This window comes from Streptomyces sp. XD-27 (genome assembly GCF_030553055.1).
In the GTDB taxonomy this organism is placed as follows: Bacteria; Actinomycetota; Actinomycetes; order Streptomycetales; family Streptomycetaceae; genus Streptomyces.
In genome coordinates this window covers 2,118,251-2,173,081 of the sequence record NZ_CP130713.1, presented here as the reverse complement: position 1 = coordinate 2,173,081, position 54,831 = coordinate 2,118,251, and the positions used below count along the sequence as shown (strand labels likewise).

General features: G+C 72.8%; 51 protein-coding genes, 1 other RNA gene, 5 pseudogenes and 1 riboswitch (2 of these 58 only partly in view). Of the genes and pseudogenes, 24 read left to right on the top strand and 33 right to left on the bottom strand.

All coding sequences use genetic code 11. The features are described from left to right. The 3 genes from Q3Y56_RS09420 to Q3Y56_RS09410 form a co-directional block, all read left to right on the top strand. Positions 1-2,031: the 3' portion of a bifunctional glycosyltransferase 87/phosphatase PAP2 family protein gene (locus tag Q3Y56_RS09420; protein ID WP_304461495.1), read on the top strand. 228 nt of this gene lie to the left of the window's left edge; only the last 2,031 of its 2,259 coding nucleotides appear in the window; the start codon falls outside the window, past its left edge; the stop codon is at positions 2,029-2,031. An 11-nt stretch (positions 2,032-2,042) separates the two neighbouring features. Next, positions 2,043-3,017, top strand: a complete 975-nt coding sequence (locus tag Q3Y56_RS09415; protein ID WP_304461494.1) for a hypothetical protein — start codon at positions 2,043-2,045, stop codon at positions 3,015-3,017. A gap of 131 nt (positions 3,018-3,148) precedes the next feature. Further along, positions 3,149-3,691, top strand: a complete 543-nt coding sequence (locus tag Q3Y56_RS09410) for a superoxide dismutase family protein (RefSeq protein WP_304461493.1) — start codon at positions 3,149-3,151, stop codon at positions 3,689-3,691. A 243-nt stretch (positions 3,692-3,934) separates the two neighbouring features. Here the strand turns inward: Q3Y56_RS09410 and Q3Y56_RS09405 are convergent, their stop codons facing one another. From Q3Y56_RS09405 to Q3Y56_RS09385, 5 genes are all read right to left on the bottom strand, one after another. Beyond that, positions 3,935-4,918 carry an AraC family transcriptional regulator gene (locus Q3Y56_RS09405; protein WP_304461492.1) on the bottom strand — a complete coding sequence of 328 codons (984 nt, stop codon included), beginning with the start codon at positions 4,916-4,918 and terminating at the stop codon, positions 3,935-3,937. A 276-nt stretch (positions 4,919-5,194) separates the two neighbouring features. Beyond that, complete coding sequence (locus Q3Y56_RS09400; RefSeq protein WP_304461491.1) at positions 5,195-5,884, bottom strand: hypothetical protein; 690 nt, start codon at positions 5,882-5,884, stop codon at positions 5,195-5,197. Positions 5,885-5,973: 89 nt separating this feature from the next. Continuing rightward, the gene (locus tag Q3Y56_RS09395; protein WP_304461490.1) at positions 5,974-6,339 is read right to left on the bottom strand and encodes a DUF6114 domain-containing protein; all 366 of its coding nucleotides are present in this window, start codon (positions 6,337-6,339) and stop codon (positions 5,974-5,976) included. Positions 6,340-6,344: 5 nt separating this feature from the next. Next, positions 6,345-6,965, bottom strand: coding sequence for a DUF6230 family protein (locus Q3Y56_RS09390; RefSeq protein ID WP_304461489.1), 621 nt, complete (start codon positions 6,963-6,965; stop codon positions 6,345-6,347). 193 nt (positions 6,966-7,158) lie between these two features. Then, complete coding sequence (locus tag Q3Y56_RS09385; RefSeq protein ID WP_304461488.1) at positions 7,159-8,391, bottom strand: cytochrome P450; 1,233 nt, start codon at positions 8,389-8,391, stop codon at positions 7,159-7,161. Between the two features lie 238 nt (positions 8,392-8,629). Here Q3Y56_RS09385 and Q3Y56_RS09380 point away from each other — a divergent pair, with 238 nt between their 5' ends. Next, positions 8,630-9,799 (top strand): steroid 3-ketoacyl-CoA thiolase, encoded by a 1,170-nt coding sequence (locus Q3Y56_RS09380; RefSeq protein ID WP_304461487.1) that lies wholly within the window; start codon positions 8,630-8,632, stop codon positions 9,797-9,799. A 9-nt stretch (positions 9,800-9,808) separates the two neighbouring features. Here Q3Y56_RS09380 and Q3Y56_RS09375 read toward each other — a convergent pair whose 3' ends face one another. From Q3Y56_RS09375 to Q3Y56_RS09345, 7 genes and pseudogenes are all read right to left on the bottom strand, one after another. Beyond that, positions 9,809-10,228, bottom strand: coding sequence for a transglycosylase SLT domain-containing protein (locus Q3Y56_RS09375; protein WP_304461486.1), 420 nt, complete (start codon positions 10,226-10,228; stop codon positions 9,809-9,811). Between the two features lie 281 nt (positions 10,229-10,509). Then, the gene (locus Q3Y56_RS09370) at positions 10,510-11,436 is read right to left on the bottom strand and encodes an ECF transporter S component (RefSeq protein ID WP_304461485.1); all 927 of its coding nucleotides are present in this window, start codon (positions 11,434-11,436) and stop codon (positions 10,510-10,512) included. Then, on the bottom strand, positions 11,433-13,112 hold the full coding sequence (locus tag Q3Y56_RS09365) for an ABC transporter ATP-binding protein (protein WP_304461484.1): 1,680 nt from the start codon (positions 13,110-13,112) through the stop codon (positions 11,433-11,435). Before Q3Y56_RS09365 ends, Q3Y56_RS09370 begins: the two co-directional genes overlap by 4 nt. A gap of 226 nt (positions 13,113-13,338) precedes the next feature. Then, positions 13,339-14,421: pseudogene (locus Q3Y56_RS09360) on the bottom strand (energy-coupling factor transporter transmembrane component T); the annotation flags it as partial. Positions 14,422-14,843: 422 nt separating this feature from the next. Then, entirely contained in the window at positions 14,844-15,590 is a 747-nt protein-coding gene (locus Q3Y56_RS09355; RefSeq protein WP_304461483.1) for an SCO2322 family protein, read from the bottom strand. Continuing rightward, a complete protein-coding gene (locus tag Q3Y56_RS09350; protein WP_304461482.1) occupies positions 15,590-16,894 on the bottom strand; it encodes a prenyltransferase/squalene oxidase repeat-containing protein in 1,305 nt (434 codons plus the stop codon). The genes Q3Y56_RS09355 and Q3Y56_RS09350 overlap by 1 nt, the downstream gene beginning before the upstream one ends. 151 nt (positions 16,895-17,045) lie before the next feature. Further along, a riboswitch (cobalamin riboswitch) is annotated at positions 17,046-17,183 on the bottom strand. A gap of 74 nt (positions 17,184-17,257) precedes the next feature. Next, positions 17,258-18,318, bottom strand: a pseudogene (locus Q3Y56_RS09345) (MBL fold metallo-hydrolase). Between the two features lie 121 nt (positions 18,319-18,439). Here Q3Y56_RS09345 and Q3Y56_RS09340 point away from each other — a divergent pair. Continuing rightward, on the top strand, positions 18,440-19,909 hold the full coding sequence (locus tag Q3Y56_RS09340; RefSeq protein ID WP_304461481.1) for an aldehyde dehydrogenase: 1,470 nt from the start codon (positions 18,440-18,442) through the stop codon (positions 19,907-19,909). 4 nt (positions 19,910-19,913) lie between these two features. Then, on the top strand, positions 19,914-20,174 hold the full coding sequence (locus Q3Y56_RS09335; protein WP_304461480.1) for a ferredoxin: 261 nt from the start codon (positions 19,914-19,916) through the stop codon (positions 20,172-20,174). On the opposite strand, the gene Q3Y56_RS09330 is transcribed toward Q3Y56_RS09335, so the two are convergent. After that, positions 20,171-20,797: a TetR family transcriptional regulator gene (locus Q3Y56_RS09330; protein WP_304461479.1), complete on the bottom strand. Its 627-nt coding sequence runs from the start codon at positions 20,795-20,797 to the stop codon at positions 20,171-20,173. The two genes, Q3Y56_RS09335 and Q3Y56_RS09330, sit on opposite strands and share 4 nt — an antisense overlap. 265 nt (positions 20,798-21,062) lie before the next feature. Between Q3Y56_RS09330 and Q3Y56_RS09325 the strand changes: the two genes are divergently transcribed. The 4 genes from Q3Y56_RS09325 (at position 21,063) to Q3Y56_RS09310 (ending at position 25,283) form a co-directional block, all read left to right on the top strand. Beyond that, positions 21,063-22,376: a glycosyltransferase family 4 protein gene (locus Q3Y56_RS09325; protein ID WP_304461478.1), complete on the top strand. Its 1,314-nt coding sequence runs from the start codon at positions 21,063-21,065 to the stop codon at positions 22,374-22,376. Positions 22,377-22,464: 88 nt separating this feature from the next. Further along, entirely contained in the window at positions 22,465-23,226 is a 762-nt protein-coding gene (locus tag Q3Y56_RS09320; RefSeq protein WP_304461477.1) for a class I SAM-dependent methyltransferase, read from the top strand. After that, a complete protein-coding gene (locus Q3Y56_RS09315; RefSeq protein WP_304461476.1) occupies positions 23,223-24,305 on the top strand; it encodes a prenyltransferase in 1,083 nt (360 codons plus the stop codon). Before Q3Y56_RS09320 ends, Q3Y56_RS09315 begins: the two co-directional genes overlap by 4 nt. Positions 24,306-24,470: 165 nt before the next feature. After that, a complete protein-coding gene (locus Q3Y56_RS09310) occupies positions 24,471-25,283 on the top strand; it encodes a maleylpyruvate isomerase family mycothiol-dependent enzyme (protein WP_304461475.1) in 813 nt (270 codons plus the stop codon). Between the two features lie 67 nt (positions 25,284-25,350). Here the strand turns inward: Q3Y56_RS09310 and Q3Y56_RS09305 are convergent, their stop codons facing one another. The 4 genes from Q3Y56_RS09305 to Q3Y56_RS09290 all read right to left on the bottom strand — a co-directional run bounded on the left by Q3Y56_RS09305 (position 25,351) and on the right by Q3Y56_RS09290 (position 29,237). Then, entirely contained in the window at positions 25,351-26,361 is a 1,011-nt protein-coding gene (locus tag Q3Y56_RS09305; protein ID WP_304461474.1) for an LLM class F420-dependent oxidoreductase, read from the bottom strand. A gap of 130 nt (positions 26,362-26,491) precedes the next feature. Further along, positions 26,492-27,349 (bottom strand): hypothetical protein, encoded by an 858-nt coding sequence (locus Q3Y56_RS09300; RefSeq protein WP_304461473.1) that lies wholly within the window; start codon positions 27,347-27,349, stop codon positions 26,492-26,494. Between the two features lie 174 nt (positions 27,350-27,523). Then, on the bottom strand, positions 27,524-28,435 hold the full coding sequence (locus Q3Y56_RS09295) for an N-acetylmuramoyl-L-alanine amidase (RefSeq protein WP_304461472.1): 912 nt from the start codon (positions 28,433-28,435) through the stop codon (positions 27,524-27,526). Positions 28,436-28,589: 154 nt separating this feature from the next. After that, positions 28,590-29,237: a class I SAM-dependent methyltransferase gene (locus Q3Y56_RS09290; RefSeq protein ID WP_304461471.1), complete on the bottom strand. Its 648-nt coding sequence runs from the start codon at positions 29,235-29,237 to the stop codon at positions 28,590-28,592. 184 nt (positions 29,238-29,421) lie between these two features. Between Q3Y56_RS09290 and Q3Y56_RS09285 the strand changes: the two genes are divergently transcribed. The 4 genes from Q3Y56_RS09285 (at position 29,422) to Q3Y56_RS09270 (ending at position 33,580) form a co-directional block, all read left to right on the top strand. After that, complete coding sequence (locus Q3Y56_RS09285; protein WP_304461470.1) at positions 29,422-30,225, top strand: SDR family NAD(P)-dependent oxidoreductase; 804 nt, start codon at positions 29,422-29,424, stop codon at positions 30,223-30,225. Positions 30,226-30,516: 291 nt separating this feature from the next. Continuing rightward, the gene (locus tag Q3Y56_RS09280; RefSeq protein ID WP_304461469.1) at positions 30,517-31,371 is read left to right on the top strand and encodes a MaoC/PaaZ C-terminal domain-containing protein; all 855 of its coding nucleotides are present in this window, start codon (positions 30,517-30,519) and stop codon (positions 31,369-31,371) included. A 60-nt stretch (positions 31,372-31,431) separates the two neighbouring features. Beyond that, positions 31,432-32,523, top strand: coding sequence for a Zn-dependent alcohol dehydrogenase (locus Q3Y56_RS09275; protein ID WP_304461468.1), 1,092 nt, complete (start codon positions 31,432-31,434; stop codon positions 32,521-32,523). A 97-nt stretch (positions 32,524-32,620) separates the two neighbouring features. Continuing rightward, entirely contained in the window at positions 32,621-33,580 is a 960-nt protein-coding gene (locus Q3Y56_RS09270) for a 3-oxoacyl-ACP reductase (RefSeq protein ID WP_304461467.1), read from the top strand. A gap of 31 nt (positions 33,581-33,611) precedes the next feature. Here Q3Y56_RS09270 and Q3Y56_RS09265 read toward each other — a convergent pair whose 3' ends face one another. Further along, positions 33,612-33,776 carry a hypothetical protein gene (locus tag Q3Y56_RS09265; protein ID WP_304461466.1) on the bottom strand — a complete coding sequence of 55 codons (165 nt, stop codon included), beginning with the start codon at positions 33,774-33,776 and terminating at the stop codon, positions 33,612-33,614. Between the two features lie 850 nt (positions 33,777-34,626). After that, positions 34,627-35,628, bottom strand: a pseudogene (locus Q3Y56_RS09260) (hypothetical protein); the annotation flags it as partial. Positions 35,629-36,151: 523 nt separating this feature from the next. Between Q3Y56_RS09260 and Q3Y56_RS09255 the strand changes: the two are divergent. From Q3Y56_RS09255 to Q3Y56_RS09245, 3 genes and pseudogenes are all read left to right on the top strand, one after another. Further along, positions 36,152-37,017, top strand: a pseudogene (locus tag Q3Y56_RS09255) (Nif3-like dinuclear metal center hexameric protein). After that, positions 37,014-37,757, top strand: coding sequence for a zinc ribbon domain-containing protein (locus Q3Y56_RS09250; protein ID WP_304465532.1), 744 nt, complete (start codon positions 37,014-37,016; stop codon positions 37,755-37,757). The pseudogene Q3Y56_RS09255 and the gene Q3Y56_RS09250 overlap by 4 nt, the downstream one beginning before the upstream one ends. Beyond that, entirely contained in the window at positions 37,754-39,058 is a 1,305-nt protein-coding gene (locus tag Q3Y56_RS09245) for a bifunctional RNase H/acid phosphatase (protein WP_304461465.1), read from the top strand. Before Q3Y56_RS09250 ends, Q3Y56_RS09245 begins: the two co-directional genes overlap by 4 nt. Positions 39,059-39,236: 178 nt before the next feature. Here the strand turns inward: Q3Y56_RS09245 and yaaA are convergent, their stop codons facing one another. Beyond that, the gene (gene yaaA / locus Q3Y56_RS09240) at positions 39,237-40,043 is read right to left on the bottom strand and encodes a peroxide stress protein YaaA (protein ID WP_304461464.1); all 807 of its coding nucleotides are present in this window, start codon (positions 40,041-40,043) and stop codon (positions 39,237-39,239) included. 357 nt (positions 40,044-40,400) lie between these two features. On the opposite strand from yaaA, the gene Q3Y56_RS09235 reads away from it, so the two are divergent. After that, positions 40,401-41,858, top strand: a complete 1,458-nt coding sequence (locus Q3Y56_RS09235; RefSeq protein ID WP_304461463.1) for an RNB domain-containing ribonuclease — start codon at positions 40,401-40,403, stop codon at positions 41,856-41,858. A 104-nt stretch (positions 41,859-41,962) separates the two neighbouring features. Further along, positions 41,963-42,363, top strand: an RNA gene (gene rnpB / locus Q3Y56_RS09230) — RNase P RNA component class A. A gap of 102 nt (positions 42,364-42,465) precedes the next feature. On the opposite strand, the gene Q3Y56_RS09225 is transcribed toward rnpB, so the two are convergent. The 4 genes from Q3Y56_RS09225 to Q3Y56_RS09210 form a co-directional block, all read right to left on the bottom strand. Then, the gene (locus Q3Y56_RS09225; protein WP_304461462.1) at positions 42,466-43,854 is read right to left on the bottom strand and encodes a site-specific integrase; all 1,389 of its coding nucleotides are present in this window, start codon (positions 43,852-43,854) and stop codon (positions 42,466-42,468) included. After that, the gene (locus Q3Y56_RS09220; protein ID WP_304461461.1) at positions 43,851-44,279 is read right to left on the bottom strand and encodes an ImmA/IrrE family metallo-endopeptidase; all 429 of its coding nucleotides are present in this window, start codon (positions 44,277-44,279) and stop codon (positions 43,851-43,853) included. The genes Q3Y56_RS09225 and Q3Y56_RS09220 overlap by 4 nt, the downstream gene beginning before the upstream one ends. Positions 44,280-44,432: 153 nt before the next feature. Beyond that, positions 44,433-45,233 carry an SAM-dependent methyltransferase gene (locus Q3Y56_RS09215; protein WP_304461460.1) on the bottom strand — a complete coding sequence of 267 codons (801 nt, stop codon included), beginning with the start codon at positions 45,231-45,233 and terminating at the stop codon, positions 44,433-44,435. Next, positions 45,230-46,099 carry a helix-turn-helix transcriptional regulator gene (locus tag Q3Y56_RS09210; RefSeq protein WP_304461459.1) on the bottom strand — a complete coding sequence of 290 codons (870 nt, stop codon included), beginning with the start codon at positions 46,097-46,099 and terminating at the stop codon, positions 45,230-45,232. The genes Q3Y56_RS09215 and Q3Y56_RS09210 overlap by 4 nt, the downstream gene beginning before the upstream one ends. Positions 46,100-46,398: 299 nt before the next feature. On the opposite strand from Q3Y56_RS09210, the gene Q3Y56_RS09205 reads away from it, so the two are divergent. Then, entirely contained in the window at positions 46,399-46,590 is a 192-nt protein-coding gene (locus Q3Y56_RS09205; protein ID WP_304461458.1) for a hypothetical protein, read from the top strand. Positions 46,591-46,698: 108 nt separating this feature from the next. Here Q3Y56_RS09205 and Q3Y56_RS09200 read toward each other — a convergent pair whose 3' ends face one another. The 5 genes from Q3Y56_RS09200 to Q3Y56_RS09180 form a co-directional block, all read right to left on the bottom strand. Next, on the bottom strand, positions 46,699-47,658 hold the full coding sequence (locus Q3Y56_RS09200) for a methyltransferase domain-containing protein (RefSeq protein ID WP_369696726.1): 960 nt from the start codon (positions 47,656-47,658) through the stop codon (positions 46,699-46,701). A gap of 21 nt (positions 47,659-47,679) precedes the next feature. Then, on the bottom strand, positions 47,680-48,714 hold the full coding sequence (locus Q3Y56_RS09195; protein WP_369696725.1) for a radical SAM protein: 1,035 nt from the start codon (positions 48,712-48,714) through the stop codon (positions 47,680-47,682). 502 nt (positions 48,715-49,216) lie between these two features. After that, complete coding sequence (locus Q3Y56_RS09190) at positions 49,217-49,741, bottom strand: DUF6624 domain-containing protein (protein WP_304461457.1); 525 nt, start codon at positions 49,739-49,741, stop codon at positions 49,217-49,219. Positions 49,742-49,771: 30 nt separating this feature from the next. Further along, positions 49,772-50,014 (bottom strand): hypothetical protein, encoded by a 243-nt coding sequence (locus Q3Y56_RS09185; protein WP_304461456.1) that lies wholly within the window; start codon positions 50,012-50,014, stop codon positions 49,772-49,774. Between the two features lie 482 nt (positions 50,015-50,496). After that, a complete protein-coding gene (locus Q3Y56_RS09180) occupies positions 50,497-50,631 on the bottom strand; it encodes a hypothetical protein (protein WP_304461455.1) in 135 nt (44 codons plus the stop codon). A 211-nt stretch (positions 50,632-50,842) separates the two neighbouring features. On the opposite strand from Q3Y56_RS09180, the gene Q3Y56_RS09175 reads away from it, so the two are divergent. From Q3Y56_RS09175 to Q3Y56_RS33410, 4 genes and pseudogenes are all read left to right on the top strand, one after another. Beyond that, complete coding sequence (locus tag Q3Y56_RS09175; RefSeq protein WP_304461454.1) at positions 50,843-51,709, top strand: helix-turn-helix transcriptional regulator; 867 nt, start codon at positions 50,843-50,845, stop codon at positions 51,707-51,709. A 1-nt stretch (position 51,710) separates the two neighbouring features. Then, positions 51,711-51,938 carry a DUF397 domain-containing protein gene (locus tag Q3Y56_RS09170; RefSeq protein ID WP_304461453.1) on the top strand — a complete coding sequence of 76 codons (228 nt, stop codon included), beginning with the start codon at positions 51,711-51,713 and terminating at the stop codon, positions 51,936-51,938. Next, positions 51,938-52,180 carry a DUF397 domain-containing protein gene (locus tag Q3Y56_RS09165; protein WP_304461452.1) on the top strand — a complete coding sequence of 81 codons (243 nt, stop codon included), beginning with the start codon at positions 51,938-51,940 and terminating at the stop codon, positions 52,178-52,180. The genes Q3Y56_RS09170 and Q3Y56_RS09165 overlap by 1 nt, the downstream gene beginning before the upstream one ends. 21 nt (positions 52,181-52,201) lie before the next feature. Then, positions 52,202-52,312, top strand: a pseudogene (locus tag Q3Y56_RS33410) (DUF397 domain-containing protein); the annotation flags it as partial. Between the two features lie 153 nt (positions 52,313-52,465). On the opposite strand, the gene Q3Y56_RS09155 reads toward Q3Y56_RS33410, so the two are convergent. The 4 genes in view from Q3Y56_RS09155 to Q3Y56_RS09140 are tightly spaced (at most 22 nt apart) and all read right to left on the bottom strand, a layout consistent with a single transcriptional unit that may run on beyond the window. Further along, a complete protein-coding gene (locus Q3Y56_RS09155) occupies positions 52,466-52,717 on the bottom strand; it encodes a hypothetical protein (protein ID WP_304461451.1) in 252 nt (83 codons plus the stop codon). Next, positions 52,714-53,004 carry a hypothetical protein gene (locus tag Q3Y56_RS09150; RefSeq protein WP_304461450.1) on the bottom strand — a complete coding sequence of 97 codons (291 nt, stop codon included), beginning with the start codon at positions 53,002-53,004 and terminating at the stop codon, positions 52,714-52,716. The genes Q3Y56_RS09155 and Q3Y56_RS09150 overlap by 4 nt, the downstream gene beginning before the upstream one ends. Positions 53,005-53,026: 22 nt before the next feature. Further along, entirely contained in the window at positions 53,027-53,851 is an 825-nt protein-coding gene (locus Q3Y56_RS09145) for a hypothetical protein (protein WP_304461449.1), read from the bottom strand. Then, positions 53,832-54,831, bottom strand: partial view of a hypothetical protein gene (locus Q3Y56_RS09140; protein WP_304461448.1) — the 3' portion only. Its footprint extends 122 nt past the window's final position; only the last 1,000 of its 1,122 coding nucleotides appear in the window; its start codon lies beyond the right edge, outside the window; its stop codon occupies positions 53,832-53,834. Before Q3Y56_RS09140 ends, Q3Y56_RS09145 begins: the two co-directional genes overlap by 20 nt.

The following is a 54,831-nucleotide window of genomic DNA, read 5'->3' as shown; positions in this document are numbered from 1 at the left end:
CTGGAGACCTGGCTCGGTGAGAACGGCGTCCTGCACGTCAAGGGATCGCTGTACGACGGCGACGGCGCGTTCACCGGCACGCCCTTCGCGGGGCTGGCCCTCAAGCCGCTGACCCGCGCCGCCGAGCAGAGCCTCGGCGTCGCCTGGACGTTCGGCACCCTGCTGCTGGTCGTCGCCCTCGGCCTCGTCGTGGCCCGTACGCTGCCGTCGCCGGTCTCGCGGAACACCAAGCTGCTCGCCGCGCCCGTGGCCCTCTGCCTGATGGCGCTCTCGCTGCCGGTGCGCAACACCTTCACGCTCGGTCAGACCAGCATCATCCCGGTGCTGCTGATCCTGCTCACGCTGCTGCCCCGGACCTCCCAGCGGCAGGCCGGCGTCCTCACCGGCCTGGCCGCGGCGCTCCAGCCCGCCCTGCTGCTCTTCACGGTCGTCCAGTGGCTGACCGGGCGGCGCCGGGCCACCGCGTTCGCGGGCGGCACCTTCGCCCTGTGCACGGTCCTGGCCTGGGCCGTGATGCCCCGCGACTCGCAGACGTACTGGCTGCACCACATCGGCGGCGCCGGGCTCGGCGGGTCCGCCGACGGCCTGGCCAACCAGTCCCTGCACGGCCTGCTGTTGCGCATCGGGCTGTCCGGCCCTGTCGAGCTGTCGCTGCTCGCCGTACTGGCGGTGGCGGTGGCCGTCGTCGGACTGCGGCGCGCCGTGTACTACGCCAAGGACGGCCAGTTGCTGCTCGCCGCCGCGATCACCGGCTGTGTCGCCCTGGCCGTCTCGCCCACCTCGTGGCAGTACCAGCAGCTGTGGATCCTCCTCGCCGTCGTCGGCCGAGTGGGCAAGCGCAGCTCCGACCGGCTGGTGTGGCCGGTGCTCGTGGTGCTCGTGATGACGCTGAACCGCACCGCGCTGATGCCCGACATCGACTTCCTCGGCCACATCGCGTACAACGCCCCGCTGCTCGCCGCCCTGGCCGCCGCGCTCGTGGTGCCGTTCCTGACCCGTACCTCCCCGCTGTGGGACAAGCCGGTGCAGACCCCGTACGCGGACCGCGCGGAGAGCCGGTTCCGGCACGTCCCGCTGCTGCGCTTCTACCGGCGCCCGCTGACCCGGCCGAACCTGATGCTGGAGCTGATGCTCATCCGCATCGGCTACTTCGGGTACTCCTACGTCCGGGCCCACGCCCCGGACGAGCGGAGCCTCGCCGAGGGGCACGGCCGCCAGATCCTCGACCTGGAGGGCTGGCTGCACATCGACTGCGAGCACTGGTTCAACCACATCGTGGCGGACACGCCGTGGCTCAAGGACAGCATGGGGTTCTACTACTCCTCGCTGCACTTCTTCGTCCCCATCACACTGCTGGCGTGGCTGTACGTGACCCGACCCGCGGCCTACCGGTGGGCGCGCACCCCGCTGGCGTTCGCCACGCTGCTCGCGCTGATCGGCTTCTGGCTGTACCCGCTCGCCCCGCCGCGCCTGATGCCTGGCCTCGGCTACGTCGACACCGCGCACGGCCCGCAGGACCTGGAGAACCCGGACTTCGGCGCGCTGACCAAGTTGTCCAACCAGTACGCGGCGATGCCGTCGCTGCACGTGGGCTGGTCGCTGTGGTGCGGTGTCATCATCGCCCTCGTCGCGCCGAAGATGTGGATCAAGATCCTCGGCCTGATGTACCCGGTGCTGACCACCGCCGTGATCGTCGGCACGGCCAACCACTACGTGCTGGACGCGGTCGGCGGCGCGGTGGTCGTGGCGGCCGGGTTCGCCCTCCAGTACGCGCTGACCGGCGCCGGGAAGGTGCCGCCGCCCGAGGTCGCCGCCACGGGCGGTGGTGCGGCGGCCTCGCTGGAGCGACTGCGAACGCGCCTTGCGGCGCGGGCGGGTCGGGAGGCGACGGCGGAGGCCGGGGAGCCGACTTCGGCGAAGCCGGCGGTGGCCGGGAAGCCCACGGCGGCTGCCGGCGCGGCCGAGAACGGGGGAGAGCTGGGCGGCGAGGAGGAGCGGTCGGCTTCCGCGACGGCGGACGTCGCGCGGTAGGTGCGGCCGGGGTGGGGGCAGTTCCGCACGTGACGGACGGCGGCTCCGTCGAGGGCATACGGGCCGCATCGCGGCGGCTGGTCGCGCTGGACAACGACCCGGCCGTGTGGTCGGCGGGTGCGCCGTCCGCCGTCGACCAGGCTGCCGCCGCCTTCGCCGCCCTACGGCATCAGGTGCGGCACTGCCACCACGGCCGGGGCCGCAGGGGGCTCGCTGACCGCGTCGAACGGCGCGAGCGGCTGGCGGCCGCCGCCGAGCTCGCCGAGGTGGCCGGTTGGCTGCACTTCGACGCCGGGCGGTACCGGGCCGCCGCCCGGCTGGACGCCGCCGCGCTGACCTGGGCCCGGCGCGCCGGCGATCGCGCCACCGAGTTGCTGACCCTCCAGAACGCGGCCCTGCGCGCAGGATGGACCGGCCGCCCCCGCACCGAACTCGCCGTCGCCCGTGCCGTACTGGACCGGCGCCGGCTGACCCCGCGGCTGGAGGCGGTCTTCCGGATCCGGGAGGCGCGCGGGCTCGCCGCGACCGGCCGGGCGAGCGAGGCGGCCCGCTCCTTCGCGCGTGCCCGCTCCCTGCTGCTGGACGGGGAGCGGCCCGGCGACCCGCCCTGGGTGTGGTGGGTGACGGCCGACGAGATCGACGGCCACCAGGGTGGGACGTACCAGAAAGCCGGGGAGTGGGCGCGGGCGATCCCGCTGCTGCACCGGGCCGCGCTCCAGGAGTCCGGCGTGACCGTCGGCTACAGCGGGATCTTCGGAGCCCGGCTGCTCGCCGCGCTCCTCGGCGCGGGTGCCTGGCGGGACGCCGTACGGACGGTGGAGGAACTGGTTCCCTCGGTGGCCGGGACCGGTTCGGGGCGGACGCTGGAACTGCTGCGCACCGCGGCCGCGTACCCGGAGCGGCTGCCGTCCGGGGCGCCCGCGCGGGTACGGGACGCGCTGCACTGGCTGGGCGGGGCGCTGCCCCCACGGCTCCCCGCGACGTGACCGAATGTGATCCTCCGTTCCGGTTCCCCCGGCGGGACCCGCGCCTGAACCGCTAGCGTTTTCACGGCAGTTCGGGCCCTCGTGAGCGGTCCGCCCCTCTCATTCGGGAGTAGTGAAACATGTCGTTGGCGATGACAGTCCTGGCCGTGTCGATGGCCTCGGTATCGGCCGTGAGCGGGGCGCAGTGCCCCGTGGCGTTCGTACACGAGCGGTATGCGACGGTGGCCGAAGGCGCTCACGAGGCGGTGACCTACGACGCCGCGGCGGTCCCGGCGGGCAGCGCGGTCACGGTCCTGGAGCACCCGGTCCCGGGCGGCGGTACGCGCATCGTGCTGCGGGTGCACGGCGTCGAGGCGCACCGTACGTTCGGGGCCCATGTGCACACCAAGGCGTGCGGTGCCCAGCCCGCCGACTCCGGGCCTCATTACCAGAACGTGCCGGACCCCGTGCAGCCGTCGACCGACCCCGCGTACGCCAACGCGCGCAACGAGGTCTGGCTGGACCTGACCACCGACGCGCGCGGCAACGGGCGCGCCGAGGCCGTCGTGGACTGGCGCTTCCGGGACCAGGGGGCGCGTTCCGTGGTGGTCCACGAGCACGCCACCGAGACGCACGAGGGCCACGCGGGCACCGCGGGCGCCCGCCTGGCCTGCGTCAACGTGCCGTTCGCCTGAGAAGGTCGTCCTCGCTTACACAGTGTCGCTCCGCGCACGTGGTGGGCTAGACGCACAACTGCGGGGTACGCCCCGAACACATACCTCGGGGAGAACGTTTTCACCAACGCGGCCAACGACGACTCTGTAGGTCCCATGACCACCCCCCAGGTGTGGAATCAACGCTTGGTTTCCCCCGTGCCCTCACATCGTGGCGCGCCCCGTCGGCTGCGAGTTGGCGATGCGTGCGGCGTTACTTGTCGCTCAGCGCGGCCTGTTGCGTATCCGACAGACTGCGCAGCGCCGTCTGCCGGAGTTCTCTGGGCGCCACGCCGTACACGGCGCGGAACGCCCGGCTGAAGTCCGCCGGGCGCAGGTACCCCAGTGGGCGGCGATGGCGCTGATCGGCCGCCGTCGTAGCCGGGGGTCGGTGAGGTCGGCGTGGCAGCGTTCCAGGCGGCGTCGGCGTATCGAGGCCGCCACGGTCTCCCCCTGCTGCCGGAAGAGCGTGTGCAGGGAGCGCACGGAGATGTGGTGGTGTGCCGCGATGTCCGCCGGCCCCAGGTCCGGATCACCGAGGTTGTGGTCGATGAAGGCGTTGACGCGGGCCAGCAGGGCCTGCTGGCGGGTCTCGGTCGGAAGGTCATCGTAGGCTCCGAGGTGCTGGGCCAGGCAGGCGCCCGCCAGGTCGAGCGCCATCGCCCCTAATCGGTTCAGATCGCGCGGGTCGCAGTCGGGACCGTAGGCGTCCAGACTGGTCATGAACCGGGCGAGGATCGCTCCCATGCCGGTGCGGGCCGACAGGGGCCGGGCGAGGAGCCGGTGGATCCTGGCCGGTGGCAGCGGCAGTTCCTCGCGCGGCAGTTGCAGGATGAGTGACTGGATGTTACGGCCCTGGTCGGGCACTGCGCCCTCGAACGGGTGCGAGACGTCCCAGAGCACCATGTCGCCGTACACCAGCCCGGAGTCCTGGCGCCGCTGGCTGATCCACAGAGGGGTGCCGGAGACGAAGGTCAGCTGGTACGTGCCCGGGTCGGCCCGCCGGATGTCCGCCCAGGTGCGTTTCAGGTGCGCGGGCGGGCTGTTGAACGCGGCCACCCGTACGGAGCCGAGATCCAGTACGGAGGCCCTCGCGGAGAAGTCGACGGCGGCGTTCGTGCTGCTCAACGTGAGAGGGGCCAGCTCGCGGGAGAGCAGGTCGGCCCAGAAGGGAAACCGCTCCTGCGCGGGCAGATCCTCGTTCGACACGTTCAACCACATCCCACACCCCCGGAATCGCCAGTCCGACGACCACGTCGCGGCCCGGGCCGAGGCGGCCCGGGCCTGCGCTGTCCATTGATGGAAGACCTGTACCGCGACTACCTATACCCGGTGGCGTCGCCGGTGTAGAGGGCGAACTGAGCGAACGGGCGATGTGCGGACCGGGGCGGGCGGGGGAGCCGCCCGCCCCGGGTGGATCGCCGCCCTTCCATGGTCCGGCCGGTGGCGGTCCGCCGCCACCCGGGACCGCCGGGGCGGCCGCCGTCAGCCGGTGACGGTGATCTGCGAGGCGGGGTCGGTGGCGTCGGTGACGTCGTACGCCACGGTGAACGTGGAGCTGGTGGCGGTGGTCGGGCAGCCGAATCCGCCGACGACCTTGACCGGCACCGAGGCGCCGTCGACGGAGAGCTTGGACGGCGCGCCGTTGGTCCACTGGCCGGTGACGGTCGCCTCGGCGGTGGGTGCGGCGGTGACCGTACAGCTCGCCAGACCGCTGGTCCTGAGGACGAAGCCGCCGGTCGGGATGGTGAGGGTGGCGGCGACCGGACTGCCGTTCCGGACGGAGACCCCCCAGTCGCCGGTGGTGGTGATGGTGGCGGTGACGCCGGGGATGCTGACGGTGCAGTTGCTGTACGTGGGCGCGCTGAGCGGGCCGCCGACGGGGCCGTCCGCGTTGGTGTTGCCCGGGGCGGGCGGCACCTGGTTCTTCGTGTCGGTGCCGGCGGGCGAGGTCGGCTCGGAGACGGAGGCCGAGCAGGTCACCGTGACCGACCCGGCCTTGAACGTGGCCTTGCCGGAGAGCGCGGCCTTGAAGTAGTGCCCGGCCGGGGTCACCGTCGTCGATCCGGCGGCGGTGGGGTGGGCGGTGGCCGAGCCGGTGAGGGTCAGCGCGGCGGCGGTGGCGAGTCCGGCGCCGGTGGCGAGCAGGGCGCGGCTGGGTAACGTACGGCGCATCGTGCGGCTCCTTCGTGGGGTGGGTGGTGGGGGGTGTGCGGCTGTCCCGGTGCGGTCGTCCCCGTGCGGTTGCCGGGTGTGCTGCCGGATCAGTTGTCGTGCGTGAGCGGGGTCGCTTCCAGCGGCTGCCAGCCGAAGACGAGGCTGCCGCCGATGACTCCCAGGACGGTTCCCAGGAAGAAACCGCCGAGGTTGGACAGGACGAGGGCGGCCGCGGCGACCATGACGGCCAGCACCCCCGCGAGTCCCCGGTAGTGGGGCGCGAACCAGGCGCTCAGCCCCATCAGGACCAGGACGAGGCCCAGGAGCACCGACACGACCCCGGTGACGCCCTGCAGGACCATCACCTTCATCGGTGCGAGCGGGATGGCGGCGATCTCCGCGCCCGCGGCGGCGGTGACCAGGCCGCCCCAGAAGGGCCGGCCCCTGCGCCATCGGCGCCACCTGGGAAGCACGCCCCTCAGAAGCATTCCTTCTTGCCCTTGCTGATCTTCATGCTCAGCCCGTTGAGCTTGAAGGTCCCGGCGGTGGTGGCCCAGGCGACCGTACGGAGCTTCGACATACTGATGTCGTCGGCCTGCTGCGCGAACAGGTCCTGGAGGCCCTGCGCGCCGTCGGGGCCCTTGTCGAGCGTGGAGGCGTCCCGGCCGATCTCGATGTTGTTGAAGCCCGCGTCGCCGGACATCTGGGTGGCGTCCATGTACAGGTCCCTGGCCTCGACGGGCTTGCCGCCGCCGCCCGCGGACAGCTTGAGCGAGATGTCTCCGATGATCGGCAGGTGGGTGACGACCGACTGGCAGAGGTTGTCGATCTTCGCCTTTCTGATCGCGGTCACGGCGACCGGCAGGATGTCGCCGCGGGCGTTGGTGTCGACGCTGCCGTACTGGGCGAAGCCCTCGCCTTGCAGCTCGTCGGCCGAGACCTTGAACTGCTGGCCCGACACGGCGAAGGACGCGGCGATGGCGCCGTTGGCCAGGGCGACGGCCAGGGCGACGGTCGCGGCGAACCCGGGGACGGAGAGCGCGGCGAATCGCCGCCACCTGACCCGTCCTGTGACATGTAATCCTTGACCGTCTCTCATGGCGAAATATCCCTTTCGAGAGCGTGGCAGAGCCCCGTGCTGCGAGTGGGGGAACTTACTCGAGAGTAAGCACGCTGAGATGCACCTGACAAGCTCAAGGGGTGGCCCGAGGTGGGTGCTTTTCGGCCAGGAAAGGAGTGGCTGGTGGGGTGTCTGGTGGGGTGGTGGGGTGTCTGGTGGAGCCGGTCGCGCGTCAGGTGTAGCTGACCCGCATCTCCTTGATGCCGTTCAGCCACGCCGAACGCAACCGCCGCGGCTGCCCCGTCAGCCGGATGTCGGGCAGTTCGTCCGCGATGGCGTTGAAGATCAGTCGGATCTCGAGCTCGGCCAGGCTCTTGCCGAGGCAGAAGTGCGGACCGCCGCCGCCGAAGCCCAGATGCGGGTTCGGGTCCCGGCCGATGTCGAAGACCTCGGGGCGCGCGAAGACCTCCGGGTCGTTGTTGGCGGACGCGTAGAACAGGCCGACTCGCCGGCCCTTCCTGATGAGCTGACCGCCCAGCTCGGTGTCCCGGGTGGCGGTGCGCTGGAACGAGACCACCGGGGTCGCCCACCGCACGATCTCGTCGGCGGCCGTGGCCGGGCGCTCGCTCTTGAATCGCTCCCACTGCTCGGGGTGGGTGAGGAAGGCGTGCATGCCGTGGCTGATGGCGTTGCGCGTGGTCTCGTTGCCCGCGACCGCCAGCAGCAGCACGAAGAACCCGAACTCGTCGGCCCCCAGGTTGCCTTCGTCCTCGGCGGCGACCAGCGCGCTGACGATGTCCCGGGCCGGGCATGCCTTGCGGTCGGTGGCCAGGTTCATGGCGTACGAGATGAGTTCCGCGGCCGATTGGGTGCCGATCTCCTCGGTGACGGCCAGCTCGGGATCGTCGTACGCGACCATCTTGTTGGACCAGTCGAAGATCCTCGCGCGGTCGCGCTGCGGGACGCCGATCAGCTCGGCGATGGCCTGGAGCGGCAGCTCGCACGCGATGTCGGTGACGAAGTCCCCGGTGCCGCCCTCGCGGGCCCCGGCCACGATGCGGGCGGCGCGGTCGCGCAGCGCCTCCTCCAGGGCCCGGATGGCGCGCGGGGTGAAGCCGCGCTGCACGATCTGGCGGACCCGGGTGTGCTCGGGCGGGTCCATGTTCAGCATGATCAGCTTCTGGACGTCGATCTGCTCGCGCTGGATGTGCTCGTTGAAGCGGATGATCGCGGTGTTGAGGTGCGAGGAGTACAGCTCCGGGTGGGTGGAGACCTCCTTGACGTCCGCGTGGCGGGTGACGGCCCAGTAGCCGTCGTCGTCGAAGCCCGCCGCCCCGTGCCGCTGCGCGTTCCACCACACCGGCGCGGTCCGCCGCAGCCGGGCGAACTCCGGGAGCGGCACCCGCTGCCGGTACAGGTCGGGGTCGGTGAAGTCGAAGCCGTCCGGCATCGCGGGGCAGGGCATCGGCGCCACTTCCTTCCTGACGCACCATCAGAAGTGCTGCGGAAGGTAGTAACGGGTTCTACAAGTCGCAAGGGGCGAGGCCGGATTCGTTGCGGTTACCTGCGGTACAAGTGCGGTGCACGCCCCTTGCGCGGCCCCTGCGGCCCTCAGCAGACTGAGGGCGGACTAGAACGCGTACTACTTCCGTCGCTGGACGCCGTCGCGGGCACGAGTCGCGGGCGCGAGGAGAGGACGAGTCATGGCCGCCGAACCCGTCATCGTCGAAGCGGTACGCACCCCCATCGGCAGGCGCGGAGGCGCGCTCGCCAACCTCCACCCCGCCTATCTGCTCGGCGAGACCTACCGCGAGGTGCTGGCCCGCACCGGCATCAAACCCGACTGCGTGGAGCAGATCGTCGGCGGCACGGTCACGCACGCGGGCGAGCAGGCCATGAACCCCGCCCGCAACGCCTGGCTCGCCATGGGGCTGCCGTACGAGACCGCCGCCTCCACCGTCGACTGCCAGTGCGGCTCCTCGCAGCAGGCCAACCACATGGTCGCCAACATGGTCGCGGGCGGCGTCATCGACATCGGCATCGCCTGCGGCGTCGAGGCGATGTCCCGGGTGCCGCTCGGCAGCGGCTCCAAGCACGGCCCCGGCAAGCCGTGGCCGGACGAGTGGAACGTGGACCTGCCCAACCAGTTCGAGGCCGCCGAGCGGATCGCCCGCCACCGCGGCCTGACCCGCGAACGCGTCGACGCGCTCGGCCTGATATCCCAGGAGCGCGCCGCCCGGGCCTGGGCGGAGGAGCGGTTCAAGCGCGAGACCTTCGCGGTGCAGGTGCCCACCACCGAGGACGAGCAGCTCGCGGGCCAGGGCATGTGGCGGCTCGTCGACCGCGACGAGGGGCTGCGCGACACGAGCATGGAGGCGCTCGGCGGACTCAAGCCGATCATGCCGACCGCGGTGCACACCGCCGGCAACTCCTCCCAGATATCCGACGGCGCGTGCGCGGTGATGTGGGCATCCAAGCGGATGGCGCGCGCGCTCAGGCTCAGGGCGCGGGCCCGGATCGTCGCCCAGGCGCTGGTCGGCTGCGACCCGCACTACCACCTGGACGGGCCGATCGACGCGACGCAGACGGTCCTCGGCAAGGCCGGGATGACGCTCAAGGACATCGACCTGGTCGAGATCAACGAGGCGTTCGCGTCGGTGGTGCTGTCCTGGGCGCAGTTCTTCGGCCAGGACCTGGAGAAGGTCAACGTCAACGGCGGCGCCATCGCGCTGGGTCATCCCGTCGGCGCCACCGGGGCCCGCCTGATCACCACGGCCCTGCACGAACTGGAGCGTACGGACAAGGAGTTCGCGCTGATCAGCATGTGCGCGGGCGGCGCGCTGGCGACGGCGACGATCATCCAGCGCCTGTAGCTCGAGGTGTCAGTACCACCCTTTGGACCGCCAGAACGCCCATGCCTCGCACGGGCTGCCGTACCGGTCCTTGATGTACTCCAGACCCCAGCTGATCTGCGTCGCCGGGTTGGTCCGCCAGTCCGCGCCCGCCGACGCCATCTTCGAGCCCGGCAGCGCCTGGAGTAGACCGTACGCCCCGGTGGGCGAGGTCACCGTGACCCGCCAGCCGCTCTCCCGCTCCACGAGCTTGCTGAAGCACTTGAACTGCGTCCTGTTGGGGATCATCCGCCGCGCGATCTCCCGGGCCTCGCTGCCCAGCGGAAGGCCCGCGGCCTCCGTCGGCGCGGCGGACAGCGCCACACCGGCGGCGCTCAGCGCCGCCACGGAGCACAGCAGTGCGGACTTCCGGCGGGGCACGGTGCGGCTGGGGAGCGGGTCAGCGGACACGGGATGGACCTTCCGTCGGGGACAGGACGCGCCGCCCGGCGCGGCCGTGCCACCCGGCGACCCCTTCACTGTTGACGCAGCCCCAGGGGACCGCAATGTCGGGAGGTACTACCCCGGATCGGAGAGCGCGACCGCCCGTCCGTCGGCAACGGCCCGTCACCGTGATCGGCAGGGCGCGCGACGCGGACCCGTCGACGCCGACCCGCTACGAAGCGCCTTAGTACCCGGCCCGCGCGGGCGTGACGCCGCTTCACACGTACGAGTCCCTCGGCTGCGTCCGCTCAGCGCAGCTCGAACCGGCCGTCCGCAACCCGGTCCGGGGCCGGGCCGGGCCCGTCGAAGACCGCGGAGGCGTCGAAGGCCGCCCGGCGGGTGGCGCGGCGCAGCGCCCTGAGGACGGGGCCGCCGAGGGCGAGCGTCAGCACGACGGTGACCACGGCACGCGGCACGTCCCAGCCGAGGGAGGTGGCCAGGCAGTACGCCACGAATCGAGCCAGGTTCTCATGGAGCGCGTCGCCGGGGACGAAGGACACACTCGACGTCAGCTGTCCGATGTACGGCCACCCTTGCAGGTTCATGACCGTGCCGTACAGCAGTGACGCGACGGCCCCGTACCCCGCCACCATCACCAGCTCACGGCGGCCGCGCAGCCGGTCGGGCGCCGGCAGCAGCCCCGCGCCCATCGCGACCCAGCCCATGGCCAGCATCTGGAACGGCATCCACGGGCCCACCCCGCCCGTCAGCAGGGCGGAGGCGAACATCGACACCGCACCGAGGACGAAGCCGAAACCGGGGCCCAGCACCCGCCCGGAGAGCACCATCAGGAAGAACATCGGCTCGATGCCCGCCGTGCCGCCGCCCAGCGGCCGCAGCGCCGCGCCCGCCGCGGCCAGCACACCCAGCATCGCCACGGCCTTGGGCCCCAGGCCGGTGTCGGCGATGGTCGCCACCACCACGGCCAGCAGCAGCGGCAGCAGCGCCGCGAACAGCCATGGCGCGTCGGAGGAGTGCGCGAGCGAGGAGTCGGGCGCGGCCAGCAGCGGCCACCCGAAGGCGACGACGCCGACCGCGGAGACCAGGGCGAGGGCGGCGACCGAGCGGGGGCCGAGGCGGACGGCGCGCACCGGCCGACCACGGCCCCCGCTCTCGCGGCTCGCGGGGTCCGTCGCGCGGCGGGGCGCCTGCGGCTGCGGACGAGCGGCGGTCATCCGGCCGTCTCCAGCGCCCGCCGCACCTGCGGCACCGTCAGCCAGGGCAGCGGCGCGAGCACCTTGGCGACCTGCGGGGCGAACGCGGGGGAGGAGACCACCACCTCCGCGGTCGGGCCGTCCGCCACCACCTCGCCGTCGGCCAGGATGACGACGCGGTGGGCCAGCTCGGCCGCCAGCTCCACGTCATGCGTGGCCAGCACGATGGCGTGCCCGTCCGCCGCGAGCTCGCGCAGCACCTCGGCCAGCCGCGCCTTCGCCGCGTAGTCCAGGCCGCGGGTCGGCTCGTCCAGCAGGAGCAGCGGTGGCCGGGCCGTGAGGACCACCGCGAGCGCCAGCGCCAGCCGCTGCCCCTCCGACAGGTCACGGGGATGCGTGGTGTCGGGCACGTGCGGCAGCAGCCGCCCCACCAGCGCCCGGCAGGTGCCCGCCGGCGCCCCCGTGTCCTGGTCCGCCGCCGCGCACTCGGCCGCGACCGTGTCCGCGTACAGCAGATCCTGTGGCTCCTGGGGCACCAGCCCCACGCGGTGCAGCAGCTCCGCGGGCCGGGTGCGGTGCGGGACGGCGCCGTCGACGCGGACGGTCCCGGCGGCGGGTTCGTGCAGCCCCACGAACGCGGACAGGAGAGTGGACTTTCCGGCTCCGTTACGGCCCATCAGCGCGACCGTCTCACCGGGACGTACGGACAGGTCGACCGCGTGCAGCGTCTCGACGCGGCCGCGCCGCACCGACAGGCCGACCGCCTCGGCCAGCGGCCGGGGCCGCGGCTCGTGCGGCGGCGCGGCGGGCGCGGCGGTGGGCGTGGCGTCGACGGGCGCGGCGGCGGGAACAGCGGTTGGGGTCAGGGCTGGGGCTGGGGCTGCCGCGAGCCGCTCCCGCAGCGGGCCCGCCTTGCGGCGCGCGTCCCGCACCGACAGCGGCAGCGGCGACCAGCCGGCGAGTCGGCCCAGCGCCACCACCGGCGGGTGGACGGGGGAGACCGCCATGAGGTCGGCGGGCTCACCGGTCACCGGGGCCTCGCCGGGGCCGGACAGCAGAACCACCCGGTCCGCGTACTGCACGACCCGCTCCAGCCGGTGCTCGGCCATCAGCACGGTCGTCCCCAGGTCGTGCACCAGCCGCTGGAGCACGGCCAGCACCTCCTCGGCCGCCGCCGGGTCCAGCGCCGACGTCGGCTCGTCCAGGACCAGGACCCGGGGGTGCGTGGTCAGGACCGAGCCGATGGCGACCCGCTGCCGCTGGCCGCCGGAGAGCGTGGCGATGGGCCGCTCCCGCAACTCGGCCAGCCCCAGCAGATCCAGGGTCTCCTCGACCCGGCGGCGCATGGTGTCGGTGGGCAACCCGAGCGACTCCATGCCGTAGGCCAGCTCGTCCTCGACCGTGTCGGTGACGAAGTGCGCGAGCGGATCCTGCCCCACGGTGCCGACCACGTCGGTCAGCTCGCGCGGGCGGTGGGTACGGGTGTCGCGGCCCGCGACGGTGACCCGGCCGCGCAGCGTGCCGCCGGTGAAGTGCGGTACGAGACCGCTGACGGCACCCAGCAGAGTCGACTTGCCGACACCGGACGGCCCGACCAGGAGGCACAGCTCGCCCTCGGGGACGGTCAGATCGACACCCTGGATCGCGGGACCGCCGGCGTCGGTGTACGTGACGGACACCTGCTCGAAACGGATCACGGGGAGGGCTCCTTGGGGTACGGATCGGGGGCGGGGGAGCGGCCGAGCCGGATGGCGACACGGACCAGCGCGCTGAGTCGTGTGGTGAGCCCGACCGGCGGTCCGAGCCGTGCGGTGAGCTAGGCCGGTGGTCCGGGGCGTACGCTGAGTTGGACCGGCGGTCCGAGGCGGACGGCGGCGCGGACCGGCGGGTCGAGCCGGGCCGCTCCGCCGGGCCCGGCCCGCGTGGCGGGGCGGGCGCGACGAACGCGGGCAGCAGGCCGAGCAGCACCGACAGCGCGGGCCACAGCGGCAGTTCCGGCGCCGTGAGCGGGACCGCGGGCGGATGGAGCGTCCGCGGGGCGTAGTCGCCCGCCCAGATCATCAGCGCCGCGACGCCCGCGCCCGAGCCGGCGACCAGCCACGCCCGCGCCCCCCACCGGTCGGGCCGGTACCGGCTGCGCACGGACCGGCGGCGCCCCAGCCACAGCCCGCCCAGCGCGGCGGCCAGCCCGCCCAGCAGCACCGGCAGCCCGTAGCCCGCGCCCTGGTCGGCCAGCAGCCCGTACGTACCGGCGCAGACCCCGAACAGCCCGCCGAGCGTCAGCGCCGCGGTGGTGCGCCGAACGGCGGTCGGCACCTGGGCGGTGCGCCCGTACCCGCGCGCGTCCATCGCCGCCGCCAGCGACACCGAGCGCTCCAACGCGCCCTCCAGGACCGGCAGGCCGACCTGGAACAGTCCCTTGACGCCCCGGTCGGGGCGGCCGCGCAGCCGCCGCGCCGCGCGCAGCCGCTGGACGTCCTCGACGAGGTTCGGCGCGAAGGTCATGGCGACGACCACCGCGACGCCCACCTCGTAGAGCGCGCCGGGCAGCGACTTGAGGAGCCGGGCCGGGTTGGCGAGGGCGTTCGCCGCGCCGACGCAGATGAGCAGGGTGGCCAGCTTGAGCCCGTCGTAGAGCGCGAAGACCAGCCCCTCGGCGGTCACCGCACCACCGATCCGCACGCCCTGGGCCCACTCGGGCAAGGGGACTTCGGGGAGCGTCACCAGGACCCGGGTGCCGGGGATGGGCGACCCGAGGAGCACGGCGAACAGCAGGCGGATCGCGAGCACCGCGACGCCGAGCCTGAGGAACGCACCGTAGGACCGCGCCCACGGCGCGTCCGTGCGCCGCGCCGCCACGACGTAGCCCGCGACGCCGATCAGCAGCCCGAGCAGCAGCGGATTGCTGGTCCGCGACGCGGCGGTCGCCAGCCCGAGCGCCCACAGCCACCAGGCGCCCGCGTGCAGGGCCGCGCGCCGCGAGACCTCGGGAGCCCGCAGCCGCATGGCGGCGGCCCGCAGCCGCCGGACCGGGCCGGCGGCGCGCGTGGGTCCGTCACCGGGGGCGTGCCGGGCGGTGGGTTGGTCGCCGGGGGCGTGCCGAGTGGTGGGTTGGCCGCCGGGTGCGCGCCGGGCGCCCGGGCGTGCTGCACCCCGGTCCACCCCGTAGCGGGCGCCGCCGCCCGGCGGCTCCGGCGCGGTCCGGCGTGGGCCGGAGTCCTGGGCTGTGCCGCGTGCGGCCGGGTCCGCGGGCCGCGCCTCGACGTCCGCCGTCCCGGCCCGCCGCGCGACCGGGGACGTCGGCGCGTCCGGCGATGCCCGCCGCACGGCGGACCGGTCGTCGACCTGCCGACCCGGTGCCGCCTCGCCCTGGTCGGGCTGCTCTCCCGGGTCGCTGTCGGGTCGCCGCGCGTGCGGTCGTTCGGCGGTCATCCGCGGCGACGGCGGGTCTGCCACCACGCGGCCGCGCCGAGTGCGACCACGGCTGCGGCCCCGCCGAGCAGGCCGGTCGACGGCCCTTCGCCGCCGTTGTCCTCACCGTCGGCGCGCTCGCCGGACCGCCCGGGGCGTGCCGTGCCCGTCGCCGACTCGTCGCCGGAGTCCGCACCGGATCCCGTACCGGAACGGTCCGCCTGCTCGGCGCAGCCGGACCGCGGGTAGTCGGCGATGCCGCACAGCAGCGCCGACGAGCCGTAGCGCAGCGGCTTCGCGACGGCCGCGAGCGCCTCCGCCGCGCTCGCCCCACTGCGGACCCGCGCGCATGCGGTGCGGGCCGGGGGCGGGGTCTCGCCGTCGGGCGCGTGGGCCGCCGTACCGAAGTCGATGACGACGGCGACCCGCTTGGCGTCGCCCTTGGCCGGGGTGCCCGCGCAGATGGCGTCGAAGTCGGCGGCGCCGCGCGGCTGGGCGGCGTTCCGGGAGTCCTCGCTGACGGCGAACCGGAAGCCGATGGTCTCGCCGTCGTCCGGCCGCGCGGTCGACGGCCCCTGGGTGGCGTACGTCCACGCGTCGCCGTCCCGCTCCCAGAACGACCAGTAGCGGTAGCCCTGGGCGTGCGCGGGGGCGGCGCCCAGGACGACGAGCAGCAGCCCGGCGCACAGCGACGAGACCAGCGCGACCGGCCTGGCCGGCGCGTCCCGCCCGTACGGACGCCGTGCCACGGACCGTTCAGCCATCAGAGCTGCTGCTTCTTCCGGCCGCTGAGCAGGAAGCCGATGCCGATGCCCGCGACCGCGCACACGCCGATGAACCACCACAGGCCGAACGGGCTGTCGCCCTTGTCGTCCTTCTTCTTGTCCTCGTCGGCCTGCTTCTGCGTGCCGGAGTGGTCCGAGGCGGCCGCGGGCTTGGGGCCGGTGGCGTTCAGCGCACGTACCAGGTCCGTACCGCCGAAGTCGCGCGGGTCGCCGCCGACCGAGCGGGTGGCCAGGATCAGCTTGGCCAGCGCGCCCGGGTCGTCCTTGGCCCACGCGACCGCGCCGCTGTCCTTGCCCTGGAGCCAGGCGAGCGGCTTGGCGGCCGCGGCCCGATGCTCGCCCGCCGCGAGCGCGAGCACCGCGTCGGCGGTGCTGCCGAGGTCGGGCTTCGGGTCCTGGCCGGGCAGGGCGGCCATCAGGTGCTGGCCGTTCCCGGCCAGCTTGGCGACCAGGTACGCGTCCGCCGCGTCGGCGGCGTCCTCCGCCGCGGCCGCGCCCTTGGCCTTCGTGTCGCTCTTGTCGGCGCCCGCTCCGCACTCCAGCGGCTCGACCGCCTCGTCGTCGTCCCTGCCGACCGGCTCGAACACGAAGCCCTGGCCGGTGGCGCCGAGCGCGGCGGCGACGGTGGCCACGTCGTTCGGGGCCAGGTCGCCCTTACCGGGCTGGTACGCGAACGCCCCGCGCTCGTCCTTCTTCGCGTCGCAGCCCAGCCGCAGCGCGAGCAGCGCGTCGTACGGCGTCTTGCCGCCCTTCGCGGAGGCGATCTTCGCCGGGTCCTGCCCGGCGGCGGCGAGCGCGCCGACGGCCACGGCCGTGGAGTTGGCGTCGCTGTCGCCGCCGGGGTTCATCCCCCAGCCGCCGTCCTCGTTCTGGTTCTTCTTCAGCCAGCCGACGCCCTTCTCGACGGCCGCGCCGTGCCCGCCGACCGCGGCGAGCGCCTGCACGGCGGCCGCGGTGGCGTTGCTGTCGACGTTCTTCGCCGTGCACGGGGTGGCGGTCTCGTGCCGGAACGGCACAAAGCCGCCGTCCGCGCACTGCTGCCCGGCCAGCCACTTCACACCCGACTCCGCCGGGGTGACGCCGACCGCGTCCTGGGCGAGCAGCGCCAGGGACTGCCGCCACACGCCGTCGTACGTGGGGTCCTTGGTCCCGTACAGCCCCTGCGGCAGCGCGGACTGCTTCGGCTTCGGGGAGGGGGCGTCGTCGGCGAACGCCGCCGGGGCGGCGGCCGCGCCGAGGACGACGGAGACGGCCAGGGCCGCGGCGCTGCGGCGTACGTTCATGGACGGTGCCTCTCGGTGTGTGTTCGCGGTGTTCTGCACGCAGCTGAGACACGGCCGTCCACCCGTGCGCGGCACGCGCACGGTGGCACCGGGCTCAGCTCCGTAGACCTCGACGGTGCCGCGCACCGGTCGCGTCGGCGACCGGTGCGCGGGAGCCTTCGGTGTGGCCGACGGGTGCTCCGGCTCATACGGTCGGCCAGCCGTACCGGCGGGCGCGGGCCGTACTCACGGTTGCGGGTCAGCGCCGGAATCGCACCGGCTTTCCCCGATCGGTCACGCATGAAGTTGTGCACGCCCACCTTAACCGGCGCCTTACCGGGAGGTCGGAGGACCACCCGGCGCCGGGCGGGACTCACGCGGGACTCACACCGCCTGGTACGCGACCGGGTCGGTGCCCGGCACCGCCGCCGCCCGCCCCCGCTTCACCAGGTGCCGCAGATGCGCCTCCGCCTCCGCGACCGCGATGTTCCGCGAGCCGTACGGGATGTCCGCCCACGGGCGGTTCCAGCGCATGCGCTCGGCGAGCCGCCAGGGCGTGCGCGGGGTCGCCAGCAGGTCCCGTACGCCGGCCAGGCGGTCGGCGTGGTGGTCGAGCAGTTCGCCGACGCGGCGGTCGGCGCCGGTGAACGCGTGCTGATGGGCCGGGAGCACCTCGGCCGGGCCGAGCCGGCCCACGCGGCCGAGGGAGTCGAGGTAGTCGCCGAGCGGGTCGGCCTCCCCGCGGGTCCGTCGTCGTCCGGGTCCTCGTAGAGGCCGATGTGCGGGGAGATGCCCGGGAGCAGGTGGTCGCCGGAGAACAGCCGGCCGTTGCCGGGCGCGCCCGCCGGATGCTCCTCCTCCAGGTGCAGGCAGACGTGGCCCGGGGTGTGGCCCGGTGTCCATACGGCCCGCAGCCTGCGGCCGGGCAGGTCGAGGAGGGCGCCGGGGGCGATGTGCCGGTCGGGCAGCGCGGCGGCGAGGCCGGGCAGGTCGCCGGCGCGTCCCGCGGCGCGGGCGGCGCGCAGCGGGGCGAGGTGGTCCGCGGGCGCCCCGGCGGCGGCGAGCCGGTCGGTGAGGTAGTCGAGCCACCGGCCGGGCGCCGCGGCGCTGGTGCGGCGCACCACGGCCGCGTCGGCGGCGTGCATGGCCAGCCACGCGCCGGACGCTTCGCGCACCCGGCCGGAGAGCCCGTGGTGGTCGGGGTGGTGGTGGGTGAGGACGACGCCGTGGATGTCCGACACGGCGGTGCCGCAGGCGGTCAGGCCGGTGGTGAGTGCGTCCCAGGCCGTCGGATCGTCCCAGCCGGTGTCGATCAGGACCGGGCCGCGATCGGTGTCCAGGACGTGGACGAGGGTGTGGCCGAGCGGGTTGCCGGGGATCGGGACCGGGATGCTCCACACGCCGCCGCCGTGCGAGGTCACCGGAGCGGTCGCCTCATCGGTCACGTCAACCCCCTGTCGCCGCACGGCCGTTGCCCACTATAGCGAGAACTGGTATCAGTTTCTGACGTAGCGTCAGTTATTTGTCCGGAGCCGGGCGGCGGCCGAATCCCTGGAGGTTCCCACCATGACGGACCCCGCGAACGGCCGTGTCGAGTACGGCCACCTGGTCATCGGCGGCGCCCCGGCCGAACCCGCGGGCCGCGGCACCATCGAGGTCGTCTCACCGCACACGGAGGCGGTCATCGGCCGCGTACCGCACGCCACCCGCGAGGACGTGGACCGGGCGGTCGCCACCGCGCGCGCCGCCTTCGACGCCGGCCCCTGGCCGCGTAGCGACCCCAAGGAGCGGATCGCGGTCGTCACCCGGATCAAGGACGCGCTCGCCGCCCGGCACGAGGAGGTCGCCCGGACCGTCACCGCCCAGAACGGCAGCCCGTACTCCTGGAGCGTCCTCGGCCAGGCGCTCGGCGCGGTGATGGTGTGGGAGGCGGCCCTCGCGGTCGCCCGCGACACCGGCTACGAGGAGCGGCGCACCGGCATCCTGGGGCCGCTGCTGGTGCGGCGCGCCCCGGTCGGGGTGGTGGCGGCCGTCGTGCCGTGGAACGCCCCGCAGTTCGTGGCCGCGGCCAAGCTCGCGCCCGCGCTGCTGGCCGGCTGCCCGGTGATCCTCAAGCCCTCCCCGGAGGCCCCGCTCGACTCGTACCTGCTCGCGGAGATCGCCGCCGAGGCGGGGCTGCCGGACGGCGTGCTGTCCGTCCTGCCCGCGGGCCCGGAGGTCGGCGAGTACCTGGTGGGGCACCCGGGCGTCGACAAGGTGTCGTTCACCGGGTCCGTGGCAGCGGGCCGGCGCGTCATGGAGGTCGCCGCCCGCCGACTGACGCGGGTGACGCTGGAGTTGGGCGGCAAGTCGGCGGCCGTCATCCTGCCCGACGCCGATCTGGACGCCGCCGTCGGCGGCATCGTCCCCAACGCGTGGATGAACAACGGCCAGGCGTGCGTTGCCCAGACCCGCATCCTCGCCCCGCGCGACCACTACGCGGAGATCGCCGAACGCCTCGCGGCCGCCGCCTCCGCGCTGGTCGTCGGGGACCCGTTCGACCCGGCCACCCAGGTCGGCCCGCTGGTCGCGCGCCGCCAGCAGCAGCGCTCGTTCGACTACATCGACCTCGGGCGGCGCGAGGGCGCCGAACTGCTCACCGGAGGCGGCCGCCCCGCCTCCCCCGAGACCGGCTGGTACGTCGAACCGACCCTCTTCGGGAACGTCCGCAACGACATGCGGATCGCCCGTGAGGAGATCTTCGGCCCCGTCATCTGCCTGCTGCCGTACGAGAGCGAGGAGGAGGCGGTGCGGATCGCCGACGACTCCGATTACGGGCTCTCCGGCAGCGTGTGGACCGCCGACGTCGAACGCGGCATCGGCGTGGCCCGGCGCATCCGCACCGGAACGTTCTCCGTGAACACCTTCAGCCTCGACATGCTCGGCCCGTTCGGCGGCTTCAAGAACTCCGGCCTGGGGCGGGAGTTCGGCCCCGAGGGGTTCGCCGCCTACCTGGAGCACCAGACGATCCATCTGCCCGCCGACTGGGAGGGCTGAGGTGATGGGGGACACGGCGGATACGCCGGACACGGGGGACCGCTGGCGGGTGGAGGTCGACCGCGCGCTGTGTGTCGGCTCGGGGATGTGCGTCCATACGGCGCCGGAGGCGTTCCGGCTCGACGCGTCCCGTCGGTCGCGGCCGTCCGACGCCGAAGTGCCGGCCTCGGACGCGGTGCTGAGCGCGGCGGAGGGCTGCCCGGTCGAGGCCGTCCTGCTGCGCCTGAGCGGCACGGGCGAACCGGTCTTCCCTCCGGAGGACTAGCTCGGGGAGTGGGTCCTGCCCGGTGGCGCGGTGATGTCGATCAGCCGGCACACCGTCTCGATGTCGATCTTCACCTGGGCGATCGACGCCCGCCCCGACAGCCAGGTGACCAGCGCCGAGTGCCACGTGTGCTCGATCACCCGCACCGCGGACAACTGCTCCGCCGTGGGCGGGCCCTGAAGCCCCATCGCGTCCAGGATGATGGCCGTGGTCAGCCGGGAGACCGTGTCCACCTCCGGGCTCACCGAGCGGTCCGCGAACGTCAGGGCCCGCACCATCGCGTCCGCCAGGTGCGGCTCCCGCTGGAGTGCGCGGAAGGCGCGCATCAGGGTCTGGGCGACCCGGGCGGCGGGCTCCCGCTCGGTGGGCGGCCGCTTCCGCAGCGTCTCGTGCATCTGCTGCAACTGGTCCTGCATCGTCGCGACGAGCAGATGCACCTTGGAGGGGAAGTAGCGGTAGAGCGTGCCGAGCGCCACGCTGGACAACTCGGCCACCTCGCGCATCTGCACAGCGTCGAAGCCGCCGCGGCTCGCCAGCTGGGCACTGGCGTGCAGGATCCGGCGGCGACGCGCCTCCTGCCGCTCGGTCAGCTGCAAGGAGGCTGGCTTGGCTTCTGCGGTCATGTGTCCTACTTCGGTGCGTTCCGTCTGCAGGCTGCGGACTCCGTGCATGATGGCAGGGCCGGAGGAACGGCGCGAGTCATTCACGTCGTCGCGGCAGGCCGGCCGAGGGCGGCCCCCAGTGGCGCGGATCACCTGTCCTGCCCCGGGGGAAGGTGGCATGGGCAGGTATCTTCGAGACTTCTCCGGCGATCCGTAAGTGAAACTTGTTCTAGCCGTTTGCTTGCGGATACGCTCCCGCTGAACTGCACCGAGAAGGGGGCCGCGAGTGACCGGCGACAGGCCGCTGCGCATCGCGCTGCTCACCTACAAAGGGAACCCGTTCTGCGGCGGCCAGGGCGTGTACGTGCGCCATCTGTCGCGCGAGCTGGCACGGCTCGGCCACAGCGTGGAGGTCATCGGCGCGCAGCCGTACCCCGTCCTCGACGACGGCGTGCCCCTCACCGAGCTGCCCAGCCTCGACCTCTACCGGCAGCCCGACCCCTTCCGCACGCCGCGGCGGGAGGAGTACCGCGACTGGGTCGACGCCCTGGAGGTCGGCACCATGTGGACCGGCGGCTTCCCCGAGCCGCTGACGTTCAGCCTCCGCGCCCGCCGCCACCTGGCCGCCCGGCGCGGTGAGTTCGACGTCGTCCACGACAACCAGACCCTCGGCTACGGGCTGCTCGGCCTGGACCGGATCGGCTTCCCGCTCGTCACCACGATCCACCACCCCATCACCGTGGACCGCCGACTGGAGCTCGCCGCGGCCACCACCTGGAAGCGCCGCCTGTCCGTGCGCCGCTGGTACGGCTTCACCCGCATGCAGAAGCGGGTCGCCGCCCGGCTGCCCTCGGTGCTCACCGTCTCCGGCTCCTCCCGCCAGGAGATCATGGAAGACCTCGGCGTGCGCCCGGACCGGATCCACGTCGTCCCCATCGGCGCGGACACCCGGCTGTTCTCGCCGGACCCGGCCGTCCCCGAGGTGCCGGGCAGGATCGTCACCACCTCCAGCGCCGACGTCCCGCTCAAGGGGTTGGTCCATCTCGTCGAGGCGCTCGCCAAGGTCCGCGCCGAGCGGCCCGACGCCCACCTCGTCGTCGTCGGCAAGCGGCCCGAGAAGGGCCCCGTGGCCGACGCCGTCGCCCGGCACGGACTCGACGGCGCCGTCCGGTTCGTCAAGGGCATCAGCGACGCCGAACTCGTCGACCTCGTCCGCGGCGCCCAGGTCTCCTGCGTCCCCTCTCTATATGAAGGCTTCTCCCTCCCGGCGGCCGAGGCCATGGCCACCGGCACCCCGCTGGTCGCCACCACCGGCGGCGCCATCCCGGAGGTCGCGGGCCCCGACGGCGAGACCTGCCTGGCCGTACCGCCCGGTGACGCGGACGCGTTGGCCACCGCGCTCGGCCGGCTGCTGGGCGACGCCGACCTGCGGCGCAGACTCGGCGCGGCCGGCCGGGACCGCGTCCTGGCCCGCTTCACCTGGGAACAGGCCGCCCGCGGCACCGCCGAGCACTACCGCGCCGCCATCGAGGCGCGGCGTGCCACCGCCCGCGCCGGGATGCCGCGACCGGCCACCGCCCCGCCCCGGCAGCTCACCTGACCTACGGGGACGGCCCGCCCGGTCCGCCGTCCCCCCCCCGCCCGCCCCGACCGACCGCCTGCCACCCGCCGGACGAAAGCAGACCCCATTGCTGACCGTCGACTTCTCCCGCTTCCCGCTCGCCCCCGGCGACCGCGTCCTCGACCTGGGGTGCGGCGCGGGGCGGCACGCCTTCGAGTGCTACCGGCGCGGCGCGCACGTCGTCGCGCTCGACCGCAACGGCGACGAGATACGAGAGGTCGCCAAGTGGTTCGCCGCCATGAAGGAGGCCGGTGAGGCCCCCGAAGGCGCCACCGCCACCGCCATGGAAGGCGACGCGCTCGCCCTGCCCTTCCCCGACGACAGCTTCGACGTCGTCATCATCTCCGAGGTGATGGAGCACATCCCGGACGACAAGGGCGTGCTCGCCGAGATGGTCCGCGTGCTCAGGCCCGGCGGCCGGATCGCGGTCACCGTGCCGCGCTACGGGCCGGAGAAGGTCTGCTGGGCGCTGTCGGACGCGTACCACGAGGTCGAGGGCGGCCACATCCGCATCTACCGCGCCGAGGAACTCCTCGCCAAGATGCGCGAGGCCGGGCTGCGCCCCTACGGCACCCACCACGCGCACGCGCTGCACTCGCCGTACTGGTGGCTCAAGTGCGCCTTCGGCGTGGACAACGACAAGGCCCTGCCCGTCCGCGCGTACCACAAGCTGCTGGTCTGGGACATCATGAAGAAGCCGCTGGCCACCCGGCTCGCCGAGCAGGCGCTCAACCCGCTGATCGGCAAGAGCTTCGTGGCCTACGCCACCAAGCCGCACCTGCCCGCGGGGGACGCCGCGGCCGACGCGACCGGTCGGGCGGGGGCATGACGACGCCAGGCCGTACCGAACGCCTCGTCCTGCCCGGCGTCCTCACCGCCGACCAGGCCGCCCGCACGGTCGCGGGCATAGCGTCCGTACAGCGCGCCGACGGCGCCATACCGTGGTTCCGCGGCCACCACCTCGACCCGTGGGACCACATCGAGGCCGCCATGGCACTCGACGCCGCGGGCGAGCACGAGCGTGCCGAGGCCGCCTACCGTTGGCTCGCCGCCCACCAGAACCCGGACGGCTCCTGGTACGCGGCCTACCCCGACACCCCGGACGGCGTCGACACCGCCCACCCCACCGACAGCGGCCGCGAGACCAACTTCTGCGCGTACATCGCCGTCGGCGTCTGGCACCACTACCTCTCCACCGGCGACGACGCCTTCCTCGACCGCATGTGGCCGACCGTCGTCGCCGCCGTCGAGTTCGTCCTGGCCCTCCAGCAGCCCGGCGGCCAGATCGGCTGGCGGCGCAACGCGGACGGCGGCGCCGACACCGACGCCCTGCTGACCGGCAGCTCCTCCATCCACCAGGCGCTGCGCTGCGCGCTGGCCATCGCCGAGCACCGCGAGGAACCCCAGCCCGACTGGGAGGTCTCCACCGGGCTGCTCGCCCACGCCATCCGCCGCCACCCCGAGCGGTTCCTCGCCAAGGACCGCTACTCCATGGACTGGTACTACCCGGTCCTCGGCGGCGCCCTCACCGGGGCCGCCGCCAAGCAGCGCATAGAGGAGGGCTGGGAGCGCTTCGTCGTCCCCGGCCTGGGCGTGCGCTGCGTCATCCCCAACCCCTGGGTGACCGGCGGCGAGAGCTGCGAACTGGCGCTCGCCCTGTGGGCCATGGGCGAGTCGGACCGCGCGGTCGACATCCTCCAGTGGATCCAGCCGCACCTGCGCGCCGAGGACGGGATGTACTGGACGGGGTACGTCTTCGACGACGGCGTCGTCTGGCCCGAGGAGCGCACGGCGTGGACCGCGGGCTCGCTGCTGCTGGCGGTCGCGGCGCTCGGCGGTGACGAGGCGACCACGGCGGTCTTCGGCGGGGAACGGTTGCCGACGGGCCTGGAGTCGGGCTGCTGCTGACTCCGGGGCCGCCACATCGGCCCCGGGCCGCCACATCGGCTCCGGAGGCCGTGCCGGGGCTGGTGCCGTCAGCCCCGGGTAGCCGCTCCGGGCAGCCGCCCGGACAAGCGTTCCCCGCCGCCACGCGCCGACGGGTTGTCAGTGGCAGCGCCTACGCTTGCGACCATGACCTTCCAGGGACCTGACCGCCGTTTGGGCCACGACCGCTACTGCGCCGAAATCCTCGCGCAGACCGACCAGTTGCGCGCCGACCTCGCCGGCGCCGATCTGTCGGCGACCGTTCCCACCTGCCCGGACTGGAGCCTCGCCGACCTGGCCCGCCATGTGGGCGGCGCGCACCGCTGGGCGGAGACGATAGTGCGCACGCGCGCCACGGCGTTCGTGCCGCAGGACGAGGTCCCGGGGGTGCCCGGGCCCGGCGGCGAGGACCCGGCCGCACTGGACGCGTGGCTGGCCGAGGGCGCCCGGCTCCTCACCGGGACGCTCCGCGCGGCGGGCCCCGAGGCCCTGGTGTGGACCTGGACCCCGGCGGGCACCGCGGGCTTCTGGGCGCGCCGGATGGTGCACGAGACGCTGGTGCACCGGGCGGACGCCGCGCTCGCCGCGGGGCGGGAGTTCGCCGCCGACCCGGAGGTGGAGGCCGACGCGGTCGACGAATGGCTGGAGATCCTGGGCGGCCCGGCGGGCCCCGTGATCTCCCCCAAGCTGTCCGGGCTGCGCGCCGCCGCCGGTGGCAGCATCCACCTCCACGCCACCGACGCCGCCCCGGAGACGGCGGCCGAGTGGACGATCGAGCTGGACGGCGAGGGGTTCGCCTGGAGCCGGTCGCACAAGAAGGCCACGGTCGCGCTGCGCGGCCCGATGGCCGACGTGCTGCGCGTGTTCTTCCGGCGGCTGCCCGCGGACAGCGACCGCGTCGAGGTGCTGGGCGATGCCACGGTGCTCGACGTATGGATGGAGAACGTCAGCTTCGGCTGACGGGCGGTGCGGGTGGCCCGGGGGCGGCGCCACTGGCTGAGCCTCAACAGTCGGAAACACTCGAACCTCAGCCGTTGAGTTCGGCGAGCACCCGCAGCGTGTCCGGGTCCGGGGCGGTGACCAGCAGGTCCGTCACCGGGCCGGCACGCCACAGCGCCAGCCGCTCCGCGATCCGTTCCCGCGGCCCCACCAGCGAGATCTCGTCGGCGAAGGCGTCCGGCACCGCGTCCACGGCCTCCGCGCGGCGGCCTTCGCGGAACAGCCGCTGGATGTGCCGGGCTTCGTCCTCGAAACCCATCCGAGCCATCAGATCGGCGTGGAAGTTCCGGGCGGTGTGCCCCATGCCGCCGATGTAGAAGCCGAGCATCGCCTTGACCGGCCGCAGCCCTTCCGCGACGTCGGCGCAGAGCCGGGCCTGGGCCAGGGGCGCGACGAGGAAGCCCTCGGGCGCGGCCGCCAGCGCCGCCTCGTACAGCTCCGCGCGATGCGGCGACCAGTACAGCGGCAGCCAGCCGTCCGCGATCCGCGCCGTCTGCGCGATGTTCTTGGGCCCCTCCGCGCCCAGGAGGACGGGCAGGTCGGAACGGAGCGGGTGCGTGATCGGCTTGAGCGGCCGACCGAGCCCGGTGCCGTCCTCGCCCGCGTACGGATGCGCGTGGAAGCGGCCGTCGAGCCGCACCGGACCCTGACGGCGCAGCACCTGCCGTACCACGTCGACGTACTCCCGGGTCGCGGTCAGCGGACTCGCCGGGAACGGCCGCCCGTACCAGCCCTCGACGACCTGCGGCCCGGACAGCCCCAGTCCGAGCAGCAGCCGACCGCCGCTGAGATGGTCGAGCGTGAGGGCGTGCATGGCGGTGGCGGTGGGGGTCCGCGCGGCCATCTGGGCCACGGCCGTCCCCAGCCGGATCCGGCTGGTCCGGGCGGCGATCCAGGTGAGCGGGGTGAAGGCGTCGGACCCCCAGGACTCGGCGGTCCATACGGAGTGGTAGCCGAGCTCTTCGGCGTACAGGGCCAGTCGGAGGTGGTGCGGGTCGGGGCCGCGCCCCCAGTATCCGAGCGCCAGGCCGAGCCGCATGCCGTTGCCTCCGCAGTCGTTTGACGGTGTGTCAGCTTAGGGGGCTACGGACTGTACGGACCCGGCGCGGGAATGGCAACGGCCCCCCGCCCGTGACCGGGCGAGGGGCCGAGGTTGCGCTATGACGTGATCAGCCGCGCTGGATGCCCGTGGTGTCCTGGAGCACACCGCGGCGGCCGTCCTGGGTCTGGGCGACGAGCGCCTGACCGCGCTGCTCCACCGCCAGGTACCAGGTGCCGGGGGCCAGCTCCGCGATGGTCGTCGAGGAGCCGTCCTCCGCGTACAGCGGGCGGGCCACCGGAACCGCGAACCAGAACGGCGCGAAGTCCGCGGAGCCGCCGGCCGCCGGAGCGGGCTGCGCGGCACCGGCCCCCGCGGCCGGACCGGGCTGCGCCGGCTGGCCGCCGAAGGGCTGCGGCTGCTGCTGACCGAAGGGGGCACCGGCCTGCTGGGCGTTCGGGTAGCCGTAGCCACCCTGCTGCGGGGCGGCGGGGCCGCCGTACGGGGTCGGGGCGGGCGCGGGGCCGCCGGCGCCCATCAGCGGGGCCTTGAGGGCGGGCACGATCGGCGTCGCGACCGCGGCGGCGGCCAGGACCAGGGCGGCGATCAGGCCGAAGATCAGGCCCGTGCCGGCGTCGGGCGATTCGCCGCGCCCGAGCTCGCCCTCGAAAATGACGTTGAAGGACTGGGTGGTGTCGAACATCGCGCCGAGCGAGCTCCAGGCGGCGGCGACGGTGAAGCCGATGCCGAACTGCCCGAGGTCGAGGCCGATGATCTTGCGGCCCTGGAACATGGCGCCGCCCGCCACGATGAGCCCGGCGCCGATGATGCCGGCCAGATACACGCTCATCAGGAGATTGCCGTTGTCCCAGGCGGTGGGGACGTCGTCGCCACCGCCGTCGAAGGTGTCAAGGAACGAGGCGATGAACAGCAACACCGCTGCTCCGATCACCACGCCGTCGCCTCGAGTGAGAGAGCGGATGTTCAACGTTTGGTCCTTAGTCGTCTCGTTGGTTATCGGGTTGCTGTCGCCGGTACACGAGGTGCTTGGCGCGGGGGTGGTTCCCATCGTACGGGGGAATCTATCGGCGGACCCGCCGGGTCGTCCTCTCGGTATCTCCCCGTTACGGTGCCGTTTCGCGCCGCGGACCTATTGCCCGCCTTACCCCCGCAAGAAGTCCGTAATGCCCTGCGCGATCCCTTGCGCCGCCCGTTGGCGCCACGCCGCGTCGGTGATCAGCTTCGCGTCCTTCGGGTCGCGCATATTGCCACACTCGATGAACACTTTGGGAATCGTGGAGAGGTTGAGGCCGCCGAGATCGTCGCGGACGGTCAATCCGGTGCCGCCGCCGAGGTAGTTGGCGGGCTTGGCATCGGTCGCGTCGCCGAACTCCCTGATGAGGTGCCGGGCGAGGGTACGGGACGGTGCGGCGATCGCGGAGGTGTCGGCGCCGCCGCCGCGCACGGTGGCGGGCGCGATGACGTGGAAGCCCCGGTCCCCGGAACCGGCGCCGTCCGCGTGGACCGAGACGGCGGCGTCCGCGTGCGCCCGGTTCCCGATCGCGGCCCGCTCGTCCACACACGGGCCGAACGGCCGGTCGTCGTCCTGCGTGAAGACCACTTTCGCGCCCCGCGTTTCCAAGATCTCGCGGACGCGCCGTGAGACGTCGAGCGTGAAGGACGCTTCGGCATAACCGGAATTAGTGGCCGCGCCGGTGGTGTCGCATTCCTTCTTGTTCGTGCCGATATCGACGAGGCGGGCGATCTCGGAGGGGTGTCGGCGATTCTGCGGATTGTGGCCCGGGTCGATCACCACGACCTTGCCTTTGAGGCTGCCCTTGCCCGAGGCGTCGGAGTTGTCGGAGTCATCCGAGTGGTCGGAGTCGTCGGCATTCTCCGGAGTGGTCGGTCCGTGGCTCACCGCGGGCCGTGCGTCGTCGCCGTCCCGCGCGCCATGGTCGCCGATGGCGGACCACACCAGCCAGCCCGCGCCGCAGACGAGCGCCAGGGCGGCCAGGGTGACGAGGGTGCCGCGCAGGCGGCTCTTGGTGGGGGGAGTGCTGCCGTTCGACATCCGGGCGATGGTAGCCGCAGTGCCGACGCGCCCGTGTGAGCGCCTCGGCGGGGTCCACCGCCCGGCCGCCTGGCGGCTCCCGAGAACTTACGCGCTCCTGCGGCCTTACCGCTCCCGCCGCCCGGCCGCTTCCGCCCGGCTCAGGCGGTGCCCGTCAGACGGCAGTCCCCGGCACCCGGCGCAGCACGCGCAGCGAGCGGGTCGCCGACACCTCGGTGAACGCGCCCGACTCCAGGGCACGGCGGTAGATCCGGTACGGGGCCTGGCCCGTCCACTCGTCCACCGGGTCCGGGAACACGTCGTGGATGACCAGCAGTCCGCCGGGCGCGACATGCGGGGCCCAGCCCTCGTAGTCGGCGGTGGCGTGCTCGTCGGTGTGCCCGCCGTCGATGAAGACCAGTCCCAAAGGGGTGTTCCAGACGGCCGCGACCCGCGGCGACCGGCCCACCATGGCGATCACGTGCTCTTCGAGGCCGGCGGCGTGCAGGGTGCGGCGGAAGGTGGGCAGGGTGTCCATCAGCCCGACCTCGGGGTCGACGACGGTCGGGTCGTGGTACTCCCAGCCCGGCTGCTGCTCCTCCGACCCCCGGTGGTGGTCGACGGTGACGGCCACGGTGCCGGCCGCCCGCGCGGCGTCGGCCAGCAGGATCGTGGAACGGCCGCAGTACGTGCCGACCTCCAGCAGCGGCAGCCCGAGCGGGGCGGCCGCCTCCGCCGCCTCGTACAGGGCCAGGCCCTCGTCTGCGGGCATGAAGCCCTTCGCCGCCTCGAAAGCGGCGAGGATCTCAGGCTTGGGGGCCATGTCTGTTCCTCCTGGTCCAACGGCTCGCGCCCATGCTGCCGTACGGTCCGCGACGGCCGGACGGCGCCCCGGGCCCGCGCCCGCCGGACCGCGCCCCGGCTCGGCCCGCCTCGGCGGGGGTGCTAGGCATGGCATACCGCCGCGGGTGGACCGCATCCGCGGCTGGAGAGACGGGAGAACAGTCATGAGCCCCTTCCCTGACGCCGGAGCCGACGACCCCGGATTCCCCGGCACAGGGCGCCGCGTGCTGGTCAGCGGCGCGTCCCGCGGGGTCGGCCGGGCCGTGGCGCGGGCGTTCGCGGCCAACGGCGACCGGGTCGCGGTCCACTACGGCACCCGCAAGGACGAGGCCGAGGCCACCCTCGCCGCGCTGGAGGGCACCGGACACGTGCTGCTGAGCGCGGACCTGACGGACGCGGGGGAGACCGCGCGGCTGACGGACGCGGCGGCGGACGCGCTCGGCGGCATCGACGTCCTGGTGAACAACGCCGCGGCGGCCGCGCCCGCGCACCCGCCGGCCGACACCCCGTACGAGGAGTGGACGGCCGTCTGGCAGCGGCAGATCGCGGTCAACCTGGTGGCGACCGCCAACCTCAGCCAGCTCGCCGCGCGCCGCATGATCGACCAGGGCGGGGGCGGCCGCATCGTCAACGTCGGCTCGCGCGGCGCCTTCCGGGGCGAGCCGGACCACCCGGCCTACGGGGCGACGAAGGCGGCCGTGCACGCGCTGGGCCAGTCCCTGGCGGTGGGCCTCGCCCCGCACGGCATCGCGGTCACCTCCGTCGCACCGGGCTTCATCGACACCGACCGGGTCGCCCACCGGCTCGGCGGGGCGGAGGGCGAGGCCATCAAGGGCCAGAGCCCGTTCGGCCGGGTCGCGCGGCCGGAGGAGGTCGCGGCGGCCGTGCTGTGGCTGGCATCGCCGCAGGCCCAGTGGAGCTCGGGCACGGTGCTGGACCTCAACGGGGCCTCGTACCTGCGGACGTGAGTACCTGCGGACGTGAGCCCGCGACCGGCCCTGGCGAGCGTGGGTCCATGGAGCCGGCGGGTCCATGGCGAGGCTGCCGGGCCGGAAAGGCCCGGCATCCGCCAGGTGGCTGACGGGGCGTCAGCAGCCTTCCCAGTCCCGGAGGGATGGGCTATACATGGGCCATCGGCTAGAACGCGTTCCAGTTGCGCGCGGGCAGGCCGACCGATCACGGCCCCGGCACGGCCGACGGTGCGGACGGACGGGCCGGGGTCTTCGGACCCGTACCCCCGGCCAAGGAGCGCTCACCCGATGCCCATCGACGCCGCCAAGGCCATCGCGGCCGACCCCCGCAGCACCGAGATCGCCTGGGACCACAAGGACGTCCAGCTCTACCACCTCGGCATCGGCGCGGGCAGCCCGGCCACCGACCCCGCCGAGCTCCGCTACACCCTGGAGAGCAGGCTCCATGTGCTGCCCAGCTTCGCGACCGTCGCGGGCGGAGGCATGGCCCTGGCGGGCGGGCTCTCCGCGCCCGGGATCGAGGTCGACCTCGCCGCCGTCCTGCACGGCGGCCAGCGCGTCGAGCTGCACCGGCCCATCCCCGTGCGGGGAACCGCCACCCAGAGCTCGCGTGTCGCCGCCGTCTACGACAAGGGCAAGGCCGCGGTCATCGTGCTGCGCGGCGCCGCCGCGGACGCCGACGGGCCGCTGTGGACCTGCGACACCCAGATCTTCGTCAAGGGAGAAGGCGGCTTCGGCGGCGAGCGCGGCCCCTCGCAGCGGCTCGACCTCCCCGCCCGCGAGCCCGACCACACCCTGCTGCGGCCCGTCCGCGAGGACCAGGCCCTGCTCTATCGCCTCTCCGGGGACTGGAACCCGCTGCACGCCGACCCGGAGTTCGCCGCCCGCGCGGGCTTCGACAAGCCGATCCTGCACGGCCTGTGCACGTACGGCATGGCGCTGAAGGCCGTGGTGGACACCGTCCTCGACGGGGACGTGGGCAGGGTCCGCTCCTATGCCACCCGGTTCGCCGGGATCGTCTTCCCCGGCGAGACCCTGCGCCTGCGGCTGTGGCGGGACGAGACCCGCGTCCAGGCGTCCGTCACCGCGGTGGAGAGGGATGACGCGCCGGTCCTCGCCGACACGGTGGTCGAGCACACCTGACATCCGCTGGACCGTACGACCTGATGTGGCATCCGCCCGACCGTACGAGAGGAGCGCACCGTGCGCGCAGCCGTACTGCACGAGACAGGGCAGGACAAGCTCGAAGTCCTCGACGACGTGGAGCCCACGGGCTTCGGTCCCGGCAAGGTCAGGCTGCGCGTACGGGCCACCGGGCTCTGCCACTCCGACGTGTCCGCGATGAACGGGGTCCTGCCGCAGCCGGTGCCCTTCGTCCCCGGCCACGAGGGCGCGGGCGAGATCGTCGACGTCGGCGACGGGGTGACGGGCCTGAGTCCGGGCGACCGGGTGCTGGTGTGCTGGCTGCCCGCCTGCGGCGGCTGCCCGGCCTGCCGCCGCGGCCAGACCCACCTGTGCCTGACCGGGTTCATGAACGCGGGGACGCCCAACTTCAAGCGGTCCGGCGGCGAGGCGCGCTCCCGCGACGTCTTCGGCTTCGCGGGCACCGGCACCTTCGCCGAGGAGATCGTGATCGGCGCGGGCTGCGCCGTGCCGATCCCCGACGACGTCCCGTTCGACATCGCGGCGCTCATCGGCTGCGGGGTGACCACCGGCCTCGGCGCCGCCCTCACCACCGCGAATGTCGAGGCCGGTTCGTCCGTCGCGGTCATCGGCTGCGGCGGCGTGGGCATCAGCACCATCCAGGGGGCCAGGGCCGCGGGCGCCGCGCAGATCGTCGCCGTCGACCCCGTCGAGTCCCGGCGCGAGGCGGCCCTGCGCTTCGGCGCCACCGAGGCGGTCGCCCCCGACGCGCTGGCCGACGCCCGCAACCGGGTCACCGCGGGCGAGGGCTTCGACTACGTCTTCGAGGTCGTCGGCACCTCCGCCACCGCCCGCACCGCCTACGACGCCACCCGGCGCGGCGGCACCCTGTGCGTCGTCGGGGCGGGGGCGCTGGACGACTTCCTCCGGATCAGCATGTTCGAGCTGTTCTTCGACGAGAAGCGCATCCTGCCGTCGCTGTACGGCGGCGGGAACGTGCTGCGCAGCTACGAGCGGGCCATCGCGCTGTGGCGCGCGGGCCGGATCGACCTGCGCGGGCTGATCACCCACCGGGTGCGGCTGGGCGAGGTCAACGACGCGATCGACCAGATGCGGACGGGCGCGGCGCTGCGCACCTGCATCGAGATCTGAGGAGGCTCTGGTGCGGGGAGAGAGCGGGTCGCAAGGGAGGGCCGTGTCAGGGGAGGCCGTATCCGGGGCCGTGTCCGGGGCCGTGTCCGGGGAGGCCGTGTCACCCGTATTACAGGGCAGGACCGCGATCGTCACCGGTGCCGGACGCGGCCTCGGCCGCGCCGAAGCCCTCGAACTGGCCCGGCTGGGCGCCCACGTCGTCGTCAACGACCACGGCGTGCCCGGGCGCGACGGCTCCGGGGCGGCGTCGCCGGCCCCCGCCGAGCAGGTCGCGGCCGAGATCCGCGCGGCGGGCGGCAGCGCACTGGCCCACGCGGGCGACGTGGCCGACTTCGCGCAGGCCCGCGCGCTGGTGGAGCTGGCCGTCGACACCTACGGCGCGCTCGACATCCTGGTCAACAACGCGGGCATCCTCCGCGACCGGATGGTCTTCTCGATGTCGGAGGAGGAGTGGGACTCCGTCATCCGCGTCCATCTCAAGGGCCACTTCAACACCACCCGCTTCGCCGCCGCCCACTGGCGGCAGCGCGCCAAGGCGGCGGGCGGCCCGGTCCACGGCCGGATCGTGAACACCGCCTCCGAGGCGTTCCTGGCCGGATCACCGGGACAGCCCAACTACGCGGCGGCCAAGGGCGGCATCGTGGGCCTCACCACCTCCACGGCCGCCGCGCTCGCCCGCTACGGCGTGACGGCGAACGCCATCTGCCCGCGCGCCCGCACCCGGATGACCGAGGACGTCTTCGCGGCCGTGCCGACGGGCCGGGCGGGGGATCCGGGGGAGGCGGCCGGGCCGGACCCGCTCGCGCCCGAACACGTCGCCCCGCTCGTCGGCTACCTCGCCTCGCCCGCGGCCGCGAAGGTCAGCGGTCAGCTGTTCGTGGTCCACGGCGGAATGGTCGCCGTGCTGGAACGGCCCAAGGTGGCGGCCAAGTTCGACACGGCCAAGGACGTGTTCACCGTGGCGGAGCTGGACGAGCTGCTCACCCCGTACTACGACGCGCGGCCGCCGGGCGAGTCGTTCGCCGCGGTCGACGTGCTGGGCCTGGCGCGCGGCTGAGCACCTTCCGCCGGGCCCCGGGGGACCGGCCTCAGGAGGTCGGCGTCTGGGCGGGCCGCCGGTGCCTGCCGAGAACGGGCGCCTGTGTGTCCTCGGACGCGGCCTGAAGACCACGGTGCCGCCCCGCTCCCGCGGGCATCGGCGCCGCCGTCTGCTGCGAGCGCGTCGCGGTGGTGTCGGCCTGGGCTTCGGACATGGGAAGTCACTCCGTCACATCGGTCCTGCTGGGTACGGGAGGCCCACCACGACCCATGTCCATGCGCCATCGGAAAGTCCTGTGACAACACCGGTACGGCAACCGCATCGATGGCGAACAGAACGTATGGCCGCACAGCCCCCCGCAGGAGTGTATCCACGCCAGTGATCGCGAAGCGAGTCCAGGGCGCGCTCCGGGGGGCGGCGCCGGACTAACGGGCCTGCGCGGCCTGCGCCATGGGGGCTTGCTGGAGCGGCACCGGCCGGGCCGTGCCGGTCGGCTCCGCGGCGGTCGGCTGCCCGTGCCCGGTATCCGCCGGCTGCGCGTGGCCCGCATCGGCCGGTTGGTCATGGGCCGTATCGGCCGACTGCCCGTGTTCGGCCCCCGCCGGCCGTCCGTGTCCCGCGCCCGCTCCGGCGTCCGGCACAGCCAGGGGAACGGCCCCTGCCGCGGCGGCGAACGGGGCGACGGCCTCCCAACCGCCCGGCCGCTGCGCCCCAACGGCCCTCCCCGCCACGCCGCTTGGCCGCGCCGGACCGCTCGGCGTCGCCTCCGTGCCCGGCTGCGCCGCGGTGTGCGGTTCCGTACGCGGCGGAGCCTGCCGGTCGTCACCCACCGCGGCGTGCAGGGCGGTCCGCAGCGGGGCCTGCCGCTCCGTACGCGCCGCGGTGTGCGGCTCCGCACGCACCGCGGCCTGCCCGTCCATCCGCACCGCGGCCTGCCGGTCCATCCGCAGCGACGGCTGCTGGTCCATCCGCAGGGACGTCTGCCGGTCCGCCCGTACCAGAGTCCGCCGGGCCGTACGGGCCGGAGCCTGCCCGGCCGTACGGGCCGGAGTCTGGCGGCGGGCGCGGGCCAGGCCGCACGGCACGGCCTCCGTCGCGTACGGCAGCAGCAGTTCGCCCTCGCGGGTCCACAGCCCCGCGCCCGCCAGCCACCCGGCCGGTGGCGCGAGCCGTCGTAACTGCCGTTCGGCGGGGCGCCACAGCCCGATCCACGACCCGTCGGCGCCGTCGACGCGAAAGGCGACCGCGCACCGCTCGGGCGTCAGTACCTGGCCCGGCTGCACGGCGAAGGGCGTCGCCGCCGCGTCGGCCAGCCGCAGGCACTCCGGGAACCGCACCGGGAGCGTGCTGCCCAGCACGCCCCACCCCAGCCGCTCGTCGCCGGGCGCGTCGGACCGTACGAGCAGCAGACCGCTGTCCGGGTCGGCCAGCAGCAGACGGTCCTCGCTGCTCTCTGTGATCTGCAGCAGCGGGGTGGTCCGGCCGCCGCGCCGCAGATCGACGGCGACGGTCTTCGTGCGGCCGTCGAGCTCCCGGTCCAGGGCGAGCAGCCCGCCGGTACGGTCCAGCCAGGACCCGCCCGTACAGCGCCCGGGGATCTCGGCCACCCGCCGCGGCTCGCCGCCGTCGTGCACCAGCCACAGCGAGGTCGTCTCCGGGCCGTGCCCGAGCGCGAACGCCACGCTGCCGCACGGCGCGGGCGGCAGCAGCGACACCTCCGGGCAGTCGACGGCACCCAGCGGCCGCTCGCCGGTGTCCGGGCCGGTGGGGTAGAGCAGCGAGAACGTGTGGCGGTCCGCGACCCGGCGGCGGATGAGCACCCGCCCGTCCGCGAGCGGCTGCACCTCGCTGTCGGGCTCCTCGGGCTGCGTACCGGGCAGCGGCACCGCGTAGGGCTCCGGGCCGCCCAGCGTCCAGCGCTCCGGGTACCAGTTGCCGGTGGCGCCGCAGAGCGCCAGCCGGGCGGCGTACGAACCGTCCGCCGTGATCGTGAGCCCCGTGCGCGGCGTCCGCGTGGCGTCGCCGCTGCTGCTGTCCGGGGCGGTCTCGATGGCACAGGCCGTCATGGTGAACGTCACCTCCGGCTGCAGAACGTAGTTTTCGCACTTCCAGGCGAACCAGGCAAGTTGCGGGCGTTCACACATAAGGGTGGCCGCCGCCCGATTCGCCTGAAGCGGCGGCGGTGTGTGTGCTGCGGGCGAAACCCGTGGTCACAGGCGCTCGGGCGGGGTCAGGGGGCGCCTGGGAGTGCGCAATACGCTGAGCGGACAGTAAGCCTGCCCCGGCGGTCCCGTTTCACTCCGGTCACTCCGGGGCGCCTCCGGGGCGCCGCCCCGGGCGGCGGTCACCGACGGTGAGCGGACACGAGCCCCGTGCCGGTCCGTGGTCGCGCGGTCCGCCGTGATCGCGGGGCCCTCGTGGTGGCGGGCCGTCGTGGTCGCCGCGTCGCGGGGGCCGTCGTGGTCGTGGCGCCGTCGTGTCGTGGGGGCCTTCGTGGTCGTGGCGCCGCCGTGGCCGCGGGGCCGCCCTGGTCGCGGGGCCGCAGGCGCGGGCGGCGCGCGGACGTGCCCGGGAGGTAACCTCTGACCCGTGCCCGCACTCATCGACGTCCTCGCCGCGCTCGACACTCTCTGGCCCCCGAGCGGGCGGAGCAGTGGGACGCCGTCGGCACCGTCTGCGGCGACCCGCAGGCCCAGGTCGGCCGGGTGCTCTTCGCGGTCGACCCGGTGCAGGAGGTCGCCGACGAGGCGATCCGGCTCGGCGCCGACCTGCTGATCACCCACCACCCGCTGTATCTGCGCGGTACGACCACCGTGGCGGCCGACACCTTCAAGGGCCGTGTCGTCCACACCCTGATCAAGCACGACATCGCCCTGCACGTCGCGCACACCAACGCCGACCGCGCCGACCCCGGCGTCTCCGACGCCCTCGCCGGCGCGCTCGACCTGCGGATCACCGGCCCCCTCGTCCCCGACCCGGGCGACCCGGCGGGCCGCCGCGGCCTCGGCCGTATCTGCGAGCTCGAAGTCCCGCAGACCCTCGCCGAGTTCGCCCAGCGGGCCGCCGAGCGGCTGCCCGCCACCGCGCAGGGCATCCGCTTCGCCGGCGACCCGGACCGCCAGGTCCGCACGGTCGCCGTCTGCGGCGGCTCTGGCGACAGCCTCTTCGACGAGGTGCGCGCGGCGGGCGTCGACGCCTATCTCACCGCCGACCTGCGCCACCACCCCGCCTCCGAGGCCAGCCAGCACAGCCCGCTCGGGCTGGTGGACGCCGCCCACTGGGCCACCGAGTGGCCCTGGACCGAGCAGGCGGCCGCCCAGCTCGACGAGATCTCCGACCGGCACGGCTGGGGCCTGCGTACCCATGTCTCCCGTACGGTCACCGACCCCTGGACCGGCCGCACTGCTCAGGCGGTGCCCTCTGTCCCCACCCACACACCAGGAGCCCCACACTGAACGCCGCGCCCGCCGACCAGATCCGCCTCCTCGACGTCCAGGCCCTGGACGTCCGGCTCTCCCAGCTCGCGCACAAGCGCCGGACCCTGCCCGAGCACGCCGAGATCGAGAGCCTGAACGCCGATCTGACGCAGCTGCGCGACCTGCTGGTCGCCGCGCAGACCGAGGAGAGCGACACCGCCCGCGAGCAGACCAAGGCGGAGCAGGACGTGGACCAGGTCCGCCAGCGGGCCGCCCGCGACCAGAAGCGCCTCGACTCCGGCACCGTCACCTCGCCCAAGGACCTGGAGAACCTCCAGCACGAGATCGCCTCGCTCGCCAAGCGCCAGGGCGACCTGGAGGACATCGTCCTGGAGGTCATGGAACGCCGCGAGTCCGTCCAGGAGCGGGTCGCCGAGCTGACCGGCCGGGTCGAGTCCGTCCAGGCGAAGGCCGACGACGCCACGGCCCGGCGGGACGCCGCCGCCGAGGAGATCGACGCCGAGACCGCGACCGTCACCAAGGAGCGCGAGGTCATCGCCGGCACCATCCCGGACGACCTGCTGAAGCTCTACGACAAGCTGCGCGCGCAGCAGGGCGGCGTCGGCGCGGCCCGGCTCTACCAGCGCCGCTGCGAGGGCTGCCGCCTGGAGCTGAACATCACCGAGGTCAACGAGGTGCGGGCCGCCGCCCCGGACGCCGTGGTGCGCTGCGAGAACTGCCGCCGCATCCTGGTCCGCACGCCCGAATCGGGGCTGTGATGCGGGAGTTCGTCGTCGAGGCGGACGGCGGGTCCCGGGGCAACCCGGGGCCCGCGGGCTACGGAGCCGTCGTCCTGGACCCGGCGACGGGCGAGCCGCTCGCCGAGGCCGCCGAGTACATCGGCACGGCCACCAACAACGTCGCCGAGTACCGCGGTCTGATCGCGGGGCTGCGCGCCGCCCACGCCCTGGACCCCGAGGCGCGGGTGCGGGTCCGGATGGACTCCAAGCTCGTCGTGGAGCAGATGTCGGGCCGCTGGAAGATCAAGCACCCGGCGATGCAGCCGCTGGCGGCGGAGGCGAAGACCGTCTTCCCGGCCGGCCAGGTGACGTACGAGTGGATCCCGCGCGAGAAGAACAAGCACGCGGACCGACTCGCCAACGAGGCGATGGACGCCGGGGCGAAGGGCGGCCAGTGGCGGCCCAGGACGGCGGTGTCGGGCGCCGTGGGTGCGGTGGGTACGGCGGGTGCGACGAGCGCGCTGGCTACCGCGAGTGGGCCTGGGGCCGCCGCGGGCGCCGATCGCGGCGCACGGGCGGTGGCCGTCCCGGCTCCGGCCGACCGCACCACCCACCCGGTGGAGGCCACGGCCGCCGCCGAGCCGCAGGTCACGTCCCCTGCCGAGGCGCAGGCGCCCGCGGCCCCGCCCGTGGGCTGGGCCGCCCCCGCCGACCTGGGCGCGCCCGCCACGCTGGTCCTGCTCCGGCACGGCGAGACGGCGCTCACCCCCGAGAAGCGCTTCTCCGGCAGCGGCGGCACGGACCCCGAGCTCTCGCCCGCCGGGCGCCGCCAGGCCGAGCAGGCCGCCGCGGTGCTTGCCGCGCGCGGCACCGTCCAGGCCGTCGTCAGCTCACCGCTCCGGCGCTGCCGGGAGACCGCGGAGACCGTGGCGGCCCGGCTCGGGCTCGACGTCCGCATCGACGAGGGGCTGCGCGAGACGGACTTCGGCGCGTGGGAGGGGCTGACGTTCGCGGAGGTACGTGAGCGGTACCCGGACGACCTGGACGCCTGGCTCCGCTCGGCGAAGGCCGCGCCGACCGGCGGCGGCGAGAGCTTCGCCGCGGTCGCCCGCCGCGTGGCCCTCTCCCGCGACAAGCTCATCGCGCGCTACGCGGGCAAGACGGTGCTGGTCGTCACGCATGTGACCCCGGTGAAGACGCTGGTCCGGCTGGCCCTCGGGGCGCCGCCGGAGTCGCTGTTCCGGATGGAACTCGCGGCGGCGTCGCTTTCGGTGGTGGCGTACTACGCGGACGGCAACGCGAGCGTGCGGCTGCTGAACGACACGTCCCACCTGCGCTGACGAGCCCGACGCGCGGCACCGATCGCCGACCGGCGACCGGTGCCGGGCGTCGGCCGACGCCTGGTACGGGACGGCCGCACCGTGCCCTGCCCGGTCGCCGTCGTGGCACGGCGGTCGTGGCACGGCGAGAGGGCGAGCCGCCGCGCCACCGACGGGCGTCGGAGCTCCCCGACGGGCGTCAGAGCTCCGTGACGATGACGTCCAGCGCCCAGGCCGCGCCCGACCGTGCCGGAGCGGTCGCCTCCACGGCGTACCCGAGCTCGCGCAGCGTGTCGACCAGCTCCGCGGGATCAGCCGGAGCCGCGCCCGCCAGCAGCAGATCCCGTACCAGCCGCCCCTTGGTCGCCTTGTTGAAGTGGCTGACGACCGTCCGCTTCTCCACGCCGTCCACGATCTTGGACTGGAGTACGCGCACCGACGCCGTACGGCCCGCGACCGCGCCCTTGGGGCGCCAGGCTGTCGCGTACGCCGCCGAGCGGAGGTCCAGCACCAGGCCCTCGCCCGCCGCCTGCGGCAGGACTTCTGCCATCGGCGCCCGCCAGTACGCGCCGAGCGCCCCGAGGCCCGGCAGTTTCACGCCCATCGAGCAGCGGTAGGACGGGATGGCATCGCCGATCCGCACCGCACCCCACAGACCGGAGAACACCAGCAGCGACCGCTCGGCGCGCCGCCGGGCGGCGGCGTCCAGCGTGGCCAGGCCCAGCGCGTCGTACAGCACGCCGGTGTAGATCTCCCCGGCGGGCCGGGTCGCGGCGGTGCGGAGCGCGGCGTTCTTGCCGACCTCGCCCCGCAGCCCCTGGCTGAGCCCCAGCACCTCGGCGGCCTTGGCTGCCTGGTCCCCGTCTCCCGTGCACAGCGACACCAGCTCGTCGAGTACCCGGGCCCGCGCCTCGCCCAGCTCGGGCAGCGACAGCGAACCGAGGTCGAGCGGACTCCCGGACCCCTCCGCGGCCTTCCCCTCGGACGGCGGCAGCAGCACGAGCACGTTGGACTCCTTCACAGACGGTACGGACGCGGGTTCACACGCGGTACGGAGGCGCCGTACGGACGCGGCTTCACACACGGTACGGAGGCGGGGCGGCGGCCCCGAGGCAGCCTAGGCCCTCGCCGGGCCGCGGCCGAACCGCGACCGCTCCCCGAGACGTGCCCGCGGCCGCCTCGGGGCCCCGCGCCGTGCGGCGAGGCTGACCGGCCCGCGTCATGCGGCGAGCCCGCCCGCAGGCGCCGTGCCGCGAGCCCCCCGCCTGGGCGGCCCGGCTTGCCCCACCCCCACCGCCCTGTGAGCCCCGCCCCGCCCCGCCTCGCCGTGCCGGGACGGCGGCCCGCGCCTACGCTCGGTGCCATGCCCCGCCGACCGATGCGGATCCCCGAGACGCAGGGCGCCGAGCTGCGCGCCGCCCTGCGGGCGCTGCGCGGCGAGCTGGGGCTGCCGGGTGCGTTCCCGCCGCCGGTGCTGGCCGAGGCCGAGGCGGTGGCCGCCCATCACCGGCCGCTCCCCGACCTGGCCGACGCCACCGACATCCCGCTGTTCACCATCGACCCGCCGGGTTCGAAGGACCTGGACCAGGCGATGTTCCTGGCCCTGCGCCCGGGTGGCGGCTTCCGGATCCACTACGCCATCGCCGACGTCGCGGCGTTCGTCGTCCCCGGCGGGGCCCTCGACACCGAGGCGCACCGGCGTGTCCTGACGTACTACTTCCCCGACGGCCGGATCCCCCTCCACCCCGACGTTCTCGGCGAGGACGCGGCCAGCCTGCTCCCGGACCGGGACCGGCCCGCGCTGCTGTGGCAGTTCGACCTCGACGACTTCGGCGAACTGGTCTTCGCGCACGTACGACGCGCACTGGTACGCAGCAGGGCCCGGCTGGACTACGCGGGCGTCCAGCGCGAGATCGACAGCGGGGCCGCCGAGGAGCCGCTGTCCCTCCTGCGCGACATCGGCCGGCTGCGCGAGGAGCTGGAGCGGGCGCGCGGCGGTATCTCGCTTCTCGTCCCCGAGCAGCGGATCGAGCCGCACGGCGACGGCTACGCCCTGGCCTACCAGGCGCCGCTCCCCGCCGAATCATGGAACGCGCAGCTCTCCCTCATGACCGGCATGGCCGCCGCCGACCTCATGCTGACCGCGGGCACCGGCATCCTCCGCACCCTGCCCGCCGCGCCCAGCGGCGCGGTCGGGCGGCTGCGGCGGGTCGCCGCCGCACTCGACGTGGACTGGCCGCACGGCACGTCGTACGCGGAGGTCGTCCGCTCCCTCGACCCGGCCCGCCCCCAGCACGCGGCCTTCCTCCAGGAGTGCACCGCGCTGCTGCGCGGCGCCGGATACACCGCCTTCGACGGCGACCCGCCCGACCGCGCCCGCGCCCAGCACGCCGCCCTCGCCGACGACTACGCCCATTGCACCGCGCCGCTGCGCCGACTGGCCGACCGCTACACCGGCGAGCTGTGCCTGGCCGCCGCGGACGGCGCCGAGCCCCCGGAGTGGGTCCGCGCCGCCCTCACGGCACTGCCCGGCGAGATGGCGGCCGGCGCGGCCCGCGCCAACGAGGCGGAGCGCGAATGCGTGGACCTCGTGGAGGCGGCGGTGCTGCACCACCGCGTGGGCGAGGTCTTCGACGGCTACGTCGTGGACGTACGGGAGGACGAACCCACCCGAGGCACGGTCCACCTCTACGACCCCGCGGTGGTCGGCCGCGTGGACGCCGACCCGGCGGGCCCACCGCTCCCGCTCGGCCACCGGCTGCGGGTCAGGGTGCTGGCGGCGGACCCGGGCCGGGCGAAGGTCCGCTTCGCACCGGCGTGACCACCCCGGTGCGACCGTGGCCCCCGACCGCAGCTCCCGACAGCTGTCGCGCGGCCCGGTCCGACCAGCCCCTTTCCTGCGGGTAGCATGGTCGACACGGCGGACGAGCCGGCCGGGCGGCCGCGTCGGGGTCCAACCCCGCCGAGGAACGTCCGGGCTCCACAGGGCAGGGTGGTGGGTAACACCCACCCGGGGTGACCCGCGGGACAGTGCCACAGAAAACAGACCGCCGGGGGCCGTGAGGCGCCCGGTAAGGGTGAAACGGTGGTGTAAGAGACCACCAGCGTCCGAGGTGACTCGGACGGCTCGGTAAACCCCACCCGGAGCAAGGTCAAGAGGAGCCGTCGGCTGACGGCTCTGCGCGGACGACCGAGGGCTGCCCGCCCGAGTCCGCGGGTAGACCGCACGAGGCCGGTGGCAACACCGGCCCTAGATGGATGGCCGCCTCCCCACGGGCCGCAAGGCCCCTGGGAGACAGAACCCGGCGTACAGGCCGACTCGTCCGCCGCCTGTGTCTCTCACCTGCTCAAAGAGCTCGCAGTGTCTGTCCAGAGCGCACCGGAGGGGGTTCTGAGGGGGTTGCGGCGCCGGTCCGCGCATCGACCAGTCACGCTGCCGTCGACAGCACCGCCGTGAGGCGTTCCCGGAGCGGCCCTGGTACGTCCGCCCCGGCCGTGATCTCTGCCAGCGCCGCGATGATGACGGAGACGTCCTGCTGAGAGTCTCCCGCGGAAGGGGCCTTTGCCGCGGGGGCCGAAGTCCCTCCGGTGATCCACGTACCAAGTACCTCCAATGCCCGATGTCCGGACTCCGGCAGGAAGTGCACGTACGTCCGGTAAGTGAAGGCTGGATCGGAGTGGCCCAACCAGTCGGCCAGCTGCTGGATGGTCTCGCCCGCGGCCAACACGATCGATGCGAACGTGTGCCTGAGGACGTGGAAGCCGTCTTCCCGCGGCATGTTCCACTTCACTCGGCGAAGCGAGGGCTTCCCGGGCCGGGGGGTAACTGTCACGATGGGAGAAGCGATCACCCCTGCCTCGACGAGCGCGGGCTTCCACTGCTTCTCGTCGAAGGTGCTCCGGTTGATCGCATTCCCGCGCGGGGTGGTGACCAACAGCCGGACCGTTACCAGTGGTCGGTCCTCCCACCTCATGTTCGGCCGATCCGGGTCCACCCAAGGCAACGTCACCTCGACTGGCTCGAACTCCTTCATGTACGCCTTGACGGACTCGGCGAGCTCCGGAGGGCAAGGCGCATCGCGCTCCTTGTTGCCCTTCGGCGGTGCGAACGCCAGCCGTCCGCCGACCTTGATGACCTGCCGGGCGACGTGGATGACGTCCCCATCCAGGTCATCCGGCGAGAGCCCGAACGCTTCGCCCTGCCGCACGCCCGCCCCGACAGCCTCGTCCACGAGGATCCGGTACCGCCGATCCAGCGCTTTCCGAACAGCGGCGACCCTTGCCCGCGTCCACGCCTTGGCCTTGCTCTTCGGCGCGGTCGGCGGTTGGAGATCTTCATCGCGGAACGGATTTGCCGGAATGCGTTTCGCCTTGAAGGCCGCCTGCATGATCGATGCGAAGTGTCGCCAGGTGGTCCGGAGCGTGCCGACGTCGATGTCCTCCTCAGCTCGCGTCTGCCACTCCTTGATCTCGTCCGAGCCGATGCGGTTCAGCGACAGGTGACCCACGTGCGGAAGGATGTGCTTGAAGACGCGTGGACGCATCGTCTCCTTCGTGGTGGGAGGCACCCGAAGGGTCGGCCACCACTTTTTCTCGACGTACCACTGGAGCGTCACATCCCCGTCGCGGGGATCAACATGGGATCCGCGGCTCTGGTCCGTGGACGCGGATTTGAGCCACGTCTTGGCGTCCTCCAGATTGTCGAAGGACCGCTTGCGTACCCCAGGGATGCCGCATACGCGGTACCGCTTGGTCTTGCTGCCCCAGAGCTCGGTTCGCTCGCGCTTCTTGGTGACGGGGTCCTTGCGCTTCTTCAACCAGCGATCTTCGATCCAGCCTGCGGCCATGGCCAGCCCTCCCCTTCGAGGTCGTCGAGACGGACCCGCAGCATGCGTTCGGTGACCCGCAGCTTCGCCGCGGCGGTGTGGACATCGGGTGCCCACTTGGCCACTTCGGCGAGGTCCGAGATGGCGACCAGCTTGCGGGCGGCAGCGCGGTCGGCGGCGCGTTCCAGCCGAATCGCGAGCGGACCTTCGGCGCAGCCGGCATCGTCCGCCAAGACGTGCTCCAACTCGTGCGCCAGGATGCACCGTTCCTGCACGGCGCTGAGGCCGGAGGCGATCACGATAGTTCGGAGACTGGGGCACCATGCTCCCCATGTGTCCCGTAGCCAGGTGTGCTTGATGTGAATGCCGAGCTGTTCGAGCACCACTGCCGGCTCGTATTCCAGTCCGGCGGGCATGAGTGGCCGCACCCCACTCGCTGACATGCTGAATCCCCCAAGGGCAAGGAATTGATGAGCGGGAAGTGCACCTTGTGGGGATCTCGAACCGGCAAGAAGGGCGCTTCCCGAGGTTGTTTCGGTCAAGGCATCGGCGCCCGAGGCGCCTCCTGCCTACGGTTTGCGGCCGACGCCTGCCCACATGGAGGAGTCGACGAGCCTGGTGAACGGGGCCTCCGGCGTCGGTCGCCACTGGTTGGTTGCGACCAGGCCCGGCTCGACCAACTCCAGGCTGGAGAAGAAGGCAAGCGTGGCCTCCCGGTCTCGGGGGTACGCGCCCAACCCATTTGCTCCGTAGGTGCGCGTGATGGCCGCCACGACGTCCCTGGACCAGTCGTAGGTGGCCTGCGACAGTGCGAGGTAGCTGCCGCTGGGCAGGGCTTCCATGAGTTGCCTGACCGCCCCGTGCGGGTCGTCGGCGTCCGGGATGAACAGGGTCACGGAGGCGAGCACCAGGGCGACGGGCTGAGTGAAGTCGAGTGTCCGCTGCACTTCGGGCGCCGACAGGATGCCCCGGGGATCACGGAGATCGGCCTTCACGACTTCCACTGTTCCTTCGGGGGTGGAGTCCGTCATCAGCGCTCGGGCCCGTGTGATGACTGTGCGGTGATTGTCGACGTAGACGATCCGTGCGTCGGGGATGTGTTTCTGTGCAACGTGGTGAAGGTTGGGCTCGTGTGGCAGGCCGCAACCGATGTCGAGGAACTGCCGGATTCCGGCCTCGCTCGCGAGGTAGTCGACAGCTCGCAACATGAACGAGCGATTGTTCTTCGCGATCTCCACCGCCATCGGAGCGACGCTTAGTACAGCTGCGGCGGCGTCATCGTCGGCCGGCCGCGCGTCCTTTCCGTTCATGAAGCGCTGGTAGAGATGCGGTACCTGCGCGGTTGGAGGCTCGTCCGCGTAGAGACTCATGCTGTATCCCCCGATTCGGCGATGATGGCGGAGAGAAGGGACTGGGTCTCTGCCGGGCTTTGGAACTCCGTGGCCTGGCCCCACCAGTCCATGTACTGGGCGACGGTGTGCTGATCGTCGGTGAAATCGTGGTCGTCCAGCATTTGCCGCTCTACGACGTCCGGCAGCTCGATGGGCGCCAGCCGGAAGATGTTGAACGGTTGGGCGGTCCGGCGGTTGGGACCCGCGGCGAGCGGCACCACCTGGATCGTGATCCTTGGGCGGGTGCTCAGCTCCAGCAGGTGCTTGACCTGCTGCTGCATGACGGCCGGGTCGCTCACCTGCCGCCGCAGAACCGATTCATCAAGGAGTGCCCAGAGCTGTGGCGGGTGCGGACGGTTCAGGATGGCTTGGCGGCGCATCAGGACCTCGATGCGCCTGTCGACGCCGGGTCCCGTCCCGAGAAGCGCCCGTGCGTAGTCCGCGGTTTGGAGCAGTCCCGGCACGCGGTGGGGCTCATAGACGTGGATGAGCGTGGCCGAGTCGGCGTATGCGATGCCTGTGCGCGTCCACTCCGGCAGCTCCGCGCGGTACTCGTACCACCACGGGTTTTCAGCCGCCCTTTCAGCCAGGCGAAGCGTGGCGGCGACCTCATCGTCCGTGGCCCCGTACAAGCGCAGCAGCGGCTCGATTTTGGTCCGCCTCGCTTTGCCCGTCGTCGGGATCACGCCGGACTCCCACCGGGACAAGGTGGGCGGGCTGAGTCGGATATGCGGCTTGGCTTGGGCTACGACCTGTTCCAGGCTCAGCCCGGCTCGGCTGCGCCATCTGGCCAGCAGCCTGCCGACAAGTTGGCGCAGCACGTCGGGGCTGGGTGCGTCGGACACCTTCCCTCCTCGCCCTACAGCCTGCTTTGGAATTTCCAAACGACGTGAGAAGTACAGCACGGGCATATGCCGAATGGCTAGATGTGGAGGAAAGAAAGTGGCGTGGACGCGTCACGATGCCCGACGTGTCCGCGGCTGACTCGTGTGCCACCGGGGCGGCATGCGAGTGGGGCGCACAGGCCAGCCGCAGGGACCGCAGACCTCCGTTTGGCGACCAGCGCCCTGTGGCGGTGCGGTGAGTGCGTGAGCCTGGGATGGATCGTCGCGCAGCCCGACCTGCGGCGACGTACGGTCGACCTATGGACTTCCGCATCACCGCGGAGGAACTGGCCGGCGACGCGGGTGGGGACGTCCTGCGGGATGTGGCGTCCCTGCGGGCGAAGGGTTGGATCCTCACGCGGCGGGTCGACGACCGCCTTACCGTGATTGGCCTCTCACCGATGGCTGTGACGGCGCTGAGCAACCTGCGGTACGGGCGCCGTGAGGGGTGACGGAGAACCCTGCCCATGCCTGACGGCGATACCCAGAGCAGTGCCCCCGGCGGGTGTGTGACGGCCCTTGCCGGGGGCACTGCGTTCTGCGGCAGTATGGCCCCAGGGTCAGACCTTGACGTGCCACTTCCCGCGGGCGAGCCATGTGGTGCCGTCGGGCTTGATCCATACATGTGCGCCGCGCACGGGCAGCTCGCCGTTCGTCAGCCAGTAGCCGCGGAGCTCGTCGAGGATGTCCCAGAGGCGGCGGGGGCCGCCCTGGTGGACCGTGGCGGGCTCGTCGCCGCGTGCGGTGGCGCGGGTCCAGGATCCGTCAGCGTGGGCCATCAGTGCGACGCGCTGCTCGTCGGTCTCCTCATAGTGGTGCTCGATGTCCGGCGCGGTGACGTCGAGCATCGAGTGCAGGTCCCATGCGTTGGCGACGTCGACGACGGGGTACGGGCTGCGGGTGACGTCGTCTCCGTCGTGTTCGCGCGCGGTGTCGAGCAGCTCGTCGAGGCCGGGCGGGTAGTCGTCTTCGTGGCGGGTGCGCATGAAGCCGGCGCGGTCCCACTCGACGCGGCCGGTTGCTCCGCCGTCCTCGTCCTTCTGGGCGGTGACGAGCAGCGAGGTTCCGGCGATGGTGGTGACCAGTCGACCGCCCGGTTTCAGGGCGGCGAGCACGCTGGTGTGGATGGGGCGGAGTCCGACGGTGGCGACGATGGCGTCGTACTCGCCGGGTAGGGATTTCGTGGCGTCGGCAACGACGACTGTCGGGCGCTGGTTGATCTCGGCGAGGCGGTCGCGGGCGGCGATGACGAGGCCAGGGTCGACATCGACACTGACTACGCGGCGTTCGCCGAGCCTGTGGGTGGCGAGGGCGGTTCCGTAGCCGGACCCGGTGCCGAGGTCGAGTAGTTCATCGCCGTCGGTGAGGCGGGCGTGCTGGAACATGCGGACGACGAGGCTCGGCAGGGTGGCGGACGAGGTGGGCAGTCCGCGCGGGTGGTCGTCGGCCTTGGCGTCGTCGGCGTGGAGGGGCCGACGCGGGTCACGAGTGATGTGTCGCTGTACGCGGCGTCGAGCCACTGCTGCTCGTCGGCGGTGCCGTCATGGAGGGTCCAGCCGTCGGGGCCGTTCCGCCACCACCGGGGCACGAACAGATGCCGGGGGGTGGTGGCGACGGGGCCGTGCCAGCGCGAGCCGCGGTGTGTGGCGCTGTCGGCGAGGGCGGCGGCGTGGGATTTCCAGTTCACGCGGATGCTCCCAGGGTCGGGGCAGGGAAGAGGCCATGCTTGGGGGCGCAGGCGATGGTGTTCGCTGGGTTGCAGTCGCTGCTGTCGTTGGGGGACATCCGGCGCCGACCGGGGCGGGCGGGATCACCGCGGCGATGTCGGCCCACTTGGGTCCGGTCACGATGTCGGCGAGCGGCTGCTGCCGGACGTTGCCGGCGGTCATGAAGCGGCTCAGGACGCAGCCGGCGACGTCGCCGTTGGGGAGGATCGCGCCGCGTCCTTTGGTGCAGTGCCCGCACAGCTCGGAGGGTGTCGGTTCGGTGTCGCGGGCGCCGCGTCCGATGCCGCGCATGCGGTCGACGGTGATCTGCTGGACGCCGAGCGCGCGCAGCTCGGCCTCGGCTTCGGCGACGCGCTGCCCCTCGAGTACCTCGACGATGCCGACGCGCAGCGGGATACCGCGGTTCAGGACCTCGACGATGTTCGCGCGGGTCCGCTGGTGACTTCCGCGCTTCTTGGTGATCTGTTCGTGTTGCACGGCGAGGTCGCTGTAGTAGCTGGTGCCGATGCGGACGCCGGGCCGGGCGAGGGTGTCCCAGACGGTGCGGCGTACGGAGATGAGGTTGGAGAAGACTTCGACGCCGATACCGCGTCCGAGGGCGTGCTCGACGAGGGCCGGAAGGTCTCGGTGCAGGGTCGGCTCGCCGCCGATGAACTGCACTGTCTCGATACCGAGTTCGGCGGACTCGTCGATGACGCGCCGCCAGTCATCGGCTGTCATGGTGCCGTCGGTGCCGGTAGGTCCGGAGGCTGGCGCGCAGTGCTCGCACATGGCTTGGCACTTGCCGGTGATCTCCAGTTCGAGGCTGCGGATGGTGGGCGGTAACGGGGCGGTGGTGATCTGCTGCACGGCTTCCCTCCCGGAGCGGGGGTAACACGATGTGGATTGAGTCTGGCTGACGACGTTGGGTGCGCTCATGGCCGTGACCTCGATTCGGTTCGCGGACTGGTGGCGCGGCTCTGCATGGTTCTCTGGGGGACCTCTTGGCTGAGGCATCAGGGGGAGACTCCAGCGGCGTGTCTCAGTTCGCGCATGACGTAGTACGGGCGTACGAGGTCGATTTCGTGTCCGTCGAGGGGAACTCGACGTGCCAGGACGTGCGCGGGCAGGGGGCCGCGGGCGTAGGCAGGGGCTGGCGTAAGTACGGGGCGTGCGGGCGGCGGCGGGGGCGGGGTGAACCAGGCGCCGGCGTGCTGGTAGGCGGTGCGCAGGGCGCGGCGTAATCCGGGCGTTAACCAGATGTAGAGGCAGGCGATAAAGTCGCGCATTGCGTTGTCAGTTCCTTGAGTCGGCTGGTGACGTTCTGCCTCGGCGGCCGGTGCAACGGCCGTCGAGGCGCACAGGCCCGGGATCAGTAGTTCGAGCGGATCTCGGCGTCGTAGTCGGCGTGCGGGCCGAGCCCGACCTCGGTGCGGCGGGCGTCGAGGCGGTCAGGGTCGGTGACCTTCCAGACCTGCATTCCGCGGCCGTCGCCGGTGTCGAGGTACTGCGTGCCGTAGACCTGCGGTCGGTCCTGGCGCAGCAAGACGCGGTCGGTCAGGTAGGCCAACTGCATGGGGGTGGCCTCGCCACGGTCGACGGCCTCGTGGAGCAGGTCGAGGACACGCAGTTGAAAGTCGAGCTCGGCGTGCTGCGCGATGAGCCATGCGGCGTTAGCCGCCTCCTCGCCGACGAGGGAGTGACCGGGCCATCCGTGCTCGTTGATGATCCGCTGTAGAGCGCGAGTGTTGTCGGCGTCAACGGTATGCATCAGCTCGGGATCGCGGGCGACGAGGGTGCCGTCGTCTCGGACGCCGCGGGCGTGCTGGTCGGCTGCCATGCGGCGCAGCAGTTCGTCGGCGATGTCGGGCCGCTGTGGCGGCATGGGGGCGGGCATGCGGTTCCCCTTCTGCTTGTGTGGTGTGGGTCAGCGCGTGATCGCGGTTTGCCGGAAGCGGGACCGCGGGGTGACACAGACACGTGCGACGTCGATGACGGCGGAGCGGGGCATCACGTAGGCGTTGCCGTCTTCGAACTGGAGCCGCTTTCGGGAGCCGGGGACGTCGAGCATGGTGGCGACTCTGTGGGGGATACCGCCGATGGCTATGACGTCACCGGTGCGGACCGTGTCGCCGGTGACGGTCACGATCGTGAGGATCGGGTCGGGCATCGTGGCCTCGTTTCGTCGTGGAGTGGGGCCCGCACGCCTGCCGCGGGAAGTCAGGCAACGCGGGGGAGCCTCGACGAATCGACCAGGGCAAGGGGCGGGGTCTATGGGCGGGGCGACCGCGGGGCGTAGCTGCTGGGTGAGTAGGAAGCCACAGGCGCCGGAGTTGGTGAGGGAGGCGGGGGAGCGGCTGGCACGGATGGCGAGATGCCTGCGCTGCTTCACTCTCGCCGCCTCGGGATGCGAGGGTCGGCGGCGCCGCCGCAGGTAGCGAGGGTCTGGCCGCCTGGGGTTCGTACAGGGCGTCGGCCTTCTGCGGGTTGTCGTCGAGACGGCACAGAGCATCCTGATAGAACCGGTACCACCACTCGTCAGCGCACCCGAGCACGTCAAGCAGCCATCCGCGCAGCGTTCCCCGCATCACGCACCCCCTACCTTCCGCCAGCGCGCCACCGGATCGGCGGGAGCAGCGCCGAGCTGTCGAGTCACTTCTTCTTCGGCTGCCGCAGCTGGGCCAAGTGCCGTTCGATCTGTGCTTTCAGCTCGGCCTGTTTGCGGGCTAGCTCGGCAGAGCTCGGCTTAGTCCCCTGCTGCTCCGGCGTGGGCTTCTGGCTGCTCATCGCTGCACCTCCAGCACGCGAGCGCGTGACAGCAACGACCGTGCGTCGCCGCGAAGTTGAGCCAGCACGCTCCGCAACACGTGACATGGTGTAGGTCACACAGTCAGAACGTCAAGCGGTTGATTGGCAGATTGCCAATCTGGAGCACGGCCCGGTCGAGTGCGCTGCGCTAGGCTCAACCGGGCGAGCAGACAGGGGAGATGGAGGGCGCATGGCCGTCGTGAGCAGCGGTAGCCCACTCGCCGCGAGGCGCAAGCTGGGTGCTGAGCTGCGGATACTGCGTGACCGGTCCGGTCTCACAACCGAGGAAGTCGGAGCGCACCTTAACTGTCACAACTCCAAGATCAGCCGCATCGAGCTTGCGAAGCGGACGTGTACCCGCAAGGACTTCGCGGGTCTCATGGAGCTCTACGAGGTTGACGAAGCGAAGCGGGCTGAGCTCTCCGAGTTGTTGACGAGGGCCATGCAGCGCATCCCGCTGTGGTGGCAGGCGTACGCGGATGTGATCTCCGCGACCTATGCCGAATTCCTTGCCTACGAGTCCGAGGCCGTTCGTTGCTGGGAGTATCAACCGCTGTTGATTCCCGGGCTGCTGCAAACCCAGGGCTATGCCCGTGCGATCACTGGCCCAGGCTTCGCGGCCCTCGGCCCTGATCAGGTGGACAGCCTCGTCGAGGTACGGATGCGGCGGCAAGAACGTCTGCGCGACGAGGAGACGCTGACTCTTGACGCGCTCGTTACCGAGGCTGCGCTGCGTCTGCAAGTGGGCGGCCCGAAAACGATACGGGCGCAGCTCCGCCATCTTGTCGAGGTCGCATCGCTGCCAAACGTCACATTCCGGGTAATCCCATTCGAGGCAGGGGAGAACGGGGCCAGCACTGGAGCTTTCACACTGTTCAGCGATGGGAAAGAGAACGAGGGAGACGTAGCGTTCATGGAGTCGGCGGAGGCGACGACCTTCCGCGACGATGCACTCGCGCTACGACGCCTGAACCGTCTGTTCCGAAACTTGTCAGCGGCTGCGTTGTCGGAGCACGATACCTTGAAGCTGGTCGAACGCATCGAGAAGGAACAGTGAGATGAACGAGCTGGCCGACCTGTACGCGGTCGACCTCGCTGACGCCGCATGGCGTAAGAGTTCCTACACAGCGAACAACGGCAACTGCGTCGAGGTTGCCCACATCCCAGGGACTCCTGGTGTCGCTGTGCGTGACTCGAAGAACGTGGACATCCCCGCGGCGCGCGCCTCTCGTGCGGCGTGGTCTGCCTTCCTGACCGCTGTTGCCGACGACACCCTGACGGCCTGATGACAGACAGCCGCGAGAAGGCCGAGCTCTACGCGCTGGACCTCTCCGGCGCGACGTGGCTCAGTGCGCCGGGTAGTGATGCCCGCGACCGAATCGAGATCGCCAAGCTACCGGGTGGCGCTGTCGCCATGCGGAATCCAGCGGATCCGAACGCCACGGTCCTGCGGTACACCGCTGCCGAGTGGGAAGCCTTCACCCTCGGCGTGCGCGACGGCGAGTTCGACCTGCCTGCGGATGTCTGACCACCCGAAGGGACAGGAACCATGGCAACGGTCGACCTGACGCGCGCCAGCTGGCTCAAGTCCAGCTACAGCAACGGAAACGGCTCCTGCGTCGAGGTCGCATGCGGTGTGCCCGGTGTGGTGCCCGTGCGTGACTCCAAGATCCCGAACGGCCCGGTGCTCGTTGTCGACGCCTCGTCGTGGTCCGCGTTTTGTCTCAGCCATCAAGCGCGGCGACCTTGCTTGCTAAGAGCGAAAAACGCCCCCTGTACGGCCCATGAGCGGCCGTACAGGGGGCGTTGTTGTTCAGTGGATGAGCTGCCATGCGGACAGGGTGCAGCCGGCCGCGCCGATGAGAACGGCGAGGCTGGGCAGGGGCCATCGGGTGCGTTCGAGGGAGTCGAGGCGGCGGCCGTGCTCGTCGAGCTGCTTGTCGGTTTGGTCGTCGCGCTGGGCGAGCAGGTCGAGGCGGCCGTCGAGGCGAGCGAACCCGGCCTCGACGACGCCGCGTAGCCGCTCCAGTTCGAGGGCGACGTCGTTCGGGTCCGGATCGGTCACACACTGCCCCCGTCATCCGCCGCAGGCGCGGGTGCCGGCTGCTTGCCGCCGGTCCCTGTGCCGGGGGTCGTGTCCGGCGGGGTGGCGCGGAGCCACTTCGGGAGCAGGTTCTGCACGGCGTCCAGTGCCATGACGCGCGTGACGCCGGCGGCGACGGCCAGGGCGACGCCGACCCATGCGGCGGTGCGGGGGATACCGGCGGCGTCGATGATGAGGGGGGTTGCGGCGGCGACGCCGACGAGGGTCTGCACGATGGTGCGGGCGGTGCGGCGGGCGGCATCGGTCATGAGTAAGGGGGCCTTTCTTCGGTCAGTCGCTGGTCTTGCCGGCCTCGGCGGCGAGGCGCGGGTCGGGCTGGGTGGCGGCGTCCGCCGCTTCGCCCGCGGGCGGGGTGGGTGCCTCGGCGGCGTTGAGGGTGTTGCGGCCGTACGAGGCGAACAGACGGGTCTCGATGCCCTTGCGCGGCTTGTTGCTGCGGTGCTGGATCTGCCATCCGACGTAGTCGAGGAACCCGACGCCGTGCAGGGGGTGCTCGATGGTCCGCGCGGTCCACTCGCCGGCGGGAACCTCCCACTCGGCGACCGTGATGCGCTTGCCGCCGGCGGGGAGCATGTTCACGCGCACCGTGCCGCCGACCTGGGCGTAGCTGGAGAGCTTGAGGACGGCGACGGCGTTGTGCGCGGGCGCCCCGCCCACCCACGCGTAACGCCACTGGTCGGCGGTGGTGGTCTGGTCGCTGGTCGGGAACAGCGGGACGGGCAGCCATGGGCGGCCGAGGAATCGGTCGCTGTGCCGGTCGTCCATGAGCAGGATGCGGTCGGGCGAGGCGAGGTCGCGCGACCACAGGCGCCATGTGCCGCGGTCTTCGGCCTCGCCCTCGACGGTCAGGGCGAAGGTTCCGTCCATGCGGCGGGTCACGAGCCCGTACGCGCCATCGGGCCAGGCGCCGACGGTGAACGTCGCGAAGTCCTTGCCGGGCGGGGTGACGACGAGCTGCCCACCCTCGGTGATCCGCACGACCCCGTCGCGGATCTCGTCGAGGGCGGGGCGCGTCTGTGTGCGGCCGGCGAGCTGCCGCACCTGCCGCTCCAGGGCGCGGATGCGGTCGAGCAGGTCAGAGGGGACTGTTGCCATGGGTGGGGGTCTCCAGGGTGAGTTTGGCGGTTTCGGCCTTGCCGCGTTCGGGCGGCGTGACGGCGATGCCGACGACGCGGCGCCGCTCGTCGTAGCCGTCGGGGAACCACGCGTTTCGGATGCGGATCCGCACGGTGCGGCCGAGCAGGTCGGGGGTGATGTGCTCGCCGAGCCGGACCGTTACCGCGGGGATGACCCGCGGGTGGCGGGCGGCGTCGAAGTCGGCGCGGGCGTACTCGTCGAGCTCGGCCTGCTTGTTGGTGCTGCTGTAGTCCGCGGTGCCGTCGAGTCGCGGCCAGCCGTCGGCGAGGGCGTCCTCGTCGACGAGCAGCTCGGACGTCAGGGGCTTGGACTCGGCGGCTTGGTTGCTGTTGGTGGTGGCGCCGCGGGCCTGCCAGACGTTAGCCTGCACGGTGGCGTCGATGGGGAACGACGCGGCGAGGATGTGTCCGGGGTGGTTGAGTACGACCGGTGCCTCGCTGCGGTCGATGATCGGGTGCCCGAGCTGGAGCTGCTTGGTCCGGCGTCCGGTCTCCGGATCACGCAGGCACGCGATGCGCCACTCGAACCCGCCCTCGGCCTTGGCGAGTTCGTCGAGCAGCTCGCGGATACGCGGCTGATCGTGCCGACTGAACGTCCTCGACCGCGCCACGCCCGACGGGGCCGTGTCGTACTCGATGCCGATGTCGCCTCCGGGCAGCGACTGCACGTAGTCGATCAGGTCGCGGACGATGCCGAACTGATCAACCTGGGTGGCCTTCTGCGTGGTCCACAGGATCCGGTGTTCGAGGTAGGTGTCGAAGGTGCCAGCCTGGATTGGGACGGTCACGAACCCTCGGTCGTCGATGGTCGGTTCGGCGGTCCACAGGACTCCGCCCCACCACACGGACCGGTCACGCTCGACCCATACCGCGGTACGCCCGGGGATCAGGTGCGGGCGTATGCGGTCGGCGATCTGCCGGTTGGGCACGGGCACCGTG

Excerpts from the sequence above, each read along its gene's own strand:
- Q3Y56_RS09385 (WP_304461488.1), bottom strand. The coding sequence starts at position 8,391 with ATGCCCTGCCCCGCGATGCCGGACGGCTTCGACTTCACCGACCCCGAC.
- Q3Y56_RS09315 (WP_304461476.1), top strand. The coding sequence starts at position 23,223 with ATGACGACGCCAGGCCGTACCGAACGCCTCGTCCTGCCCGGCGTCCTC.
- Q3Y56_RS09305 (WP_304461474.1), bottom strand. The coding sequence starts at position 26,361 with ATGCGGCTCGGCCTGGCGCTCGGATACTGGGGGCGCGGCCCCGACCCG.
- Q3Y56_RS09220 (WP_304461461.1), bottom strand. The coding sequence starts at position 44,279 with ATGCCCGCCGGACTGGAATACGAGCCGGCAGTGGTGCTCGAACAGCTC.
- Q3Y56_RS09295 (WP_304461472.1), bottom strand. The coding sequence starts at position 28,435 with ATGTCGAACGGCAGCACTCCCCCCACCAAGAGCCGCCTGCGCGGCACC.
- Q3Y56_RS09205 (WP_304461458.1), top strand. The coding sequence starts at position 46,399 with ATGGACTTCCGCATCACCGCGGAGGAACTGGCCGGCGACGCGGGTGGG.
- Q3Y56_RS09390 (WP_304461489.1), bottom strand. The coding sequence starts at position 6,965 with ATGAGAGACGGTCAAGGATTACATGTCACAGGACGGGTCAGGTGGCGG.
- Q3Y56_RS09265 (WP_304461466.1), bottom strand. The coding sequence starts at position 33,776 with ATGTCCGAAGCCCAGGCCGACACCACCGCGACGCGCTCGCAGCAGACG.
- Q3Y56_RS09215 (WP_304461460.1), bottom strand. The coding sequence starts at position 45,233 with ATGAGTCTCTACGCGGACGAGCCTCCAACCGCGCAGGTACCGCATCTC.
- Q3Y56_RS09280 (WP_304461469.1), top strand. The coding sequence starts at position 30,517 with ATGCCCATCGACGCCGCCAAGGCCATCGCGGCCGACCCCCGCAGCACC.
- Q3Y56_RS09380 (WP_304461487.1), top strand. The coding sequence starts at position 8,630 with ATGGCCGCCGAACCCGTCATCGTCGAAGCGGTACGCACCCCCATCGGC.
- Q3Y56_RS09340 (WP_304461481.1), top strand. The coding sequence starts at position 18,440 with ATGACGGACCCCGCGAACGGCCGTGTCGAGTACGGCCACCTGGTCATC.
- Q3Y56_RS09290 (WP_304461471.1), bottom strand. The coding sequence starts at position 29,237 with ATGGCCCCCAAGCCTGAGATCCTCGCCGCTTTCGAGGCGGCGAAGGGC.
- Q3Y56_RS09330 (WP_304461479.1), bottom strand. The coding sequence starts at position 20,797 with ATGACCGCAGAAGCCAAGCCAGCCTCCTTGCAGCTGACCGAGCGGCAG.
- Q3Y56_RS09185 (WP_304461456.1), bottom strand. The coding sequence starts at position 50,014 with ATGCCCGACCCGATCCTCACGATCGTGACCGTCACCGGCGACACGGTC.
- Q3Y56_RS09410 (WP_304461493.1), top strand. The coding sequence starts at position 3,149 with ATGACAGTCCTGGCCGTGTCGATGGCCTCGGTATCGGCCGTGAGCGGG.
- Q3Y56_RS09400 (WP_304461491.1), bottom strand. The coding sequence starts at position 5,884 with ATGCGCCGTACGTTACCCAGCCGCGCCCTGCTCGCCACCGGCGCCGGA.
- Q3Y56_RS09285 (WP_304461470.1), top strand. The coding sequence starts at position 29,422 with ATGAGCCCCTTCCCTGACGCCGGAGCCGACGACCCCGGATTCCCCGGC.
- Q3Y56_RS09170 (WP_304461453.1), top strand. The coding sequence starts at position 51,711 with ATGAACGAGCTGGCCGACCTGTACGCGGTCGACCTCGCTGACGCCGCA.
- Q3Y56_RS09235 (WP_304461463.1), top strand. The coding sequence starts at position 40,401 with ATGCCCCGCCGACCGATGCGGATCCCCGAGACGCAGGGCGCCGAGCTG.
- Q3Y56_RS09190 (WP_304461457.1), bottom strand. The coding sequence starts at position 49,741 with ATGCCCGCCCCCATGCCGCCACAGCGGCCCGACATCGCCGACGAACTG.
- Q3Y56_RS09350 (WP_304461482.1), bottom strand. The coding sequence starts at position 16,894 with ATGAACGTACGCCGCAGCGCCGCGGCCCTGGCCGTCTCCGTCGTCCTC.
- Q3Y56_RS09180 (WP_304461455.1), bottom strand. The coding sequence starts at position 50,631 with ATGAGCAGCCAGAAGCCCACGCCGGAGCAGCAGGGGACTAAGCCGAGC.
- Q3Y56_RS09335 (WP_304461480.1), top strand. The coding sequence starts at position 19,914 with ATGGGGGACACGGCGGATACGCCGGACACGGGGGACCGCTGGCGGGTG.
- Q3Y56_RS09310 (WP_304461475.1), top strand. The coding sequence starts at position 24,471 with ATGACCTTCCAGGGACCTGACCGCCGTTTGGGCCACGACCGCTACTGC.
- Q3Y56_RS09145 (WP_304461449.1), bottom strand. The coding sequence starts at position 53,851 with ATGGCAACAGTCCCCTCTGACCTGCTCGACCGCATCCGCGCCCTGGAG.
- Q3Y56_RS09355 (WP_304461483.1), bottom strand. The coding sequence starts at position 15,590 with ATGGCTGAACGGTCCGTGGCACGGCGTCCGTACGGGCGGGACGCGCCG.
- Q3Y56_RS09175 (WP_304461454.1), top strand. The coding sequence starts at position 50,843 with ATGGCCGTCGTGAGCAGCGGTAGCCCACTCGCCGCGAGGCGCAAGCTG.
- Q3Y56_RS09370 (WP_304461485.1), bottom strand. The coding sequence starts at position 11,436 with ATGACCGCCGCTCGTCCGCAGCCGCAGGCGCCCCGCCGCGCGACGGAC.
- Q3Y56_RS09165 (WP_304461452.1), top strand. The coding sequence starts at position 51,938 with ATGACAGACAGCCGCGAGAAGGCCGAGCTCTACGCGCTGGACCTCTCC.
- Q3Y56_RS09150 (WP_304461450.1), bottom strand. The coding sequence starts at position 53,004 with ATGACCGATGCCGCCCGCCGCACCGCCCGCACCATCGTGCAGACCCTC.